Here is a 55,174-nt window from a genome sequence, read left to right on the forward strand (position 1 = left end):
TGGGCGCGTGGCCGGCGGTGTGGCTGGTCGCGGCCGGCCTGTTCGTCCGGCTGGCCTGCATGAGCATCGGCAACGCGCACTGGCTGTCCATCATCCAGGTGAAGGTGGGACCGGAGCTGCAGGGCCGGGTCCTGGCCGTCAACGTCATGCTGGCCACGGCCATGCAGCCGCTGGGCTTCCTGGCCGCCGACCCGCTGGCCGACTGGGCCGGGCGGTACGCCTCCGGCCCCGGTGGAGGGGCGGCGGCGGTGCTGCTGGCCAGTGGCGTCTTCCTGGTGGTGTGGGGCCTGCTCGGGCTGCGCCACCGCCCGCTGCACCACCTGGAGGACCTGGTGCCCGACGCCGCGCCGCCGTCCGAGGCCGAAGCCGACCTGGACGCGATCCAGGAGAAGGTGCTGAACGGATGAACCCCGTGACGACGACCGGCACGGCCGGTCCCGCGAAGAGGCCCCCGGCGGCCGGCTGCGGCAGCGGGCCGGCCCGCCTGGTGACGATGGACGACGTGGCCGGCGCCGCGGCCCGGATCGCGTCGTCCGTACGGCGCACGCCGCTGCTGCGCCTGCCCGGCGAACGGCTCTGGGTCAAACCCGAGAACCGGCAGCCCACCCGCTCCTTCAAGGTGCGGGGCGCGGTGAACGCCGTGGGACGGCTGGCCGGGCGGGGCGTCGGGCACGTCATCGCCCAGTCCTCCGGGAACCACGCCCAGGCCATCGCGTACGCCGCCGGCGAGCACGGCCTGCGGGCGACCGTGGTCCTGCCCGACACCGCGCCGGAGCTGAAGGTGGCGGCCGCCCGCAGGCTCGGCGCCGAGGTGGTGATCACGCCACCGGCCCTGCGCGAGGTCACCTGCCTGGCCCTGGCCGACCGGCTCGCGGCCTCGGTGGTCCGCTCCGACGACTTCGACGTCATCGCCGGGCACGGCAGCGCCGGAATCGAGATCACCCGGGACCTGCCCGGGGCCGGCGCGATCCTGGTACCGGTCTGCAACGGCGGCCTGCTGGCCGGGATCGCGGTCGCGGCCAAGGCCGCCGATCCGGCGATCAGGGTGATCGGCGTCGAGCCGGAACTGGCCGCCGACGGCACGGCCAGCTTCCGCTCCGGCCGGCGCACCGCGTGGCCGGTGCAGCAGACCTACCGCACCCGGGCCGACGGGCTGCGCGCCCCGGTCCTGGGCGCCCTGGCCTGGGAGCACATCCGCCGGTACGTGGACGACATGGTGACCGTGGGCGAGGACGCCATCGAGGCCGCCGCCGACCTGCTCCAGCGGGAGCTGGGGGAACGGGCCGAACCCAGCGGCGCGGTGACCACCGCGGCCTACCTCGCCCACCGGGACGCGCTGCCGTCCGGACCCGTGGTGGCCGTCCTGTCCGGTGGAAACGTCGGCGATCCCTGAGATGACCGCGGCCCGGCCTCGCGCGGGCCGGGAGGCGCCGGACCCGTCCTGCCGCCGGTGGGGACGGGTCCCCGGCCGTCCGGCCGGAAAGCCGCCGCGGCCCCGTGCGTCCCCGGGCGGAAGACCGCGCACGCCGTGCGACGGGCCGTGGCCGTACGACGCGGAGTTGACTTTTGGACAGGTAAGCCTAACCTAATCTCCGTGACCGAAGAGATCTCACTGCGTGGAGCCGGACTGCGTCTCAGCTACCACGGCACCACCGCCGTCGAGAACGGCCACATCACCTTGGCGCAGGGGCGCGTGACGGCCCTGGTCGGCCCGAACGGCAGCGGCAAGTCCACCTTGCTGCGCGCCCTGGCCAGGCTCCACAGGCCGGAGGCCGGCACGGTGACCCTGGCCGGCGGCGTGTCCGCCCTGGACATGCCGGCCCGTGACTTCGCCAGGCGGGTCACGCTGCTGGCCCAGAGCCGTCCCACGCCGTCCGGCGTGCGGGTCCGGGACGTCGTGGGGTACGGCAGGCACCCCTACCGGGGCCGGTGGCGGGCGGGCGACCCCGACGGGGAGGCCGCCGTCGCCAGGGCGATGGAGCTCACCGGCGTCGCGAAGATGGCCGACCGCCCGGCGGACGAGCTGTCCGGCGGCGAGCTGCAGCGCGTGTGGCTGGCCACCTGCCTGGCGCAGGACACCGGCGTCCTGCTCCTGGACGAGCCCACCACCTTCCTGGACCTCCGTTACCAGATCGAGCTGCTGGACCTGGTGCGTGATCTGGCCGACGACCACGGCGTGGCCGTCGGCGTCGTCCTGCACGACCTGAACCAGGCCGCCGAGCTGGCCGACCGCGTCGTCCTGCTGCACGGCGGCCGCGTCCGGGCCGACGGGCCGCCCGCCGAGGTCCTCACCGAGGAGCTGCTCACCGAGGTGTACGGCATCCGCATCGAGGTCACGCACGACCCGAGGACGGGGACGGTGACCACCCGGCCGGTCGGCCGGCACACCAGAAGCGTCCCCGCCACAACCTGACAGGAACACCATGAATCCCCTGCGCACCGCCCTCGTGGCCGTGGCCGCCGTCGCCGTGCTCGCCTCCTGCGGCACCACCGAGACCGCCGCCCCGGAGCCGGCCGCCTCCGGCGGCACGGCCTCCGCCTCCCCCGTCACCGTGACCGACAGCCGCGGCAAGCAGATCACCCTCGACCGCCCCGCCACCAAGGTGGTCGCCCTGGAGTGGGGCGAGGCCGAGATGGTGGTCGGCCTCGGCGTCATGCCGGTCGGCGTGGCCGACGCCAAGGGCTACGGCACCTGGGTGACCGCCGCCAAGCTGGACGCCTCGGTCAAGGACGTCGGCACCCGCCAGGAGCCGAGCGTCGACTCCATCGCCGCCCTCCAGCCCGACCTGGTCGTCATGGAGGCCGAGCGCGACTCCGCGCTGGTGCCGCAGCTGGAGAAGTTCGTCCCCGTCCTCGTCACCGAGGGCAGCGACGGGAGCGACAACCTGGGCCGGATGCGCAGCGACCTCAAGATGGTCGCCACCGCGCTGGGCAAGACCGCCGAGGCGGACAAGCTCCTGGCCGACCTGGACGCCACGCTGGCCGACGGCAAGGCCAAGCTGGAGGCGGCGGGCTTCGCCGGCAAGCCGTTCGCCATGGCCGACGGCTGGAAGGACGGCAGCAAGATCGCCATCCGCATGTTCGGCAAGGGCTCACTGGTCTCCGACGTCGCCACCGGGCTGGGGCTGACCAACGCCTGGACGGGCGAGGTGGACCCGATGTGGGGCCTGGGCAACACCGACGTCGAGGGCCTGACCGCGCTGAAGGACCCCGACACCCGCTTCTTCTACAACGCCTCCGACGGCGTCGACGTCTTCGCCGACGGGCTGGCCTCCAACGCCATCTGGAAGAAGCTGCCCTTCGTCGAGAAGAAGCAGGTCAGCAAGCTGCCCGACGGCATCTGGACCTTCGGCGGGCCGCTGTCGTGCAAGCAGTACGCCGAGGCGATCGTTAAGGCCTACACCGCTTGAGCACCCCGGTCCAGGCCCCACCGGCGCCCCCCGCCACGCCGCTGCGGCGGCTGGGCGGCGCCGGTGCGGTCCTCCTGACGCTGGCGGCGCTCGTCGCGGTCTCCGCGGTCCACGTGACGCAGGGCACCTCGTCGATCGGCGCGCTCGACCTGCTCCGGCTGCCGTTCGGCGAGGGCGACGGCGAGGCCGCCCGGATCCTGGTGGCCTCCCGGCTGCCCCGGCTGCTGGCCGGGATCGCCGTCGGCGTCGCCCTGGGCGTGGCGGGCGCGCTGCTGCAGGCCGTCTCCCGCAATCCCATGGCCTCGCCCGACACGCTGGCGGTCAGCGCCGGCGCCTACCTCGCGGTCGCCGGGGCGGCGGCCTTCGGCCTGACGCTGCCGCTCGCCCTGTCGGGCCTGCTCGCCCTGCTGGGCGGGCTGGCGGCGGCCGCCCTCGTGCTGGCCCTGGCCGCGGGCGGCCGGACCGGCACGACCCGGCTGATCCTGGCGGGCTCGGCGACCGCCCTGGCGCTCCACTCGCTCACCAACCTGCTGATGATCCTGTTCGAGGAGGAGACCACCGGGCTGTTCGCCTGGGGCAGCGGCTCGCTCGTGCAGAGCGACCTCCAGGCCGTCACGCAGATGGGCCCGCTGATCCTGCTGGCCGTGGCCGCCGCCGTGCTGGCCGGGCCGAAGCTCGACATCCTCGGCCTGGGCGACGACACCGCCACGGTGCTCGGCGTCAACGTCAGGCGGCTGCGCCTGGTGCTCACGCTCCTGGCCGTCGTGCTGGCCGCCGCCGCCGTGACCGTCGCGGGCCCCGTCGGCTTCGTGGGCCTGTGCGCGCCGGTGATCGTCAGGCTGCTCCCCGGCGTGCACCGCCACCGCACGACGCTGCCGCTGGCGGGCGTCGCCGGCGTGCTCATCGTCCTCGGCTCCGACATCGCGCTGCGCGCCGTCTTCGGCGGGCAGGCGGGCGTGGACGTGCCGCCCGGTGTGGTGACCACGCTGTTCGGCGCCGCCGTGATGGTGTGGCTGGCCCGCCGTTACCGGGACGCCGGGCCGACCCGGCAGCCGCCGATCGTGCGCGTCGCGGCCCGCTCGCGCGCCGCCTTCCTGACCGTGGTGGCGGCCGGCGCGGTCCTGCTCGCCGGCGCGGTCTTCCTGGGCATGCTCGGCGGCGACACCTGGGTCCTGGGCGGCGACCTGGCCAACTGGCTGAGCGGGCGGACCGGCCGCGGCCTCACCTACGTGCTCGACCAGCGCTATCCCCGGGTCCTCGCCGCGGTGCTCGCCGGCGCCGCGCTGGCCGCCGCGGGCACGGCCGTGCAGGCCGTGTGCCGCAACCCGCTGGCCGAGCCCGGCATGCTCGGCGTCACCGCCGGCGCGGGCGTGGGCGCGATCTCGCTGCTGGCCCTCGTGCCGCTCGCCGGGATCTGGCCGATGTCCGCGGCGGCCATGGCCGGGGCGCTGGCCGCCGCGGCCGCGGTGTACCTGCTGTCGTGGCGCGGCGGGCTGAGCTCCGACCGCCTGGTGCTGATCGGCGTCGGCGTGCAGGCGGCGTGCACCGCCGTCACCGTGATGATCATCGTCAAGGCCGACCCCTGGAACACCGCCATGGCGCTGACCTGGCTGTCCGGCTCCACCTACGGCCGCGTCCCCGTCCAGCTCATCCCGGTCGCGCTGGCCCTGCTCCTGGTGGTCCCGCTGATCGCCTGGCTCCGCCGCGACCTGGACCTGCTGGCCCTGGACGAGGACACCCCCCGCGTCCTCGGCGTCCCCCTGGAGCCGGTACGGCTGGCCGCCCTGGGCGGCTCGGTGCTGCTGACCGCCACCGCGGTCTCGGCCGTGGGCGTGGTCGGCTTCGTCGGCCTGATCGCCCCGCACGCCGCCCGCGCCCTGGTCGGCTCGGGCCACGCCCGCGTCCTCCCCGTGGCCGTGCTCCTCGGCGCCCTGCTGGTGAGCCTGGCCGACACGCTCGGGCGCACCGTCATCGCGCCGGCCCAGGTGCCCGCCGGGCTCGTCACCTCGCTGCTCGGCACGCCGTACTTCGTCTGGCTGCTGTGGCGCTCGCGGGCGCGGGCGGACGGCTGACCGGCACCGGGCGGGCCGTCTCCGGCCGGGTGGCGAGCGGGCACGCCCCGCTCGCCGACCTGCGCCGCCACCGGGTCGGTGAGGGAGTGCCGAAGGAGCACTTCGTGTTCTGCGGCTACCGGTGGGCGGGCGGCGCGAGGTGAAGGTCCGGGACCGCTCCGGTCCTCCGCGCGACGATCAAGGGATCTGGACGAGCAAACGACTGAAAGCGGTCTGATCCGCGCATTCCATCGAGTATCCATACGGGATCTCCTCCCGCCCTCCATGCACATGGCGAGGGAACGTCCTCATGTTGGAACTGTGGAAGAACCCACCGCGGAAGTTCACACCGGGGACGGCGCATAGCCCGTCCAGCTCCGACCAGGGCGGAACAATCACAGCCATGGTCTTCCTGCGGAGCCTTTTGCGGTTGATGTAGATGACCAGGCGCCGACCGGGATGGACGAGTTCCAACTCGCTCCGCGTGGTGTGCGAGGGCCGGAACCCGGCCTCACCCGCCAGAGCCACCAGGCTTTCTTCCAGATCATCCGCCCAGGCACCGGCTCCTGCACTCGGCCAGGGATCGGGGAGAAAACGAAATGAACCGGCGGGAGGGATCGACTCAGTCATGATCGAGACCCTACGGCGCATCTCCAAGCTGCGCCGGGAGATCTCGCCGGCTTCCAGGGATGGCTCCTGACGGCCCGTACGTGTGCACGGACGCACGTCCGTGCACACCAGGTGCCCCATCATGCGTTATCGCTCGCTGCCCCACCGAAAACGTACGCCCCGATCCTGATTCGCCGTCTACCAGAGGTCCGGCAGGAGGTGCGCCGCGGGATCGGCCCGTCTGGTGGTGGCCCACTCCAGGTCGAAGCAGGCGGGGTCGTAGTCAAGCGGCGCCCGTTCCACCGCCCAGTCGTGCTCCGGGTGGTCCGGGTCGGCGAGCGCTTCCAGGAACGCGTAGAAGCCGTAGATCCCACCGCGGTCCTCCGGCGGGCAGGCGCGGCGGCCGGCCAGGCAGCGCGGGTAGGCCACGCCTTTCTCGGCCGGGAGGACCTTCTCCACGGTGAGCCGGTACTCCCAGCCGTCACCGAAGTCGTAGTCGTAGGACAGGTCCGCGCCCGCTCTGCGCACGGCTCCGGCCAGGGTGACCGTGCCGGGCACCTGGATCCGCCGCCAGATCGGCGGCCTGCTCCCCTTCAGCTGGATCTTGAGCTGGTGGATCCGAGCGGCGCTCATCGCGGGTTCTCCTCCGGATGGTGGCTGGGGGCGGCCTGCGAAGCGAGAGCACCGATTGCCAGAAAGGGTAGAATAATAGGGTAGTAAAGGTAGAAAGGAACGGCATGAGCTTGAACATCAAGAACCCCGAGGCTGATCGCCTGGCGGCCGAAGTCAGCGCGCTCACCGGGGAGAGCAAGACCGCGGCGGTCATCTCCGCCCTCAGGGAGCGGCGCGAGCGCCTGCTCGCCCACCGCCAGGCGACCCAGGATGCCGCGATGGCCGACGACCTCCTCGCCCTCGCCGCGAAGATCCGCTCTCGGATCGGCCCGGCGGATCTGTCCACCGACTTCCTCTACGACCCGGAGACCGGGCTCCCCACATGATCATCGACACCAGCGCGATCGTCGCGATCCTGAACGGCGAGCCGGACGCCGCCGACTTCGCCCGGGCCATCCAGGACGCTCCGAAACGCCGAATGTCGGCTGCGACCTATGTGGAGTTGGCCGCCGTAGTGGAACGAACCCGCGATCCAGCCGCCTCCCGGCTCCTGGACGACTTCCTGGCCCGAATGCGGATCGAGATCCTGCCCGTCACATCGGAGCAGGCACAGATCGCCCGCCGCGCCTACTGGGACTACGGCAAAGGCAGCGGGCACAAGGCAGGGCTGAACTTCGGCGACTGCTTCTCCTACGCGCTGGCGCGGGACAGACACGAACCGCTGCTGTTCAAGGGCGACGACTTCACCCACACGGACGCGACCTCCGCGCTATGACGCCATCACGGCTCCCGCAGACGAGCGTGTGGCAGGCCGAACCGCTCCGGCGCTTCCGTGAAGACCGTGATGCGCCCCGGGTTGCCTGACCACCTCGACCCGGGCCATCTTGCCCAGTCTTACGGATCATCGGGCAGCACGGTCCATCTCCTCGGCCGCCTCGTGCGCCTGGGCGACCTCGGCCGCGATTCCCGGGTCGGCCAGGAGCCGGTCCAGGTGGTCATTGCCGCGGACGAAGGTCCGCGCCGGCTCGGCCATGACTCCTCCTCGATCAGCCCGTCCTGCGGGCGACTTCACGCATCGGTGTCCTTGGGATGCCGGGGCGAGGCATAGACGAGATGAACGGTCCGCCGGTGTTCGTCGACCAGGTAGCGCACGCGGCCGCCCGCGGTGACCTCGTACTCCCACTGCGGGCATTCACGACCGCCCAGCGTCCCGGAGGCGAGACGGCCGCGCAGCCGGTGCTGCCGGTCCGGGTCCTCCTCCGGCAGCGAGCGGGTGAGCTGCGCGGTCAGCGCGGGGTCGGCCAGGATACGGGCGGTTGCACGCCACTCGACGATGACCCGGTGCAGGGTGGCGTGGACGTCCAGGTCGACCGCGTCCCGCGTGGCGTCGACGAGTTCCTGGACGAACTCACGCCCCTCGTCCGCGGACAGGTGCCGCGCCCAGGGAAAGACCAGGGGCAGAGCGTGCAGGACGGCGCGCACGCCCTCATCACTGGCCAGTAGTGCGGCGATCATGCGAGCCGCCACGTCCGCCGTCTCCTCGCGCTGGCGGTCGTGGCGGGCCGTGGAGATGAACAGGTCCTCTCCGTCGCGGCGCTTTATGTGTACGCGGTGGAACCGGTCGATGGTCTCGGCGACCTGCCTGGAGTGCTTCGACAGGTCGGAGAACGAGACGATCGGCATGGTCATACCGCACCATATTTCGGAACACATTCCGAAGTAAAGAACGTCCGGCCAGGCTCTCGCACCAAGGTCGACGGCCTCACCGCGCAGGGAAGCACACCTCGCGTGGCACCCGAGGTCCCGCACCGCACCAGAGCGACTCACCCTCTGGGATGAGCAGATGCCCCTATAGGCGCCCCCCTTCATCGACGAGCCGCCCACACCCTGTGTCCACCGGATGAAGAATCGCACCCACCAGGCGGCAAACCGGACAGGGAAACGATCAAGGAAACGGCATCGCCGCAGGCCGTGAGGGGTAGGGCGGGCGGGACTCGAACCCGCGACCCAGGGATTATGAGTCCCCTGCTCTAACCGGCTGAGCTACCGCCCCTCGCGTCGCCGTACCGACGCATTCAATCAAACCGCCGCCCCGTTCGCACATCCGCCGGGAGAACCGGTCCAATATGTGACCTTCCCCCGCCAGGTCCCCCGTCCGGGCTCGCTAGGGTACGGTGAAGCCGCGTTGAGGAGTGTTGGAAAATGAAGGTTATTGAGGCTTTCCGCGAGTCGTTCGGCACCGAACCACACGGGGTGTGGCACGCTCCGGGCCGCGTCAACCTGATCGGTGAGCACACCGACTACAACGACGGGTTCGTGCTGCCGTTCGCCGTGCCGTGGGGGATCACCGCGGCGGTCTCGCCCCGCGAGGACGGCCTCGTCCGGCTCCGGTCGCTCCAGACGGACGGTCCGGCCTCGACCGTCGACGACCTGCACGCGGCCGAGGGCTGGACGCGGTACGCCGTCGGGGTGGTCTGGGCGCTGCGGGAGGCCGGACACCCGGTACGGGGCGCGGACATCGTGGTCGACGGGGACGTGCCGCGGGGCGCGGGGCTGTCGTCGAGCGCCGCGCTGGAGGTCGCGGTCGGCCTCGCGCTCGACGAGCTGTACGGCCTGCGCCTGCCCCGGATGGACCTCGCCCGTATCTGCCAGCGGGCGGAGAACGAGTTCGTCGGCATGCCCTGCGGGGTCATGGACCAGGCGGCCTCGGCGCTGGGCGAGGAGGGCAAGGCCCTCTTCCTGGACTGCCGGACGCTCGGCTCCCGGACCATCCCGTTCGACCTGGCCGCGCACGGCCTGCAGCTGCTGATCATCAACACCGGCGCCCACCACGAACTCGCCGACGGCCAGTACGCCCGGCGGCGGCAGGACTGCGAGAGCGCCGCGGCACGGCTGGGGGTGGCCGCGCTGCGCGACGTCACCGACCTGGCCGGTGCGCTGGCCCGGCTCTCCGGGGACGAGCGCAGGCGCGTGCAGCACGTGGTGACCGAGAACCACCGGGTCGAGGCGGTCGTCGGGCTGCTGCGCGCGGGGGCGGTCCGGGAGGTCGGGGCGCTGCTGAACGCCTCGCACCTGTCACTGCGCGACCAGTTCGAGGTCTCGTGCCCGGAGCTGGACGTGGCCGTGGAGGCCGCGATCCGGGGCGGGGCCCGGGGCGCGCGGATGACCGGCGGCGGGTTCGGCGGGTCGGCGATCGCGCTGGTCGCCGACGACCGGGTGGAGCCCGTCCGGGACGCGGTGCTCCTGGCCTACGCCGAGCGCGGCTGGGCCCCGCCGGAGGTCTACCCCGCGACCCCCGCCGCCGGGGCGCGTCGCCTGGCCTGATCCACCCCGAGGCCGCGGCCCGGCCCCGCCCGTCCCAGACGCACCGGCCCGCCCTGGGCGCACGGCGGCATGCGCCCGCCCCGCGGTCACGCCCCGGCGGCCGTCGTCCGGCGGAGGAGCGCCAGCGTACGGTCCAGTTCGTCCTGGAGCGTACGGCAGGCCAGCTCGGCGTCCCCCTGCTCGACGGCCCGGACCAGGGCGGCGTGGGTGTCGTCTCCGGGATTGCAGTCGCCGTCCCGGAGGCCGAGCAGGTCCACCAGATCGACGAGGCCCTGCCGGAGCGCGGGGACGAACTCCGCGAACAGGTCGGTGAGCACGGGGTTGTGCGCGGCGGCCACGACCGCGGCGTGCAGGGCGATGTCGGCGTCGACGAAGGCGGCGTCGCTCTCCGCCGCGGCGGTGCGCCTGCCGGCCAGCGCCCCGCGCAGGAGGGCGATGTCGGATTCCGTCCTCCGCTCGGCCGCGAGACGGGCGGCCTGCACCTCGATGAGCATGCGCACCTCGTAGACGTGGACGACGGCGGCACGGCGGAGCTTGGCGGGCCAGTCCTCCTCTGGCTCGGCGGCGACGACGAAGACCCCCGCCCCCTGCCGCGCCTGCACCAGTCCGGCCCCGGCGAGGGCGCGGACGGCCTCCCGCACGGTGGAGCGGCCGACACCGAGCGTTCTGGCCAGGGTGGTCTCCCCGGGCAGTCTGGTGCCGACCGGCCACTCCCCCGAGGTGATCTGATCGCGTAGGCGCTGGGTGGCCTGGTCGACCAGCGAACTGGGGCGGAGGGCGCCAAGTGACATCTTTACCTCTCAGGTTGTCTGAGGAGCTGAGCTGTGTTTAGCTTACCGGCATGTCGCTGCGCCGTCTCCTTCTCGGCTGCCGCGGCGGGGTCTGATCCGACCGGCACCCCGCCGCGGGTGCCCTGCCGCCGGTCGGCCTCTCCACGACCGAAGGACCACCGTGAAGAATCCACAGCGCCCCAGCGGCATGCCGTACCACAAGTACCTGCCCGCCCACGAGCGGGTCGAGGTCGCACTGACCGACCGCACCTGGCCCGCCCGCAGGATCGGGCAGGCCCCGCTCTGGGTCTCCGAGGACCTGCGCGACGGCAACCAGGCACTGGCCGAACCGATGGACACCCCCCGCAAGCGCCGCATGTTCGACCTGCTGACCGGGATGGGGTTCAAGGAGATCGTGGTCGGGTTCCCCGCGGCCAGCCGCACCGATTTCGACTTCGTCCGGCATCTGGCCGCCACCGGCGCCGTGCCCGAGGACGTGACGGTCTCGGTGCTCACCGCCGCCCGCGCGGACCTGATCGACCGCACCTTCGCCGCCGTCGACGGCCTGCCCCGGGCGCTCGTCCACCTCTACACCCCGACCGCCCCCGTCTGGCGCGAGGTGGTGCTCGGCCGCGGGCGCGCCGAGGTCCGCGCCATGATCAAGGAGGCCGCCACGCGCATGGCGCGGCTCGCGGACGAGGGCACCCGGTTCGAGTTCTCGCCGGAGGTGTTCAACTCGACCGAGCCGGACTTCGTGCTGGAGATCTGCAACGACCTCACCCGGCTGTGGGACGCCTCGCCCGACCGGCCGGTCGTCCACAACCTGCCCGCCACCGTGGAGATCGCCTCCCCGAACGTCTACGCCGACCAGATCGAGTACATGGACCGCCACCTGGAGCGGCGCGAGTCGGTCGTCCTGTCGGTCCACCCCCACAACGACCGCGGGACCGGAGTGGCCTGCGCCGAACTCGCCATGCTCGCGGGGGCGCAGCGGGTGGAGGGCTGCCTGTTCGGCAACGGTGAGCGCACCGGCAACGTCGACCTGGTGACCCTCGCGCTCAACCTGTACTCCCAGGGCGTGGACCCGATGCTCGACTTCTCCGACATCGACGGCATCCGCCGCACGGTGGAGGAATGCGTCCGGCTGCCGGTCCACCCCCGTCACCCCTACGGGGGCGAACTCGTCTACACCGCCTTCTCCGGCACCCACCAGGACGCCATCGGCAAGGGCCTGGCCCGCGCCGGCGAGCGCCCCCACTGGGACGTGCCGTACCTGCCGATCGACCCCTCCGACGTGGGCCGCGCCTACGAGGCGGTGATCCGGGTCAACAGCCAGTCGGGCAAGGGAGGCGTCTGCTACCTGCTCCGCGAGCACTACGGGGTGGACCTGCCGGAGGAACGGCGGACCGACTTCGCCCGCGTCGTCCAGGCCGCGGCCGACGAGAGCGGCCGGGAGCTCACACCGGAGGACCTGTGGAGCCTCTACGAGGCCACCTACCAGGCGTGACCGCCCCGGTCCGGTGCCCGGGGGCCCGCCCCCGGGCACCGGACCGGGGGCGAACGGAAACGATCACCTCGGGACCTCCGGGCTTCTAGAGTCGGGGCATGTCCTTCGAAACGGTGAACGTCGTCTACCGCAAGTACGACGGCAGCCTGCACTGGCACCATCCCGCCCTGTTCCTCGGGGAGGACGAGCACGGCCTGTGGACCGGCTGCGTCGCGGGCACCCTCGGCCGCAGGGGCTCCGAGCCCCCGGTCTCCTGGCCGCACCCCTTCGTCATCCTCTTCCCCCGCGACGCGTGGTGGACGGCCCTGTTCAACGCCGAGCCCAACAAGACCGAGATCTACTGCGACATCACCACCGTGCCGGAGTGGCGCGACGGCGAGGTCACCATGGTCGACCTGGACCTCGACGTGATCCGCATGCGCGACGGCCGGATCTTCCTCGACGACGAGGACGAGTTCGCCGAGCACCAGGTCCGCTACTCCTATCCCCCGGACGTCGTCGCGAGCGCCCGCGCCGCGGCCGGCCACCTGATGGAGGCCGTCACCTCCTTCACCGACCCCTTCGCCGCGCCGCCCCGCTGGCTCTCCCACGTCACCTGATCCTCGGCGGCCGGCCCGCGCCGCGCCACCCGCCGTAGGACCGGCGCCCGCGCCCCGGCCGTCCATCCGGACGCGCCCCGGCCGTGCGGCGACGGGCCGGGGCGCGGCCGTACGGCGGGCCGGGGCGCGACCCGGCCCCCACCCGGCTGTGGACCCGGCCCACGATTTGATCTCAAGCTTGGTTGAGGTTTTAGGGTCGAGCCATGAATCCAGGCGAGCCCCGCGGCTTTCGAGGACGTCTCCGCAGAGAGGGACCGGTCATGAGGGAACACGGCGCGATCCCGCGTCCAGGATCCGGTCCCGGGCTCGTCATCCCGGCGGCGGAGATCGGTGGTGTGCGATGAGCATGGAGATGACGGCGTGGAACGCCCTGTACCGGACGATGAACGCCCAGGACGACCGGCGGCCGTTCTCCAGGGCGGCGCTCCGGCGGATCGCGGCCTTCGCCCGGCCGCACCGCCGGCGGCTGGTGTGGTTCATGGTCCTCAGCCTGGTGACGGCCGTCCTGACCGTCGCCACCCCGGTGCTCGCCGGCCGCGCCGTCGACGCCATCGTCAGGGGCGCCCCGCTGGACGTCGTCGTCCGCCTGGCCGCGCTCATCGCCGCCATCGCGCTGGCGGAGGCCGGGCTCGGACTGGTGGCGCGCTGGCTGTCGGCGTCCATCGGCGAAGGGCTGATCCTCGACCTGCGCACCGCGGTCTTCGACCACGTGCAGCGCATGCCGATCGCCTTCTTCACCCGGACCCGGACCGGAGCGCTGGTCAGCCGGTTGAACAACGACGTCATCGGCGCGCAGCGGGCGTTCACCGACGTGCTGTCCAACGTGGTCGGCAATCTGGCGATGCTGACGCTCACCCTGGCCGTGATGGTGGAGATCTCCTGGCAGATCACCCTGCTCGCGCTGGTGCTGCTGCCGGTGTTCGTCCTGCCCGCCCGGCGGATGGGCACCCGGCTGGCGCGGCTCCGCCGCGAGGCGGCCGACCACAACGCGGCGATGGGCACCCAGATGACGGAGCGCTTCTCCGCGCCGGGCGCGATGCTCGTGAAGCTCTTCGGGCGCCCGGCGCGGGAGTCGGCGGAGTTCACGGCGCGTGCCCGGCGGGTGCGCGACATCGGAGTGCGCACCGCGATGGTGCAGTCGGCGTTCGTCACCGCGCTGACGCTGGTCTCCGCGCTGGCGCTGGCGGTCGTCTACGGGCTCGGCGGCTTCTACGCGCTGCGGGGGACGCTGGACCCGGGGGCCGTCGTCGCGCTCGCGCTGCTGCTCACCCGTCTCTACGCGCCGCTGACCTCCCTGGCCGGCGCGCGGGTGGAGGTGATGAGCGCCCTGGTGAGCTTCGAGCGGGTCTTCGAGGTGCTGGACCTGGAGCCCATGATCGCCGATCGGCCCGGCGCGCGGCGGGTGCCGGACGGGCCGGTCTCGGTGGAGTTCGACGGGGTGCGCTTCGGCTACCCGTCGGCGGAGAAGGTCTCGCTCGCCTCGCTGGAGGAGGTCGCCGCGCTGGACGCGCGCGGCGGCGCCGAGGTCCTGCACGACGTCTCCTTCCGCGTCGAGCCGGGACGGATGGTGGCGCTGGTGGGGTCGTCGGGGGCGGGCAAGTCGACGATCGCGCAGTTGCTGCCGCGCCTGTACGACGTCGACGCCGGCGCCGTACGGCTGGCGGGCGTGGACGTGCGGGACCTGTCGGCCGAGTCGATCCGCGAGACGGTCGGGATGGTGACGCAGGACGGGCATCTGTTCCACGAGTCGATCCGCGCCAACCTGCTGCTGGCCAGGCCCGAGGCGGCGGACGAGGAGCTGTGGGACGCCCTGCGCCGCGCCCGGCTCGACGGCCTCGTCGCCGCGTTGCCCGACGGCCTGGACACCGTGGTCGGCGAGCGCGGCTACCGGCTCTCCGGCGGGGAGCGGCAGCGGCTGACGATCGCCCGGCTGCTGCTGGCCAGGCCCCGGGTGGTGATCCTCGACGAGGCCACCGCTCACCTGGACTCCACCTCGGAGGCGGCGGTGCAGGAGGCGCTGGGTGAGGCGCTCGCCGGCCGGACCGCGGTGGTCATCGCGCACCGGCTCTCCACCGTCCGGGCCGCCGACCTGATCCTGGTGGTCGAGGAGGGGCGGATCGTGGAGCGCGGCACGCACACCGAGCTGCTGGCCGCCGGCGGCCGCTACGCGGAGCTGTACCGGACCCAGTTCGACCGGCCTGAGCAGCCCTCCGCCCTGGAGGCGGCCGCCCGCTGAACCGGCCGGGTGCCGCCGTGGTGCCGCAGCGGCACCCGGCACCACGGCGGCGTCACAGCGGCGGCGTCACAGCGGCGGGAAGCGCGGGGGGCGGCGCTCCAGGAAGCTGGCGACGCCCTCGGCGAAGTCCGGCCGGCCGAAGGACTCCACCATCAGGCGCCTGGCCTCGGTCTCCGCCGCCCCGAGCGTGGTGGTCCAGTCACCCCAGACCTGGCGCTTCATCACCGCCATGGAGGCCGGAGAGCTGTGCACGGCCAGCTCGCGGGCGTAGGCCAGGGTCTCCTCCATCAGGTCCTGCCGGGCCACCGAGCGGGCCGCCAGGCCCAGCGCGTACGCCTCCCGCCCGGTGAAGGTCCGTCCGGACAGCAGCAGGTCCATGGCCCTGGCCTGGCCGATCAGACGGGGCAGGACCCAGGACAGGCCGTACTCGGCGATCAGTCCCCGGCGGGCGAAGGCGGTGGTCCACTTGGCGTCCGCGGCGGTGAAGACCAGGTCGCAGACGAGGGCGTGGACCATGCCGAGCCCGGCGCAGGCGCCGTTGACGGCGGCGATGACCGGCTTGCCGAGGGTGGTGGGGAAGGTCGTGGGGCGCGGATCCGGCTCGCCGTCGTAGGAGCCGTCCTGGAGCGCGCCGAGCGTCCGGAAGTCCGCCCCGGCGCAGAAGCCCCGCCCGGCCCCGGTGACGACGATCACCCGGACCTCCGGGTTCTTCTCCCCCTCGGCGAGCAGATCGAAGTAGCGCCGCCCCATCTCGTCGGTCCAGGCGTTGAGCCGGTCCGGCCGGTTGAGGGTCAGCGTCAGCACGCCCTGGTCGATCGAGGACAGCACCGGTTCCTGCATTCCCACCCCTTCCTCCGAGCTACAGAACAACGTTCTACACCCTTTCCTCCTCCGGCAACACCCACCGCGGGCACCGTCCGGGAACGGCGACCGGCACGCCGTCCGGGAACGGCGGCCGGGGACGGCGACCGGGGACGGCGACCGGGGACGGCCGGGGACGGCCGCCCCGCCGCCCCCGGCGGTCACCAGCCCTGCGGCGCGGCGCGGCCGAGCCCCAGCTCCAGCGAGTCGGGGTGGTGGGCGAAAGCCGGCGAGAGCCGCACGTCGGTGTAGTAGCGGTGGAAGACCGGCGTGGCCGAACCCGAGATCGGCGGAACGATCCAGCTCCAGTCCGCCGGGCAGGTCCGCCCCGCCCGTTCCTCCCGCTCCAGGTGGATCAGGAAGCGCCGCGCCTCGGTGTGGTGGTCGGTCATGGTCACCCCCGCCTTCTCGAAGGAGTGCAGGACCGCGACGTTCAGCTCCACCAGGGCGTGGTCGCGCCAGAGCGAGCGGTCGTTGCCGACCTCCAGGCCCATCCGCCGGGCCACGACCGGCAGCAGGTCGTAGCGGTCCTCGTCCGCCAGGTTGCGCGCGCCGATCTCGGTGCCCATGTACCACCCGTTGAACGGCGCCGCCCGGTAGCAGACGCCGCCGATCTCCAGGCACATGTTCGAGATCGCCGGTACGGCGTGCCAGCGCAGCCCGAGCTCCTCGAACCAGGGGTGGACCGGGTGCGAGATCGGCACCTCCAGCACCGCGTCGCCGGGGAGCTCCGCCAGCAGCGGCGGCCCCGGATCCGCTGAGACCGCCAGGGGGAGCACGTCGAACGGCGTGCCCGGGCCACCCGGCCAGCCCAGCTTGCGGAGCATCGTGGTGAACCCCGCGTACCGGGGGTCGCCGACGACCGAGCCGTCGTCCATCTCGTATCCGGCGTACCGGATCAGCTGCTCGTTCCAGATCCTCGGCCCCGGCGCTCCCGGCCGGTCGGGGGCGAACACCGTGACGGTGGGACGGATCCGGCGCCCGGGCGCCGCGTCCCGCAGATGCTCCACGCACTCGGCCGCGACCTGCCGGGGATCGCGCACGTGCCTGCGGTCGCGCACCCGCAGCGAACGCCAGTAGAGCCGCCCGATGCACCGGCCGCTGTTGCGCCAGGCCGCCCTCGCCCCGAAGACCAGCTCACCGGGCGTGTGCGTGTAGGTCCCCGTCCTGCCGATCTCCGCCCGCACCTCGCGCAGGCGCGGCTCCACCGGTCCCGCCGCGGGGTTCTCCGCGTGGAACAACCTCAGATACTCCTCTGCCGCCGCCGTCACGTCGCCGTACGGCGCCACCGGCGCCGGCGCCTGCTCGTGGGGACCGCGGGCACCGTGAACCGGCTCCGGCGCACGCCGCCGGGACCTCCGCCAGGTCAGCACTGAACCAACCACCCATGCACAACTCACGGGCACGGCGGCCGTTCCGGGCGGCGCGGTACCCTGCGCGCAGTGTCCCTTCCCCACTGCGGTCACTGTGGTCCGCGGCAGCCGCGCTCCGCTCCGCCGGGTCCACGCCAGGAGGCGCGGGCACGGCGAGACCGGGTGCGGCGCTCATCATTTTCTGTGATTCACCAGCATTTGTCCCCCGAACGGGACAGGAACGTCGAAGGCCCCGGGAGCGATGCTCCCGGGGCCTTCCGGTGGCTCCCGCGATAGGACTCGAACCTATAACCTGCCGGTTAACAGCCGGCTGCTCTGCCGATTGAGCTACACGGGATCGTGCGTTGCGCCCCGTTGACCGGGGATTTCTCCCCGCTCCCTGCGGCGCATGAATAGATTAGCGCACTCTCGGAGTGCGTGTCGCATCGGCGGCTCGGGGTAGGTCCGAGAGGAATCGCGATCCGTGGGTAGGGTCCGGCTGAGCACGCCTGTGGAGGTGGAGATGTATCGGATGATGTTCTGCGCAGGACTGGCCGTGGGGTACGTCCTCGGCAGCCGGGCCGGCCGGGAGCGCTACGAGCAGATCAAGCGGATGGCCCAGCGGGTGACCGACAACCCGTCCGTGCAGGAGGCGGCCGGGCTGGTCGGCGCGCAGGTCTCCAAGGTGACCACCATGGCCAAGGACCAGGTGGCCAGCCGCCTGCCCCACTCCCGCGGGGAGGAGCAGGACGGCAGCGGGACCGGTTGGCCGGAGGAGGCGAAGACGACCACCGTCTCGCCCTCGCCGTACTGATCGACCGCCCGTAGCGGCACCGCACCGCCCGGCCCGGTCGGCCTGTCGCCCTGCCGGGCCGGCGGGCCGACCGGGCCGGCGGCCCGCGCTCCCGGCGGCTTCTCCGTGCGGCAGGCCCGGGCGGCGGCCTCAGATGCCGAAGCTCCGGCGCGCCCCCTCCAGCGCCTGCTCGGCCAGGGCCCGGAGGCCGGGGTCGTCCCCGTCGAGGCCCGCGTCGAAGCCGAGCTGCCAGACCACCTCGCCGTCCTCCGCGCGCCGGGCGACCAGTCTCACCCCTCCCCGCGCGTCCAGCGGCACGTACTGGCTGACCAGGATGGAGGAGATCACCCGCTCCCGCACCGCCTCCGGGATCCGCCCCGGCTCCGGCAGCGGCACCCGGTGCTCCTGCCCGTCCGTGGTGACGACCGTCAGCCCCTCCTCGTCCCACACGCCGCGGTCGACCCGGAACCACGGCAACCGCAGCCGCCCGAGGTAGAGCGCCCGGTCCGTGGCGATCACATGGCCGTCGGGCCCGTGGGCGTAGGTCAGGACCCGGTCCGGTGGCACGACCGCGGCGCGGACCTCGGCGGGCGTGCGGTTGAAGAGCCTCATGCCTCCACGCTATCCGCGTGCGGGACGGGGGCGGACCCCGCGTGGGCCGCCCGCCGCCCGCACGGCGGCGGCTCCCCGCCCCGCGCCACCCGCGTCCGGCCCGGCGGCAGGCCTCACGCCCCCGCGCCGTCCGCCAGCAGGTCGAGGGTGAGCGCGGCCGACCAGGAGAAGTCCCGTCCGCCGCGGCCGCTGCCGTCGAAGGGGTCGAAACACTCGCGGAAGCCGGACTGCCGGACCAGGCGGAGCGTCGCCGCGCCCAGCTGCCGGGCCAGCTCCACCCGGCCGTGCAGCACCGCCGCCTGCCGCAGCAACCAGTTGGTGTTCACCCACGACGGTCCCCGCCAGTAGCGGGAGCGGTCGAACTGGGGCGCCCGGATCTCGCAACTCGGCACCGGATATCCGGCCGCGCCCATGAACCGCGCCGACTCCAGCACGCTCACCAGCTCCGCCACCCGGTCACCGGGCAGCCGGGGGTCGAGCATCGGCCCGAAGCAGCCGATCGTGCAGACCGGGATCAGCCGTCCGCCGCGCAGGTCGCGGGCGTGGAACACACCGCCGGTCCACAGCCGCTCCAGCAGCGCCGCGCGGATCCGCTCGGCGGCCTCCAGGTGCGGCCCGGGATCGGCCCCGGCCACCGGAGCCAGCTCGGCGAGCGCCTCGCAGGAGGCCAGCCAGATCCCGTTGAACATCGGGTCCTCGACCGCGAACGGATGTTCCTGCCGCAGGTAGGCCGCCTCGTAGCCGGAGTCGCGGTAGCGCAGGGCCAGCCAGACGTAGCGGTCCTGGTGCCCGTCGGGATGCCGCTCGGGCATCTCCTCGCTCCGGTAGGCGTACCGGATCCCGGGCAGCGCCGCCAGCGGGTCGTCCCAGGCGGGGCTGTCGTCCATCCCCGACTCCCACGGGTGGACGATCGCGGCCAGCCCTCCTCCGCCCAGGTCCCTGGCTCCGGCCAGGTAGTCGTGCTGGGCCACCAGCATCGGGTAGAGCCGCCGCACCAGCGCGGCGGCCTCGTCCCGGTCCGCCGCGTGGCGCCACACCTGCCACAGGGCCAGGGCGTGCATCGGGGGCTGGGTCAGCCCCGAGGTCGGAACCCGCCTCGGGGCCGCCGGATGCTCCCCGGACCGCCAGACGGACGGGCCGGGGAAGTACGCCTCGGTGTGGGCCGGATGGAAGACGATGTGCGGCACCATCCCGGTGCTCCACTGCCCGGCCAGCAGGCTGAGCAGTTCCCCGCCCGCCTTGCGGGTGTCCCGGCGGGCCAGCCCGAGCGCGACGAAAGTGGAGTCCCAGCTCCACTGGTGCGGGTAGAGGCCGGGCGCGGGCACGGTGGCCGGGCCCGTCCGGTTGGCGTCGAGCACCGACCACGCCTCGCGCTCGAGTGCGGCATCGTCTATCGCCGCCCGCGCTTCCATCCGTCCAGTTTGCGCCCGTATCGATTACGAGAACAGGGCCTCACCCCAGAACGATCCCCGCCGCACGCCTCCGGGGCAGGCCCACACCCCCGAACCGACGTGCTGGATGTACCTGTTGAGCGCGTCCCGGGCCGCCAGCTGCCGCTGCAGGGGGATGAAACCGGTCTCCGGGTCGCGCTGGTAGGCGATGAAGAACAGGCCGGCGTCCAGCCGTCCCCGGCTGTCGTTGCCGTCGCTGTAGGAGTAGCCCCGGCGCAGGATCCTGCGCCCGTCGTTGGAGTCGGGGTGGGCCAGCCGGACGTGGGAGCGGGGCGGCAGGGCGTGGATCCGCACCGGGTCGAACTCCTCGTCACCGCCGTAGGGGGCGCCCTCCCGCTTGGTGCGGCCGATGGTGTCCTCCTGCTGCCTCAGCGGAGTCCGGTCCCACAGGTCGAGGTGCATGCGGATCCGCCGGGTGACCATGTAGGACCCGCCGTACATCCATTCGGGCCCCTCGTCGCCGACCCACACGTGCCTGGCCAGCTTGTCCCGGTCGTGGATGGCGATGTTGTTGGTGCCGTCCTTGAACCCCATCAGGTTGCGCGGGGTCTTCTCGCTCCGCGAGCTGGAGGCGGCCCTGCCGAAGCCCGACTGCGACCAGCGCAGCGTCGCCGTCCCCGCGGCCAGCCGCGTCAGGTTCCGTACGGCGTGCACCGTCACCTGGGGGTCGTCCGCGCACGCCTGCACGCAGATGTCGCCGCCGCTGCGCGCCGGGTCGAGCCGCTCCCCGGGGAAGGCCGGCAGCTCCTTGAGCGGGCCCGGCGCGCGCAGGTTCAGCCTGGTGAAGAAGGAGGGACCGAAGCCGACCGTCACCGTGAGCCGTGAGGCGTCCAGGTCCAGGGTCTCGCCGCTGTCGTCCGGCGGGGCCGTGGCCCTTCCCGTCGCGCCCCGGCCGACCTCCTGCGCCGCGGTCATCCGTACGGCGGCGGCCGTCCAGACCTTCAGCAGTGCCGCCACCCGCGCCGGAGAGGCGGTGGAGAGATCGAAGGCCGCGAACTGCAGCCGTTCCTGGACAGGGGTGGCGATCCCGGACTGGTGCGGACCGTAGAAGGGGATCAGCTCACCTGACGCGGCCGCCGCGGCAGGCTCCGGCGGCGCGAACCGCACCAGCCCGGCACCGGTCGCGGCGCCGGCGCCCACCGCCAGTCCCGCACCGGTCAGAAGCCTGCGACGGCTGAGGTCGGTCATATGCTCCTCCACTCCCTCTCGCGCTGCGAGAAGATCGGCTGCTCTGGATGGGAGATCAGCTTCCTGCACGCGACGGTGGAGGTCGCAGAGGCTCGGCGGGGGCGTTAACCGCGTCGGCGGGTTCCTTGACCAGTTCCTGGGACTCCTCCCCGCCCGCGACCGCCCCGCCCGCTCCGCGGCGGTCCGGCGGGCACGGCGAGGGCCCCGGAGCGGGTGCTCCGGGGCCCTGTCGCCCGTCTCCCCCGGCCCGGGGCGGCCGGTCCCGGCCGCGGCTCCCGGCCGGGCCGCCGCCCCGCTCCGGAGGGCCGTCCCCTCAGTCGAGGTAGTCCCGCAGGATCTGCGCCCGCGTCGGGTGGCGCAGCTTCGCGAGGGTCTTGGACTCGATCTGGCGGATGCGCTCGCGCGTCACGCCGAACTCCCGGCCGACCTCCTCCAGCGTCCGCGGATGGCCGTCGGCCAGGCCGAAGCGCAGCTGGATGATGCGCTGCTCGCGCTCCGAGAGCGTCGCCAGGATCTCCTCGAGCTGGTCCTGCAGCATGATGAAGGCCGCGGCCTCCATCGGCACCACCGCGTCGGCGTCCTCGATGAAGTCACCGAGGTCGGAGTCCTCCTCGCCGATCGGCGACTGCAGCGAGACCGGCTCCTGGGCGATGCGCTGGATCTCGATCACCCGGTCGATCGGGAGGTCCATCTCCAGCGCGATCTCCTCCGGCGCGGGCTCGCGGCCCAGGTCCTGGTGGAGCTGGCGCTGGACCCGGACCAGTTTGTTGATCGTCTCCACCATGTGCACCGGAATGCGAATGGTGCGCGCCTGGTCGGCGATCGCCCGGGTGATCGCCTGGCGAATCCACCAGGTGGCATATGTGGAGAACTTGTAGCCCTTGGTGTAGTCGAATTTCTCGACCGCCCGGATGAGACCGAGGTTGCCTTCCTGGATCAGATCCAGGAACAGCATTCCGCGCCCCACATAACGTTTGGCGATCGACACGACCAGCCGGAGATTGGCCTCGATCAGCCGCTGCTTGGCCCGCTGCCCCTCCCAGGCGAGCTCGCTCAGCTCGGGGAACGCCAACGGCGAGACCAGGCCGGCGAGCTTCTCCTCGGCGAACAGCCCCGCCTCGATGGACTTGGCGAGCTCCACCTCCTCCTCCGCCGTGAGCAGCGGCACGCGCCCGATCTCCCGCAGGTAGATCCGGACCAGGTCACTGGTCGGCGCCCGTCTCCCGGCGTCCTCCTCATCGGGTCTGGCGGTCTCCTCCTCTCCCTGCGGTTCGAGGACCTCCACTCCGTTCTCGGCGAGCATCCGGACGACGCGCTCGAGCGCGTCGGACGGCAGCTCGGATCTGTCGAGAGCCGCGGCCACGTCGTCGACCGTGACGCTCCCGCGCTCCCTCCCTTTCGCGACGAGGTCGGCCACCTGGTCTACCGAAGGCGGCCCGCTTGGCAGCACCGATGCACCCACGGGACACAGTCTGCTGTATTAGTCACCCGAAACGGCAGGCCTATTTTTGTCACCGGAGGTAAGGTCGCAATCATTATCGGATCGAGACCTAATTCAGGTTTGGCCGAATGCGGGTCAGGAAATCAAAACCGCTTGCGCGGTCATCCCCCGGAGGCCCGCTCCCGCAGCATCCGCCGCGCCTGCTCCAGCTCGTTCAGCTGCGCGAGGAGCCTGCGGTACTCCTCCACCCCGCCGGCCAGGTCGGTCCGCTCCAGCTCCGACTTGACCTGGTCGATCGCCCGGGAGACCGAGATCGTCTCCAGGGCGGTGAGCAGGTCGGAGGCGTATCTCTCCTCACTGGCGGGATCCGTCCGCAGCTCCTCCACCGCCAGCCGGGTGACCGTCCCGCGCAGGTCGTCGCCCGCCGCGGCGAGCAGGCGGTCCACCCACTCGCGCCCGCCGTGGCCTCCCGCCATCGTCCCCCCGGCGTCCATGACGAGCTTGTAGAGCGCCACGTGCTCGGGCGGCGTGAACGCCTCCGCGCCGAGCGCGTCGAACCGGGCGCCGAGCAGCGCCGGGCGCTGCACCGCCAGCTTCAGCACCTCGGCCTCGGTCCGCACGCCCGGGTCGGTCAGGTCGGCGACCCGCCGCGGCCCCTGCGGCCGCTGGGGCCCCTGGCCGCCGGGCCCGCCCTCCCGGCCGCGGCCCCGCCCGGCGCCCTGGGCCGCGGCCCCGGCGACCTCGGCGACCCGCTCCACCACGAACCGCTCGTCGTTGAAGCCGAGCCAGCGGTCCAGGTCCACCGCGTAGAGCCGGCGCAGCGCCCGGTCCCTGATCCCCGCCACGATCGGCGCGGCGGCGTCCAGCGCGGCCAGCCGCCCCTCGTTCGTGCTCACGTCGTAGCGGGAGATCGTGCTGCGGATCGCGAACGCGAACAGCGGCTGCCGGCTCGCGACCAGGTCGCGGACCGCCGCGTCGCCCCGCTGGACCCGCAGGTCGCACGGGTCCAGCCCGTCGGGCTGCACCGCGACGTAGGTCTGGGCGGAGAACTTCTGCTCGTCCGCGAAGGCCCGCAGCGCCGCCTTCTGCCCGGCCGAGTCGCCGTCGAAGGTGAACACCACCTCGCCCTGCGAGCCCGTGTGGTCCAGCAGCAGCCGGCGCAGCACCTTGATGTGCTCGGCGCCGAACGCGGTGCCGCAGGTGGCCACGGCCGTCGTCACCCCCGCCAGGTGGCAGGCCATGACGTCGGTGTAGCCCTCGACGACCACGGCCTGGGAGTGCTTGGCGATCTCCCGCTTGGCCAGGTCCACGCCGTACAGGACCTCGCTCTTGCGGTAGAGCGGGGTCTCCGGCGTGTTGAGGTATTTGGGGCCGTCCTCGGCCTCGTTGAGCTTGCGCGCGCCGAAGCCGATGACGTCGCCGGTGATGTCGCGGATCGGCCAGACCAGCCGTCCCCGGAAGCGGTCGATCGGACCCCGGCGGCCCTCCTTGGCCAGCCCGCCCTTGACCAGTTCCGCGGCGGTGAACCCGCGGGCCAGCAGGTGCCGGGTCAGCGCCTCCCATCCGGCGGGGGCGTAGCCCACCCCGAAGCGCTCGGCGTCGACCCGCTCGAACCCGCGCTCCGACAGGAAGCGCCGGCCCGGCGCGGCCTCCGGGTCGGACAGCTTCGCCGCGTAGAACTCCGCGGCGGCCCGGTGCGCCTCGACCAGCCTGCTCCGCTCACCCTGCTCCCGGCCGGGCACGTAGCCGCCCTGCTCGTAGCGGAGCTGGATGCCGGCCCGCTGCGCAAGCCGCTCCACGGCCTCGGCGAACGGCAGGTGCTCCATCCGCCGCACGAAGGTGATGACGTCACCGCCCTCCCCGCAGCCGAAGCAGTAGTAGTAGCCGCGGGCGGGGGTGACGTTGAAGGACGGGCTCTTCTCCTCGTGGAAGGGGCACAGCCCCTTCAGGTTGCCGCCGCCGGCGTTGCGGAGCTGGATGTGCTCCCCCACGACGTCGGCGATCGGTGAGCGCTCCCGCACGAGCGCGATGTCCTCGTCACTGATCCGGCCTGCCACGCCGTGAGTCTAAACCGGCCCTCCGACAGGTCCGGGTCGGACGCCGGGCCGGGACCGGCGGGGCCGGCCGCGGGGGGCGCCCCGTGGAGCGGCGGGGCGGAGGCACACCCCGGGCCGCGGCGGGGCCGGCCGGGGCAGGATCGCGGCAGGGCAGAGGTAAGGCGACTTTCCGGAACAGGTCGTCGCCGACCACAAGGTCCGTTACAAAGGTAACGGCCGATTCTGGATAACTTATGCGGGTGGACATCATGCGATCGGGGCATATAGCACGATTGGCCGCCGTGACCGGGGCCGTCCTCGCCGCGGGGGCGTGCGGCTCCCCGGCCGGGGTGGCCGGGGTCAGCACGGTGCCTCCGGCGGTCGCGGCCGAGGCGGCCCCGGCCCCGGACTCCGTGACCGCGACGATCCCCGCGCCGGAGCCCGGGGACGAGCCCGCCGCGACCCCGGCGGTGACGCCGCCCAAGGGGGACGAGCCGGTCCAGGTGCCTCCGCCGAAGGTCTCGGAGTTCACCTACACCTTCCCCGTGCAGGGGTGCGACACCTCCTACCAGAGCAAGCTGCTGGTGCTCCCCAAGACCACGATCTGGGCGGCCAAGGGCTGCTCGTTCGTCTCCCCGGTGGACGGCGTGGTCCACGAGGTGAACATCAAGAACCGCTGGAGGCCCTCCACCGACCGGGGGCAGGACCGCGAGGGCCGGTTCGTCACGGTCCTCGGGGACGACGGCGTGCTCTACCTCGGCGGCCACCTGGACGCGGTCGCCCCGGGGGTCGCGCCGGGCGTCCGGGTCAAGTCCGGGCAGGTGCTCGGCCAGGTCGGCAACTCGGGCAACGCCCGCGACACCGCGAGCAACCTCTACTTCGCCATCTCCTGGAAGACCGAGCCCTCCCTGTGGTGGGTACGGCGGGGCATGGTCGAGCCGTGGGACTACCTGGACGCCTGGCTGAAGGGCAACCGCACGCTGTCCCCCGCCGCCGAGACACGGGCCCTGATCGAGCGCGTCGGCGCCGCGCCGAAGTGCGCGATCCTGTGCGCGGCCAAGGCGACCCCCGATCCCAAGCCGACCCGGAGGGCGAAGAAGCCGGTCGAGGAGAGCAAGCCGGTCACCCCCTGACCCTGGCGCCCGCCGCGGACGCCCGCCGCGCCCGAGGCCGCCTCCCGTGGCAGCCCGGCGCCCGCGGGCGCGGCGGGCGGAGGCCCGGCGGGGGACCGGTGCCGGGTGACCGCCTCAGCGCCCGCTCAGGCGCCGGTGCCAGGTGACCGCCGAGGTGTCGGTCAGCGACGCGATCTGGTCGACGACCACGCGGAGCCGGCCGGCGTCGTCGGCGGCTCTGACGAACGAGGCGCGGAGCGCGGGCTCCAGGGAGTCCGGGGCGCCGTCCGCGATCAGGCGGGCCAGGTCGTGGATGAGCTCCCGCTGCCTGGCGCGGTTGGCGCTGTGGTCCTCGCGGGTGATCACGTAGTGGGCGGTGACGCCCTTGAGCACCGCGCACTCCAGCCGGATGTCCCGGGGGACGACCAGCTCCGCCCCGTAGCGTCCGGGCGCCGGGCCGTACGCCTCCCGGGTGGCGGCCTCGGCGGCCTTGCAGAGGCGGCCGATGAGCGCGCTGGTGAGGGCCTTGAGGGCGGCGAGGCCGGTGAGGGAGGCGTCGAGGTGGCGGGGCCACAGCGGCAGGGCGACCAGCCGCGCGAAGGCCTCCTCCAGCTCGGCGGGGTCGCTGTCGGGGGCGTACCACACCCGGGTGGTCGCGCACACGTCGCGGCGCTCGGCGGAGTCGCGCAGCGCCGCCAGGGTCACCTCCCCGGACTGCAGGGTGTCCTCCAGGTCGTGCACCGAGTAGGCGACGTCGTCGGCCCAGTCCATGATCTGCGCCTCGAAGCTCGCCCGGCCGTCGGGGGCGCCCCGGCGGATCCACTCGAAGACCGGCAGGTCGTCGTCGTAGGCGCCGTACGGCCGCCGCCCGTCGGCGGCGGGGGGCGGGGCGCCGTCGCGGGGCCAGGGGTACTTGCAGGCCGCGTCGAGGGAGGCGCGGGTGAGGTTCAGCCCGGCGCTGCGGCCGTCCTCGGTGAGGACCTTGGCCTCCAGCCGGGTGAGCAGGCGCAGGCTCTGCGCGTTGCCCTCGAACCCGCCGCAGGGGGCGGCGATCTCGTTGAGCGCGGTCTCGCCGTTGTGCCCGAAGGGCGGGTGGCCGAGGTCGTGGGCCAGGCAGGCGGTCTCCACGAGGTCGGGGTCGCGGCCGAGCGCCTCGCCCATCTCGCGGCCGATCTGCGCGCACTCCAGCGAGTGGGTCAGCCGGGTGCGGGGGATGTGCTGGCCGTGGCCGAGGGTCTCCCCCGGTCCGACGACCTGGGTCTTGGCGGCGAGCCGCCGCAGCCCGGCGCTGTGCAGCACCCGTGCCCGGTCCCGGGCGAACGGCCCTCTCTCGGGGTTGCCGGGGGGTTCCGGCACCCATCTGTCCTGGTCGTGCTGGTCGTAGTGCTGCATGAGTGCAGTGATTTTATCCGCGATAGGGCAGGCCCATGCCGAACCGTCGGTAAACACTCGCGGGACCGCGGGGGACCCGGCGGCGCCGGGCGCGTCCGCGGCCCGGGCCTCCCGGTGCGGGAGGCCCGGGCCGCGGCCGGTTCCCCGTGCGGGCGCGCGGGCCGCCGCCATGGTCGCGGTCACGGCCACGGTCGCGCCGATGGCCGACGGGCGGCGGGCGGCGGGCGGCGGAGGAGACCCGCCGGCCCGTCAGCGGGTGTCGGAGCCCCCGCCGGCCAGCGCCGCGCGGGCGGCCTCCAGCCGGGCGACCGGGACGCGGAACGGCGAGCAGGACACGTAGTCCAGGCCCACCTGGTGGCAGAAGTGGATCGAGTCGGGGTCGCCGCCGTGCTCACCGCAGATGCCGAGCTTGAGGCCGGGGCGCGTCCTGCGGCCCTCCTCGGCGGCGATCCGCACGAGGCGGCCGACGCCGTCGCGGTCCAGGGTCTCGAACGGGGAGACGCCGAAGACGCCCAGATCGAGGTAGCGGGAGAAGAACGCCGCCTCGACGTCGTCGCGGGAGAAGCCCCAGGTCATCTGGGTCAGGTCGTTGGTGCCGAAGGAGAAGAACTCGGCGGCCTCGGCGATCTGGCCGGCGGTCAGCGCCGCGCGCGGCACCTCGATCATCGTGCCGACCATCGCCTCGACGCCGGTCTCCTCCAGGATCCGCACGGCCTCCTCGCGGACGCACTCCAGTTCCTGGACGGCGCCGACGAGCGGGATCATGATCTCGGCCCGGGTGCCGGGCACCGCCTTGGCCGCCGCGGCGATGGCCCGGACCTGCATGGCGAACAGGCCGGGGATGACCAGGCCGAGCCGTACGCCGCGCAGGCCCAGCATCGGGTTCTGCTCGTGCAGGCGCTTGACCGCGGCCAGCAGCCGGCGGTCCTTGTCCCCGGCCCGGTCGCCGGCGAGGGCGACCTTGACCGAGAGCTCGGTGTAGTCGGGCAGGAACTCGTGGAGCGGCGGGTCGATCAGGCGGACGGTCACCGGCAGGCCGTCCATGGCCGTGAAGATCTCCGTGAAGTCCGCCCGCTGCAGCGGCTCCAGCGCGGCCAGCGCCCGCTCGCGCTCGGCGTCGTCCGCGGCCAGGACCAGGTCCTCGACCAGCTGCCTGCGGTCGCCGAGGAACATGTGCTCGGTACGGCACAGCCCGATGCCCTGCGCGCCGAACCGGCGGGCGCGGGCGGCGTCCTCGGCGTTGTCGGCGTTGGCCCGTACGGCCAGGCGGCGCGTGGCGTCGGCGTGGGTCATGATGCGGTCCACGGCCGCGACCAGCTCGTCGCCGCCGACGGGGGCGCCTTCGAAGTACTCCACGACCGGGGAGGCGACCACCGGCACCTCGCCGAGGAAGACCTCTCCGCTGGAGCCGTCGATGGAGATGACGTCGCCCTCGGAGACCACGACGCCGCCGGGGGCGGTGAAGCGGCGCTCCTTGGTGGAGACCTCCAGCTCCTCCGCGCCGCACACGCAGGTCTTGCCCATGCCGCGGGCGACCACGGCGGCGTGCGAGGTCTTGCCGCCGCGCGAGGTGAGGATGCCGCGCGCGGCGATCATGCCGGCGAGGTCGTCGGGGTTGGTCTCCCGGCGGACCAGGATGACGGCCTCGCCCTGCGCGGCGAGCTCGACGGCCCGCTCGGCGGAGAAGACGGCCCTGCCGACCGCCGCGCCCGGCGAGGCGTTCATGCCCTTGGCGATCTTCTTCTTCGCGGCCCCGCCGTCGAAGCGGGGGAACATCAGCTGGGCGAGCTGGTCGCCGGTGACGCGGGTGACCGCCTCGTCGAGGTCGATCAGCCCCTGGTCCACCAGCTGGACGGCGATGCGGAACGCGGCGGCCGCGGTGCGCTTGCCCACCCGGGTCTGGAGCATCCAGAGCTTGCCGCCCTCGATGGTGAACTCGATGTCGCACAGGTCGCGGTAGTGGTTCTCCAGCTTCTCCATGATCTGCAGGAGCTCGTCGTAGGAGCGCTTGTCGATGCGCTCCAGCTCCTGCAGGGGCATGGTGTTGCGGATGCCGGCCACCACGTCCTCCCCCTGCGCGTTCTGCAGGTAGTCGCCGTAGACGCCCTGCTGGCCGCTGCCGGGGTCGCGGGTGAAGGCCACGCCGGTGCCGGAGTCCATGCCGCAGTTGCCGAAGACCATCGTGCAGACGTTGACGGCGGTGCCCAGGTCGGCCGGGATGCGCTCCTGGCGGCGGTACAGGACGGCGCGCGGGGCGTTCCAGGACTCGAAGACGGCCGTGACGGCCATGAGCATCTGCCGGTGCGGGTCGGCGGGGAAGTCCGCGCCGGTCTGCTGGCGGACGATGCCCTTGTAGGTCTCGACGAGGCGCTGCAGGTCCTCGGTCTCCAGGTCGAGGTCGCTGCGGCCGTTCTTGAGCTCCTCCAGTGCCTCGTCGAACAGCTCGCCGTCGATGCCCTGCACGGTCTTGCCGAACATCTGGATGAGGCGGCGGTAGGAGTCCCAGGCGAAGCGCTCGTTCCCGCCGGCCTGCTTGGCCAGGCCGCGGACCGACTCGTCGTTGAGGCCGATGTTGAGGACGGTCTCCATCATGCCGGGCATGGAGAACTTGGCACCGGAGCGCACGCTGACCAGCAGGGGGTCGTCGGCCTGGCCCAGCCGGCGGCCCATCTTCTCCTCCAGCGCGGCCAGGTGCCGGGCGATCTCGTCCTCCAGGCCGTCGGGGAGCCTGCCGTCGGCCAGGAAACGGCGGCACGCCTCCGTGGTGATGGTGAAGCCGGGGGGAACGGGCAGACCGAGATTGGTCATCTCGGCCAGATTGGCCCCCTTACCGCCGAGCAGATCCTTCAGATCCTTGTTGCCCTCGGTGAAGTCGTAAACGTACTTGGGCACGGCTGCTCCTTCTACGGCTTCAAATGACGTGCGCTTCCGCCTTAGTCGGGACTCTACCGATGAAGAAGCGGATGAAACGCCACCCTTCCCCATGAAGGTTATTAATGCAGCTCAAAGCCCTCGTGCCGGTCTAATCCAATTAAAATCGGCGATATTTTCCACGTGATATCGGTCACCCCAAGAATTGGTATACACCAATTGGTGTAAACCAATTCCGGGTCGTTCACCGCCGTTCACCCGCGTTCACCGGACCCGGCCGGGCACCCGGGATCCGGCCTCCCGTACGGCGCCCGGCCCCGGACCGGCGCCTCAGGCGCCGAGGACCGCCCGCAGGAACGCCGCCTGCTCCATGGCGTGGGCGGACTCGCCGCCCTCGTGCCCGTTGAACGGGTACACCCTGATCTCCTTCGGCCCCGCGTAGTGGTTGTGGGCGGCGAAGACCGTCGAGGGCGGGGTGACGCCGTCGCGCAGGGCCACGGAGAACAGCGCCGGGATGGCGGCGCGGGCCGCGAAGTTGAGCCCGTCGAAGTACGACAGCGTCGTGAAGACCTCCTCCACCCGGTCCTTGAAGGCCCGGCAGTAGGCGGCCAGCTCGGCGTAGGGGTTCTCGTCGGTGATCTGCGCGGCGTGCCGGATGTGGCACATGAACGGCACGTTGATCAGCGCGCAGGACAGGTCCGGCACCAGCGCCGAGACCGCCAGGGCCATGCCGCCGCCCTGGCTCGTGCCCGCCACGGCGACCCGGCCGGCGTCCACCGCCGGGTGGGACCTGGCCGCCTCCACCGCCCGCACGGCGTCGGTGTAGAGCCGCCGGTAGTAGTAGTCGTCCGGGTCGTGGACGCCCTTGGTCATCACACCGGGCGTCTGGGGGCCGGTGCCCGGCTCCGGGTCGGCGGTGTCGCCCCGCCGCCAGCCCCCGGCGCCCTGGCCGCGCGAGTCCATCACGAACACCGCCCTGCCGAACGACGGCCACAGCAGCCAGTCGATCGGCAGGCCGCGCCCGCCGCCGTAGCCGACGTACTCCACCACGCACGGCACCGGCCCCCCGGCTCCGCGCGGCACCAGCAGCCACCCCTTGATCGGGTGCCCGCCGTACCCGGCGTAGGTCACGTCGTAGACGTCGGCGATCGCCAGGCCGCTCTCGTGCGGGGCGAACACCGCGCCGAGGTCGTGCTTGCGGGCCTCGGTGAGCGTACGGTCCCAGAACGCGTCGAAGCCGGCGGGCTCCGGCCGCTCGGGCAGATAGGCGCGCAACTGGTCCAGCGGCAGGTCGACGAACATCGTCAGCTCCTTGTCGGAACGGCGGGAGGGGGGCACGGCAGTGCCGACCAGGAGGATCCCGCCCGAACCGGACGAAGGTCAATCGGACCGGCAGGGCGCGGCGCTCCCCAGGCCATGAGCCGGGGCGGCGCGTCACGGCGCGGGCCCGCCCGCGGCGGCGGACGCCGTCCGTGAAGGGCCCGGTCCCCTCCTGCCGGAGGAAAAAGTACGGCTCCCGCCGCGCGGGCGGGAGCCGTACGCCGCACGGGGCGGATCAGTCGTTGAGGTGCCTGCGGAGGTAGGACTCGACCTGGTCGAGGGAGACGCGCTCCTGGGCCATCGAGTCGCGCTCGCGGATGGTCACCGCCTGGTCCTCCAGGGTGTCGAAGTCGACGGTGACGCAGAACGGCGTGCCGATCTCGTCCTGGCGGCGGTAGCGGCGGCCGATGGCGCCGGCGTCGTCGAACTCCACGTTCCAGCGCCGGCGCAGCTGGGCGGCCAGGTCCTTGGCCTTCGGCGACAGGTCGGCGTTGCGCGACAGCGGCAGCACCGCGACCTTGACCGGCGCGAGCCGGTGGTCGAGGCGCAGGACCGTGCGCTTCTCCATGACGCCCTTGGCGTTGGGCGCCTCGTCCTCGGTGTAGGCGTCGATGAGGAAGGTCAGCGTGGCGCGGTCGACACCGGCCGCGGGCTCGATGACGTAGGGCACGTAGCGCTCGCCCGTGTCCTGCTCGAAGAAGCTCAGGTCGGTGCCGGATGCCTTGCCGTGCGAGGACAGGTCGAAGTCCGTGCGGTTGGCGACGCCCTCCAGCTCGCCCCACTCGCTGCCGGTGAAGTTGAAGCGGTACTCGATGTCGACGGTGCGCTTGGAGTAGTGGGACAGCTTCTCCTGCGGGTGCTCGTAGAGCCGGAGGTTGTCCTTGTTGATGCCCAGGTCGACGTACCAGCGGAAGCGCTCGTCGATCCAGTACTGGTGCCACTCCTCGTCGCTGCCGGGCTTGACGAAGAACTCCATCTCCATCTGCTCGAACTCGCGGGTGCGGAAGATGAAGTTGCCCGGGGTGATCTCGTTCCGGAACGACTTGCCGATCTGGCCGATGCCGAACGGGATCTTCCGGCGCGCCGACTGCTGCACGTTGAGGTAGTTGATGAAGATGCCCTGCGCGGTCTCCGGCCGCAGGTAGGCCAGGCCGGACTCGTCCTCGACCGGGCCGAGGAAGGTCTTCAGCAGGCCGCTGAACTGCCGGGGCTCGGTGAAGGCGCCCTTGTTGCCGCAGTTGGGGCAGGTGATGTCGGACAGGCCCGCGGGCTGCCTGCCGTGCTTTTCGAGGAACGCCTCCTCGAGGTGGTCGGCGCGGAAGCGCTTGTGGCACGACTGGCACTCGGTCAGCGGGTCGGTGAAGGTGTCGACGTGGCCGCTGGCCCTCCACACCTCGGGGGCGAGGATGACGCACGAGTCGAGGCCGACGACGTCCTCGCGCCCCTGGACCATGTACGTCCACCACTGCCGCTTGACGTTGTTCTTCAGCTCGACGCCCAGCGGGCCGTAGTCCCACGACGCGCGCAGGCCTCCGTAGATCTCGCTGGAGGGGTAGACGAGCCCACGTCGCTTCGAGAGGCTGACGATGGTGTCCATGATGTCCGTACGGCGTGCCATCATTCTCCTAGCGAGGGAACTGCCGGGTTCACCCGGCAGGGGAATCGCTTCCCTGTTATGGTTCTTGCGTTTCAAACGGTCAGGGCCCGGCCGTCGCCCACCTCGCCTCGCGGGAGGCGAGAAGCCGCTTCCTCTCAGGGAGCGGAGGAGTCACAAGGGAGAATCTCCATCCGGCCTGAGGTCGGCGACGGATTCGTGGAGACAAGCTTAGAGGAGCCCGGACGGGTCGGGTGCCCGCATAACCCATCCCGCCCGTCTTGCCCTCTCTACATCTTCTTTACCCGATCAGACCCGTTCGACGTCCTCGAAGGCGCTCGGCTCGTTGAGCATCAGGGTCATCAGCGGATACATCGCCATCCGCGCCGCGCCGAGGGCCCGGCGGTAGAACCCCGCCCCCTCCCACTCGCTGACCAGCGCCCACAGCTCCGGCTCGTCCACCGACCGCGTCAGGCGGCCGCGCACGTAGCCCGGCTGCGCCGCCAGCGTGTCGATGATGTCGTGCGCCTGGGCCAGGAACTCCTCGGTCCGCGCCGACGGCACCGAGTAGCGGATGAGAGCGAGCATCCGCCCAGCATGCCAGAGGCCCGGCGCGGGTCCGCACGGGGACCCGCGCCGATGCCCGCGGATCCCCGTGCGGGGCGGGCGCCCTCACCGCCGGAGCAGGTCCCGCAGCGCGGCCACCGCCTCCGTCTCCGCCCGGTGGATCTCGGCGAGGCGCCCGCCCAGCTCCGCGAAGAGCGCCTCCTGGTCCTGGACCGGCGAGGCCCGGTCCACCGCGGCCCGCAGCTCCCGCAACTCCGCGGCTCCGGCCGGCGCGTCCGCCGCGTCCTGCGGCGCGCCGCCCGCCGTACCGCTCCCGTCCTCGGGGGCCGCGCCGCCCGCCGCGCTGTCCGTCGCGTCGCCGGCCGCGACGCCCTCCGCCAGGAGGGACTCGCGGATCTGCGCGGTGAGCGCGCGCATGCGGGCGAACTCCTGCACCTCCAGCGGGAGGGCCGCCTCGGCCAGCCCGTGCCAGAGGCCGTGGATGCGGCGGAACTCCCCGGCGAGGCCGGCGAGGGGGAGGTCCAGCAGCGCGCCGGCCTCCTCCAGCGCGTCGGCGAACAGGTCGCGGAGGTTGCCGCCGTCCATGCCGACCGGCTCCACCGCCTCCCACATCGACAGCAGCGCCCCCGCGAGCCCGCGCCCGTCGGCGAAGACCTTCGGCCAGCCCTTGGCGTTCCGCCGGTCCACCAGCATGCGCGACCACTTCCGCCAGGCCGGCAGCGAGAACGACTCCGAGGCCGCGCCCAGGTGCTCGGCGGCGTCGCGCAGCCCCTCCAGGGCGGCCGAGGCCAGCCGGTCCGCGCCGATCCCGGCGGGTTCCAGGACGTGCATGACGTTCCTGTAGGACGGCACGCGGGCCCGCGCGGCGTCCATGCGCGCCTGCGGCACCCTGATCGGCGCCGCTCCCCGGTCGTCGACGAGCACGTCCCCGCCGTCCCGCCGGTAGACGACCACCGGGTGCCCGCCGTGCCCGTCCAGGGTGGCCGGCAGACCCCAGTAGCCGACGCGGTAGCGGTCGGGCAGCACGATGCAGGGCCGCCCCGCGTCCAGCTCCCGCGCGAGCCGCGCGGCCGCGCCCTTGGCTCCCGAGGTCGTGTGCGCGGTGAAGCCGACGCCCAGCCGGTCGAGGGTCTTGGCCATCCAGCGGTCGTGGTACTGCCACTGGTTGCGGAAGCCGAGCACCAGGTGCCGGCTGTCGTCGTGCTTGAACTCCCACAGGATGTATCCGGCCCCGATGCCGCCCCCGGCGAGGAAGACCAGCGGCTCGCCGATCACGACGCCCCGGGCGGCGAGCACCGCGGCGATGGCCGCGCTGCCCGGGTGGCGTCCGCCGCGGAAGGTCCAGCCGCCGTCGGTGCGGGCCTCGGGCCGGTCGACGACGTGCCGGCGGGCGGCGGTGTAGCTCTCACCGGTCTTCGCCATGCGCGCCCGGATCCGGATCTTGAGCTGCTTCTTGCTGGTCATGGTGGCTCCGCTCGCGGCATCCGGCCGCCTGCGGCCCACGCCCGCCGGTCGGCCCGCCGCGACGTCGGTCGGTGCACGAGACCTGCGGACTCCCGAGGCGCGTACGTCCCCTTTGCCTCCGTGGAGCACGGGCGGCGTGGGCGCCCGGGAGGAGGTTCGGCGGGGGAGCCCGCCGCGGCCGAGTCTACGTACGGCGCGCTCCGGGCCACAAGGCCGTGCCGCACGACCCGCCGGGTCGCGGGGCGCGGCCCGCCCGGCCGCGGACGGCCGCGGACGGGCACAGACGGGCAGGGGCGGGCAGGGGCGGCGCGGGGCGCCGGGACGTGCCGCGCCGGAGGCCGCGGCGTTAGGCTCTGGCCGTGGCCGACAAGAGCAGTTCCGACCGTCCCGGCTCCGCGCGTCCCGCGCACCCCCTCGCCCGGCGCCCCGCACCCGGCCGCGGGCCGGGCCCGGGGCGGGCCGCCCCCCGCCGCCCGCTCCCGCCCGGCGAGCGGTTCTTCACCCCCGGCGCCACGGGGGTGCGGCAGAAGGTCGAGCGGCTCAGCGCCGCCCCCCTGGTGTTCCTGTTCCAGCTGCCGCGCTGGATCCTCCCGGTGCTCCTGGTGGTCCTCCTCCTGGCGGGCTTCGCGGTGCCGTCGTTCTGGGGCGGTCTGGCCGTGCTCCCGGTGGTGGCGTTCGTCGGCTGGCTGGCCTACATGTCGTGGCCGTCCCTGCGCGCCGGGGGCCGCATCCTCCGGGTCGCCCTGCTCACCTTCCTGCTCCTGCTGGTCGCCGACCGCTTCGGCGCCTTCTAGCGCCGCATCAGGCGAGGTCGACCCGTCACGGGGTGACGCGCTCCGCGGACCCCGTCCCGGCCGGCACGTGGCGTCACGCCGTACGGAGATCGGCGACGACGCGGAAGCGTTCCAGCACCACCGGGGTGGTGTCGTCCACGGTGAAGGCGGCGTCGCCCGGAGCCGAGCGCATCTCCCGGCCGTGCCAGAACTCCTCATGGGCCGCACGCCGCTGCGCGACCGTCGTGTGGCCTTCTCCCTCGTCCGCCACTTGGGCGATGTCCACCTCGCCCAGCGCCGCGACGCGCACGCTCGTCACCTCGATGACGGCCACCGGGCACCGGCAGCCGGCATACCCGACCCGGTTTTGACAACCGTTTTCATTTACACGCATACTGTCGGACATGATGTCCGACTCCTCCCAACGTATCCGCATGCGGGTGGCCGGCGTGCTCGCCGGGGTCACCGCCCTCGCCGCCGCCACCGCCGCCTGCGGCTCCGGAAGCGCCGACTCGGTCGGCGCGGCGGACGGCCGTACCGAGGTCACCGCCGCCCTGTACCCCCTGGAGTGGCTGGCCGAGCGGGTGGGCGGGTCCGACGTCACCGTCACCGCCCTGACGGAGCCCGGTGTCGAGCCGCACGACCTGGAGCTGACGCCCGCGCAGGTGGCCGGGCTGGAGCAGACCTCGCTGGTGGCCTACATCAAGGGCGTGCAGCCCGCCGTCGACGAGGCGGTCGAGCAGCACGCGGCGGACCGCGGCTTCGACGCGGCCACGGCGGTCGCGACCATCGCCGCGGAGGAGGCCCACGAGGGCGAGGAGCACGCCGGGGAGGGGCACGAGGACGAGGGGCACGAGGACGAGGGGCACGAGGAGGAGCACGCGCACGACGTCTCCTACGACCCGCACATCTGGCTCGACCCGAGCCGCTTCGCCGCCGTCGCGACCGCACTGGGCGAGCGGCTGGCCGCCGCCGACCCGGCCCGCGCCGCGGGTTACCGGGAGCGCGCCGCCAAGACCGCCGCCGACCTCACCGCCCTCGACGGCGAACTGGCCGAGGGCCTGGCGGGCTGCTCGGCCCGCTCCATCGTCACCAGCCACGAGGCCTTCGGCTACCTCGCCGACCGCTACAAGCTCACGCAGGTCGGCATCAGCGTCGATCCGGAGGCCGAGCCCTCCCCCGCGCGCCTGGCCGAGGTGGCCGAAGTCGCCAAACGGGAAAAAGTGACTACCATTTTCACGGAGACCCTTGTCAGCCCGAAGGTCGCCGAGGTCCTCGCCCAGGAGATCGGCGCCACGACGGCGGTCCTCGACCCGATCGAGAGCCGGCCCGAGCAGGGCGACTACCTCTCCGCCATGCGGCGCAACCTCACGACGCTCCAGGCGGCGCTCCGCTGCACGTAACCGCACCCCGTGAAGGCACCAGGTGACTGAGATGGAAGAGGCGTTCACCATGCGCGGTGGCCAGGTCAGCCTGGACCACCGCCCGGTGCTGCGCGGGATCGATCTGACCGTCCGCTCCGGCGAGGTGGTGGCCGTCCTCGGCGCCAACGGGTCGGGCAAGTCCACCCTCGTGCGCGCCCTGCTCGGCCTGGTCCCCCTCTCCGGGGGCTCCACCCTCCTGTACGGCACGCCACCGGCCCGCTTCCGCGACTGGTGGCGGATCGGCTACGTGCCCCAGCGGCTCTCGGTGGGCGGCGGCGTGCCGTCCACGATCCGCGAGGTCGTCGCCTCCGGCCGGATCGCCCGGCAGCGCCGGCTCCGGCCGACCAGCGCGGCCGACGCCGCCGCGACCGCCCGGGCGCTGGAGGCGGTGGGCCTGGCCGACCGGGCCGGCGATCCGGTGCAGGCGCTGTCGGGAGGGCAGCAGCAGCGGGTGCTGATCGCCCGCGCCCTGGCCGGCGAGCCCGACACCTTCGTCATGGACGAGCCCACGGCCGGAGTGGACGCGGCCAGCCAGCAGATGCTGGCCGACACCCTCGCCCGCCTCGTGGCGGAGGGCAGGACGGTCGTGCTGGTCGCGCACGAGCTGGGCCCGCTGGAGCCGCTGGTCACCCGGGCGGTGGTCATCCGCGACGGCTGCGTCTGCCACGACGGGCCGCCGCCGCACGCGGTCGGCACGCACGCGCTGCCCGGCCACGACCACGTGCACCCGCACGCCGCGGAAGAGCCCGCGAGCCCTCTGGAATGGAGACCCGCACCGTGACCGACCGTACGGCGGCCGACCACGCCGCGACCCGCCGCACGGCGGGCCGGCGCCCCGGCCCCGCCCGCCGGGAGGCGGAGCGGTGATCGAGCTCCTCCAGTTCGGCTTCATGCAGCGCGCCCTGATCGCGGCGCTGCTCATCGGCCTGACCGCCCCGGCCGTGGGCACCTTCATCGTGCAGCGCCGCCTGGCCCTGCTGGGCGACGGCATCGGGCACGTCGCGCTGACCGGCGTGGCGCTCGGCTTCCTCACCGGCACCGCCCCCGTGCTGACCGCGGTGCTGGTCGCGGTGCTCGGCGCCGTGGCCATCGAGCTGGTCCGCGCACGCGGCAGGACCAGCGGCGACGTGGCGCTGGCCCTGCTGTTCTACGGCGGCATCGCCGGCGGCGTGCTGCTCATCTCGCTGGCCCCCGGCGGCAGCAACGCCACCCTCACGTCCTACCTGTTCGGCTCGATCAGCACCGTCACGCTGCAGGACGTGTGGGTGATCGGCGGGCTCGCGGTGGCCGTGCTCGGCGTCCTGGCGGTCTTCGGCCGGGAGCTCTTCGTCCTCTGCCAGGACGAGGAGGTCGCCAGGGCCGCGGGCCTGCCGGTCCGGTTCCTCAGCCTGCTGATCGCCGTGGTCGCCGCGCTGACCGTGGTCATCGCCATGCGGGTGGTGGGGTTGCTGCTGGTGAGCGCCCTGATGGTGGTCCCGGTGGCGACCGGCCAGCAGCTCACCCGGGGGTTCCGCAGCACGATGCTGCTGGCCGTGCTCTTCGGCGTGGTCGCCACGGTGGGCGGGCTGACCACCTCCTTCTACGTCGAGGCGCCGCCGGGCGCCCTGATCGTGCTCGTCGCGCTGGGAGGGTTCGTCCTGGCCCTCGGGCTCGGTAGATTCGTACGCCGAAGCCGACCACAGGAGTCCCGCCCATGAGCAACAGACGCGATGCCGTCCACGAGATCCTCCGGCAGAGCGAGGGCTTCCGCAGCGCGCAGGACGTCTACGCCGAGATGCGCGCGGAAGGCGCCAAGATCGGGCTGACCACGGTCTACCGGGCGCTGCAGGCGCTCGCCGACAAGGGCCAGGTCGACGTCCTGCGCACCGACGACGGCGAGTCGGTCTACCGGGCGTGCGCCAGCGGCGACCACCACCACCACCTGGTCTGCCGCCGCTGCGGGCACACCGTCGAGGTGGCCGGCCCGGCGGTGGAGCGCTGGGCCGAGGCGGTCGGCGCCGAACACGGGTTCACCGACGTCACGCACACCGTCGAGGTCTTCGGCACCTGCTCGTCCTGCTCGTCCTCCGCGCCGGCCTGACCGGGCGGAGCGCTCAGGGGCGCCCCGCGGCGGGCCGGCGGACACGGCGACCGCTCTCCCGCCGGCGCTCCCCCGATCGAGGCGATACCGATACGGCGGAGCGCGGTGACGGACGGGTGCGGGAAGGCGCCGGGGGGATACGCTTCCGCAAACGGCGAGCCGCCGTACGCGCGACCACGCCGAACCGCACCCACAGGAGTCGACATGCCATTCGGACACGACATGGTGCACTCGCTCGCCACCGCCGTCGACCTGGTCAACACCTCACCCGCCACCGGGGGCGAGGACCGGCTGGACGACCTGGAGAAACTCGCGGAGTTCGTGGACCGCTGGCAGATCAGCGGCGTCCGCGGGCTCGGCGCCGCCGACCTGGCCCAGGTGCGCGCCCTCCGCGACGCCTTCCACAAGGTCTTCACCGCCCCCGACCAGGCCACCGCCGTCATCCGGCTCAACACGCTGCTGAGCGAGACCCGCATCACCCCGCGGCTGACCGAGCACGACGGCCACGCCCTGCACGTCCACTACTTCGCGCCGGGCGCCTCGCTGGGCGAGCACCTGGCGGCCGACCTCGGCGTGGCCCTGGCCCACCTGCTGGTCGAGGGCGAGTGGGAGCGCCTGCGCACCTGCTCGGCCCCCGACTGCGAGCGCGTCTTCGTCGACGAGTCCCGCAACCGCTCGCGGGTCTACTGCGACAGCCGCACCTGCGGCAACCGCATGCACGTGGCCGCCTACCGGGCCCGCCGCCGCGCCTGAGGCCGCACCGGGCGCGCGTGCGGCGGGCCTTCCCCGGCCTCCCGCCCGGCGACCACACGGCCCCGTCCCGCGGGGAGTGCGGCCCCGCCCGGAGCCGCGGACGCGTTAGGCGACCTCGTTGGGCACGGCCCCGCCGTACCGGCGGTCCCGCTTGGCGTAGATCTCGCACGCCTCCCACAGGTCGCGGCGGTCGAAGTCGGGCCAGAGCCGGTTGAGGAAGACCATCTCGGCGTAGGCCGACTGCCAGAGCAGGAAGTTGGAGGTGCGCTGCTCGCCGGAGGAGCGCACGAACAGGTCCACGTCCGGGATATCCGGCTCGTCCAGGTAGCGGGCGAAGGTCTCCTCCTTCACCCGGCCCGGCTTGACCCGTCCGGCGGCGATGTCCCCGGCCAGTTTGAGCGCGGCGTCCACGATCTCCGCGCGCCCGCCGTAGTTGACGCAGAACTGCAGGGTCAGCGTGGAGTTGTCGCGGGTCATCTCCTCGGCGTCCTGCAGCTCGGAGATCACGCTCTTCCACAGCCGCCCGGGGCGGCCGGCCCAGCGCACCCGCACGCCCATCGCGTGCAGCTCGTCGCGGCGGCGGCGGATGACGTCGCGGTTGAACCCCATCAGGAAGCGGACCTCGTCGGGTGAGCGCTTCCAGTTCTCGGTGGAGAAGGCGTAGGCCGACAGGTAGGGGATGCCCAGTTCGAGCGCGCCCTCGATCACGTCGAAGAGCGAGGCCTCGCCCGCCTTGTGCCCCTCGGTGCGCGGCAGGCCGCGCTGCTTGGCCCACCGGCCGTTGCCGTCCATCACGATCGCGACGTGCCGGGGCACCAGGTCGCGCGGGATCGGCGGGGGCACGGCGCCGGAGGGGTGGGGGGCTGGGGGACGGAGGTTCACGTTACGGGCTCCCTTTCTACGTGTCGCAGAGAGCGTATGCCGTGTTCCAGGTGCCACTGCAGATAAGCGGCGACCAGGCCGCTGCACTCGGCGCGGTGCCGGGGCTCGGAGGCGTCGGCCGCGGGCCAGTCGCCCCGCAGCAGGGCGCTCATCAGGGCCAGGGTCTCCCCCGCGGGCACGGCGGCGCCGGCCGGGCGGCAGTTGCCGCACACCGCGCCGCCCGCCACGATCGCGAAGGCCCGCACGGCGGCGCCCTCGCACCGGGCGCACGCGGTCAGCGCGGGCGCGTAGCCGGCCACGGCCAGCGAGCGCAGGAAGTAGGCGTCGAGCACCAGCCGGGCCTCGTGCTCGGCGGCCGACAGCGCCCTCAGCCCCCCGACGAGCAGCAGGAACTGCCGGAGCGCGGGCTCCTTCTCCCCCATGATCAGCCGGTCGGCCGTCTCGAGCATCGCGCTGCCCGCCGTGTAGCGCGGGTAGTCGGAGATGAGCGCCTCGCCGTACGGGCGGATGGTCTCCACCTGGGTGATCACGTCCAGCGAGCGGCCGGTGTGCAGCTGGAGGTCCACGTGGGTGAACGGCTCCAGCCGGGCGCCGAAGCGCGACGTGGTCCGCCGCACGCCCTTGGCCACGCCTCTGATCTTGCCGGTCCGCTTGGTGAGCACCGTGATGATCCGGTCGGCCTCCCCCAGCTTGTGGGTGCGTAGCACGACGCCCTCGTCACGGTACAGACTCACTTGTCCAGTCTAAGGGGACGGCCCGCCCGGCAAGCCTTCCGCAACGATCACTCGGCACGGATGGGTCACGAGTGCATGTTGTTCACTGGGAACTCACTAAACTTTGGCCCCTGGCGAACTTTCCCGCCATGTTCGACCCGGTTCCACCTCACCCCCGCACGAAAGGGTGCCATGCCCCGCGTGGTCCTGCTGGGCTCACCGCCCGGCCCCGATGCCGCCCCCGGCCAGTCGACGCCGCCCGCCGCGCTGACGCTGCCCGCGCTTCCCGGCTCCCCCACGGTGATCGGCAAGCTGCACGGCCAGCTCGCCTCGCTCGACCCCGCGCCGGTGACGATCGCCCGCGCCGGCGACGCCACGGCCTACCGGGGTCTCCCGGGCACGCTCGTCGAGACCTCCGACCTGGCCGGCGACCTGCGCGCCGTGGCCGAGGCGGCCGAGCAGGCCACGGAGAACCTGCTCATCCTCCCGGCCAACTCGCTGGTCCACGACGAGCTCCTCTACCAGATCACCAAGTCGAAGCGCGGCGCGCTCGCACTGATCACCAAGGAGCCCCGGGAGGAGGACGAGAACGGCGACGCCATCGTCCCGAACGTCCCGATCGAGGAGGCCGAGCCGGAGATCGGCGACCGGACGCTCGAGGGCCTCCCGGTCCGCGTGCGCGCCGCGAAGTCGCGCGTGATCTCCGTGGGCTCGGCCTACCACGCGGTGACCCGGCCCAACGCCGTCCTGCTCGGCCCGCTGCACGTGCACGTCAAGCACGCGCCGACGCTGGCCGAGGCGGCCCGCGAGCTGGCCGGCATGGCCCACCTGTTCGGCCCGGAGGACGACCTGGTCCAGCTGCTGGTGCTGGGCCTGGTACGGCGCGGCGTCTCGGTCGGCATCCGCGGCCGCCGCGACCTGTTCTACCGCCGGGTCGCCACGCCTGCCGAGGCGGAGCAGTTCCCGGCGGAAATGGCCGCCTTCAACGAGGACCGGGCCCGGCTGAACAACGCGGTCAAGGGCGCCGACGGCTTCTTCACCACGTTCTTCGTCAGCACCTACTCGCGCTTCATCGCCCGCTGGGCGGCCCGGCGCGGGCTCACGCCCAACCAGGTCACGCTGATCTCGATCGCCCTGGGCGTGGCGTCCGCGGCGTGCTTCGCCACCGGTGAGCGCCTCGGGATGGTGGCCGGCGGCATCCTGATCTACTTCGCGTTCGTGTTCGACTGCGTGGACGGCCAGCTCGCCCGGTACGCCCGCAAGTTCGGCGTGCTCGGCGCCTGGCTGGACGCCACCTTCGACCGGTTCAAGGAGTACGTGGTCTTCGCCGGGCTCGCGGTCGGCGCGGCCGTCTCCGGGATCGGCGACGTGTGGACGCTGGCGCTGGTCGCGCTCGCCCTGCAGTCCATCCGGCACCTGCTGGACTTCTCCTTCGGCGCGGCCAACCGGCGCAAGCCCCCGTCGCCGCTGCCGTCCATCCCGCTCTCGGTCGTCCCCGACACGCCGCTGCGCGCGGCGCTGGAGGAGCGCAAGGCCGCCCGCAAGAACGGGATCCGCAGCCTGCTGAAGATGTGGAGCAAGGCCGGCAAGTACCGGGCCGTGTACTGGGCCCGCAAGATGGTCGTGTTCCCGATCGGCGAGCGCTTCGCCGTCATCGCGATCACCGGCGCCCTCTTCGACGCCCGGGTCACCTTCCTCGCACTGATCATCTGGGGCTCCGTCGGGGCCGCCTACTCGCTCACCGGACGTCTGTTGAGGTCGCTCGCATGATCACCCAGCCGCAGGCCACCCCCGCTCCGGACCCCTACGAGGAGCGCCTGCGCGTCCAGACCGCGCGCCTGCTCGCCTACCGCGACGACGGCCCGCTCGTCACCGCGCTCCGCCGCGCCGTCGGCCCGGGCCTGCCCCCGGTGCCGGCCGCCCTGGTCGCGCTGCTGGCCGTCATCGCCCTGGGGGCCACCGGGCTGCCGTCCTCCGGTCCGTTCCTGCTCGTCCCGGCCCTCGTCATGGTCGTGCTGGTGCTGCCCACCGCGGCCCGCGACCACCTGGGCAAGTTCGACTGGATGGTGCCGCCGCTGATCCGGGGCACCGAGTTCCTGGTCGTCATCCTGGTCGGCCTGGCCGCGAACGCGCCCAAGTGGCTGCTGTTCGTGCTGCTGTACGTGGTCGGCTACCACACCTACGACACGGTCTACCGGACGCGCCAGGGCATCTGGCCGCCCGACTGGGTGTTCCGGGCGGGCCTGGGCTGGGAGATCCGGCTCCTGCTGATCGGGGCGGGCGCCGCGCTGGGCGCGCTGACCTGGGTGCTGGCCGCGCTCACCGTCTACCTGGGCGTGATGTTCGCCGTGGAGAGCGTGACGAGCTGGGTCCGGCTGGACAAGGCGTCGGCGGCGAAGGCCCAGGAGAGCGACGACCTGGAGACCTCCCCGGAGGAGGCCCTGGAGCAGGCGACCGGCGAGGCCGAGCCGACCTGATCCGGTCCCCTCTCCTCCGGTTCCTCCCCCGGTTCCCGCCGGCTCCCGCCGTGCGGGAGGACGTCCGCGAAGGGCCGCGGCACCGCGCCGCGGCCCTCCGCCGTCTCCGCGGCCCTCCGCCGTCTCCGCGGCCCTCCGCCGTGTCCGCGGGCCGGGGCGGCGGACGCGGGGCACCCGACCGGGAGAGCCCGCCGTACAGGCCGGCAGGCCCGCCGTACGGGCGGGGACGCCCCTGCGGCCGCGCGGGCCGGCCCCGCGCGGCGGCGCCGGGCCGCGGACGCGTCCGCCCCGGTGCTGTGTTACAAAGCAGCGTGGAGTTGGACCGGCTGGATCGCGACATCATCGGGGCGCTCGTCGAGGACGCCCGCGCCACCTACGCGGAGATCGGGCAGCGGGTGGGCCTGTCGGCCTCGGCGGTGAAACGGCGGGTGGACCGGCTGCGCGAGACCGGGGCGATCACGGGCTTCACCGCGCGGGTGGAGCCCGCGGCGCTCGGCTGGACCACCGAGGCGTACGTCGAGCTGTTCTGCGCGGGCAAGACCTCCCCGGCGGAGATCGGGGTGGCGGTGGCCCGGCATCCCGAGGTGGTCTCGGCGTGCACGATCACCGGTGAGGCCGACGCGCTGCTGCACATCCGGGCGACCGACGTGCGCCACGTGGAGCGGGTGATCGAGCGCATCGCCGCCGAGCCGTTCGTGGTGCGGACCAAGAGCTCCATCGTGCTCTCCCGGCTGGTCGACGCCCCCGCGGGGAGCACGCGCAACGGATCCCCCTTCCTGGCCTGAAGGACGCAAGAAAACCGCGCCGGTGCGCATGACAACCACCTTGGCCTGCGCGAACGCCGTTCCTAGTCTGTTGCCGTCCACGATCCGACGTCCTCCACAGGGGGTGCGCCATCACAGCGAGCAGCATGACCACCGGGATCCCGGGACGGGAGAGCCGCCCGTCCGCCGCCGTCCCGTCCACCGCCACCGCGCCGCGGCCGGCGGCGGACGGGCGGAGAACGACGAAGCACTTCCTCATGTGCCGGCCCGAGCACTTCACGGTCGAGTACGCGATCAACCCGTGGATGGATCCCGCGGCGGGGGCCGACCGCGAGAAGGCGATCCGGCAGTGGGAGGAGCTCAGGAGCGCCTACGAGGGCCTCGGTCACCGGGTCAGCCTGATCGAGCCGGTGGAGGGGCTGCCGGACATGGTCTTCGCCGCCAACGGCGCGCTGGTCGTGGAGGGCCGGGTGTACGGCGCGCGCTTCAAGCACGCCGAGCGGGCGGCCGAGGGCCCGGCCTACCTGGAGTGGTTCGTCCGCAACGGGTTCGACCGGGTGCACGAGCCGGCCTTCACCAACGAGGGCGAGGGCGACTTCCTCACCCTCGACCACGTCATCCTGGCCGGGACCGGCTTCCGCACCGATCTGGCCGCGCACTCGGAGGCGCAGGAGTTCCTCGGCCGCCCGGTCGTGACGCTGCGGCTGGTGGACCCCCGTTTCTACCACCTGGACACCGCACTCTTCCCGCTAAACGGACATAACGTTGCATACTTCCCAGGAGCCTTCTCTCCGGGGAGCCAGGAGGTACTGCGCCGCCTCTTCCCCCACGCCCTCATCGCAGACGAGGACGACGCGGTCGTACTGGGCCTCAACGCGGTCAGCGACGGCACCCACGTGGTGGTCAACGCCGAGGCGACCGGGCTGCGGCGCACGCTCGAACGTGAGGGCTTCGAGGTCGTCCCCGTCGACATGTCCGAGCTGCGCAAGGCCGGCGGCGGCCCGAAGTGCTGCACGCTGGAGATCCGGGGATGAACGCGGGACGGCAAGGTTGCGAACCACGGAAGACGGTGACACACGCATGACCAGCACGGCCGAGCTCATCGAGCTCAGCGAGCGCCGCAGCGCGCACAACTACCACCCGCTCCCCGTGGTGATCCGCGAGGCGCAGGGCGCCTGGGTCACCGACGTCGAGGGGCGGCGGTTCCTGGACTGCCTGTCCGGCTACTCGTCGCTGAACTTCGGCCACGGCAACCCGAAGATCATCGAGGCCGCCCGGGAGCAGCTCGGCAGGCTCACCCTGACCAGCCGCGCCTTCTTCCACGACCAGTTCGCCGCCTTCGTCTCCGGTCTGGGCGATCTCACCGGCAAGGAGATGGTCCTGCCGATGAACACCGGCGCCGAGGCCGTGGAGACCGCCATCAAGACGGCCCGCAAGTGGGGCTACGAGGTCAAGGGCGTCGCCCCCGGCCAGGCGAACATCATCGTCATGGAGGACAACTTCCACGGCCGCACCACGACGATCGTCAGCTTCTCCACCGACCCCGACGCCCACGAGGGCTACGGCCCCTACACGCCCGGCTTCAAGATCGTGAAGTACGGCTCGGTGGAGGCGATCCGCGAGGCCGTCGACGAGAACACCGTCGCGGTGCTGCTGGAGCCCATCCAGGGCGAGGCGGGCGTGCTCGTGCCGCCGGACGGCTACCTCACGCAGGTCCGCCAGCTGTGCACCGAGAACAACGTGCTGATGATCGCCGACGAGATCCAGTCCGGGCTCGGCCGCACCGGCGACACCTTCGCCTGCGACCACGAGGGCGTCGTCCCCGACATCTACGTGCTCGGCAAGGCCCTGGGCGGCGGCGTCGTCCCGGTCTCGGCCATCGCGGCCGACACCGACGTCCTCGGCGTGATCAGGCCGGGCCAGCACGGCTCGACCTTCGGCGGCAACCCGCTCGCCTGCGCGGTGGCCCGCGCGGTCATCGAGCTCCTGGGCACCGGGGAGTACCAGGCGCGGGCCAGGGAGCTGGGCGCCCTGCTGCACGGGCGGCTGACCGGCCTGGTCGGCCGCGGCGTGGTGGCCGTACGCGGGCGGGGCCTGTGGGCGGGCGTGGACATCGACCCGTCCCTCGGCACCGGCCGGGAGCTCTCCGAGGCGCTGATGCGCCGGGGTGTGCTCGCCAAGGACACCCACGGCTCCACCATCCGGCTCGCCCCGCCGATCGTCATCTCCGAAGAGGACCTGCTGTGGGCCGTCGACCAGCTGGCCGGCGCGCTGGAGGACCTCGCCCGCTGATCCCGTCTCCCGGCCCGGCCGCTGGCGCCCCTCCGGAGGGGCGCCGGCGGCCTCAGGCCGTGAGCCGCATCTCGGCCATCTCGGTGAGGCCGCCGGCCGCGGTGGCGGTGTCCCAGCGGGCCGAAGGCGTCTCGTCCAGGGTGAGCGTGGCGACGGCGTTGGAGAACCACGGCCCGTCGGTGATCCGCCACCGGATCGGGGGCCGGGGCACCCGCGCCAGCCGGGCGAGCCCGCCGCCGACCAGGGTCGCGACGCCGAACTGGGCGACGATGTTGGCCAGGCGGAGCGTGCGGCTGAGCGGGTTGCGGATCGGTGAGCAGACGAGCTGGTGGATCGGGTGCCGCCGGACCTTCGCCGCGTAGGAGTAGTGCACGTCGCCGGAGAGGATGATCACCGGCTTGCCCGTCGCGACCAGCAGCCGGGCCAGGTCCTCGAAGGAGCGCCGGAAGGCCGACCAGTGCTCCAGGTCGATGCCCTGGCGCAGCAGCTCGGACAGCCGGGCGACCCCCTTGCCCCACGCTCCCTGGGCCAGGACCTCGTTCCACGTCTGCACGTGGTGGATGCCCGCCGGGAGCAGGAACGGGACCGACGATCCGATCACGAAGCGCTCGGCGCCGCCCCGCTCCAGCTGCTCGGTGAGCCACTCCCACTCGACCGGGTCGATCATGCGCCGGTCGCCGGGAGTGAGCCGGCGGGCGCAGCGGGTGTCGAGCATGATCAGCCGGGTGGAGCCCAGGTCGCGGGCGTAGCTCCACCTGCTGTCGGAGGGGACGGCGTCGGCGTGCTCGGCGAACGCGTCGAGGATCTGCGCCCCGTCCCCCTCCGCGGCGCACAGCTTGGCGAGCAGGCCGTCGGCCTCGCGCTCGGCCGGCGACAGGTTGCCCAGGTGCTGGTAGACCCAGTAGGCGCCCAGCCCCGCGACCACCCGGCGCGGCCACCACTCCACCTCGGCCATCTTCGCCCGCCAGTCCGCCGAGGTGTTCCAGTCGTCGCGCAGGTCGTGGTCGTCGAAGATCATCGCACTGGGCACGGTGGAGAGCAGCCAGCGGATCTCCGGCTCGGTCCAGGCGACCCGGTACAGCTCGGCGTACTCCTCGAAGTCGGCGATCTCCTTCTTCGGCTCGCTGTCGCGGCGGGCGGCGATGAACTCCAGCATCTCCGCGGACGGCTCGTCGGCGTAGACCTGGTCTCCGAGGAGGAGCAGCAGGTCGGGCCAGTCCTCCTCGGCCGTCTCCTTCAGGCTCATGCCGTACGAGCGCAGCACGTCCACCCCGTGCGAGATCGTGTGCAGCGCGTCGTGCGGCACACTGGTCCGGCAGGAGCCGAACATCACCCGCCGGGGCCCGGCGGGCCCGAGCAGCCGGATGCGGCTGGGCGGCCAGCCCGGGATCGGCCAGACGCGCTCGCCGTCGAGGCGGACCTCGTAGGCGCCGCCGCCCGCCACGTCCACGAGGGCGTAGTGATGGCCGTGCACGGTGAACGTCCGCGCGCTCCCCCGCGCCGGTCCGGCCTCGACCGTCACCTCGCAGGGCTCGCTGGTCTCCACCCAGAGGGAGGCGCGGGTCTCGTCCACATAGCGCAGCAGCGGCCCGACCACAAGTTCCGGCACGTCCCGTCCCCCTCAGCCACTACACAATGGCGGATCTATGACAAGAAGCCTGCCATATCGGCGTGTTCCCCTCCCACTGCCCAAGCGGTTTGATCGGTAACAGCGGATCGGCGGACACGTGAGGGTCGTCACACGGACCGGCCACGAGAACGCAACACGGCCGTCCCCCGATGGTGACGCTCCGTGGTTACGCTGATCCCGACCAATCACACCGGGCGGAGCAACGGCGCTCCGTCCGCCGTATGGAGGACTCCCTTCATGTCGATCACGGTGCCGTCAACGACGCCGGCAACCACATCCCTGATCACCCCGGGCCGCCAGGCCCTCGACTCCGCGCTCTTCCAGCTCGACCAGGCGGCCGACCGGCTCGGCCTGGACGACGGTCTGCGCACCATGCTCGCCACGCCCCGCCGTTCGCTCACCGTGGCGGTGCCCGTGCGCCGCGAGGACGGCCGGATGGACGTCGTGCAGGGCTTCCGGGTCCAGCACAACATCACCCGCGGGCCCGCCAAGGGCGGCATCCGCTTCCACCCGTCGACCGACATCCACGAGGTCACCGCGCTGGCCATGTGGATGACCTGGAAGTGCGCGCTGGTCGGCATCCCGTACGGCGGCGCCAAGGGCGGCGTCGCCGTGGACCCGGCCTCGCTGACCACGCGCGAGCTGGAGCGGGTCACCCGCCGCTACGTCAACGAGATCCTGCCGATCATCGGCCCGGAGCGGGACATCCCCGCTCCCGACGTCGGCACCGACGAGCAGACCATGGCCTGGATCATGGACACCTACTCGGTGAACGCGGGCTACTCCGTGCCCGGCGTGGTGACCGGCAAGCCGATGACGCTCGGCGGCTCCCTGGGCCGGGCCGGCGCGACCTCGCGCGGCGTCCAGATCGCCGCGCTGAAGGCCATGGCCGGCTCGCCCGAGGGCCGCACCGTCGCGGTCCAGGGCTTCGGCAAGGTCGGCGCGCTGGCCGCCCGCTACCTGGCCGACGCGGGCTGCCGCGTGGTGGCGGTCTCCGACGTCACGGGCGCGGTGGTGGACGCCTCCGGACTCGACGTCGACGACCTGCGGGCCTGGGTGGCCGAGAGCGGCGGGGTGCGCGGCTACCGCCGCGCCGACACGCTGACCCACGCCGAGCTGCTGGAACTGGACGTCGACGTCCTCGTCCCCGCGGCGCTGGAGGGTGTGATCACCGAGGAGAACGCCTCCCGGATCCGGGCCCGGCTGATCGTGGAGGGCGCCAACGGCCCCACCACGCCCGAGGCCGACCGGATCCTGGCCGACGCCGGGATCACCGTGGTCCCGGACATCCTGGCCAACGCGGGCGGGGTGATCGTCTCCTACCTGGAGTGGGTGCAGAACCTGCAGGCCCATTCCTGGAGCGCGGCCGAGGTCGAGATGAAGCTGCGCGACCTCATGGAGCAGTCCTACGACGCCGTCGCGGAGACGGCCGCCGCGCAGGGCGTCACCCTGCGCCAGGCGGCCCACCTCATCGGCGTCGGCCGCGTCGCCGAGGCCCACCGCCTGCGGGGCCTGTACCCCTGACGGCCCGTCCTCCCGGCCCGCCGGGCGCCTTCCCGCGTCCCGGCGGGCCGGTCCGCGTCCCGCCTCCGGTCGCCGGGGTCCGGTGAGCCGCGGTTTCGCGCGGCGCGAGCCGGCGCGAGCCGACGCGGACCGCACGGCTCAGGCCGCGGCGGCCAGGCGCTCGCGCCACCAGGCGATCGTGGCGGTCAGCGCCTCGTCCAGCGGGGTCGGCGCCAGGCCGAAGACCTCCTGGGAGTCGGTGGAGTCGACCACGAACGGCCGGACGAACTGGTAGCGCAGCTCCTCCAGTTCGCCGATCATGGGCGAGAAGGCGCCCGCGGCGCGCAGCAGCCAGTGGGGCATGGTCTTGACCGCCGGGGCCGGCGCGCCCGCCAGCGCGCACAGCCGCTCGGCCACGGCGCGGTAGGTCGTCGCCGGGCCCGTGGGCACGTGCCATGCCCGCCCCCACGAGCGCTCGCCGGTCCCGGCGGCCACCAGGGCCCGGGCCACGTCCGGCACGTAGGTCCAGCTGTGCGGCTGGTCGGGGTCGCCGACGTGGCGGACGGGCTTGCCTGCCAGCAGCCGCGGGACGAACCTGTCGCCCAGGTGCGACTGGTCCCGGCAACCGGGGCCGAAGAAGTCGGAGCCGCGCACCTCGGTCACCCGGACCCGCCCCGCCTCGTGCGCGGCCAGCGCGTCCCGCCACACGCGGGCCCGGACGGCGCCCTTGGCGCTGGGCGGGGTCAGCGGGTCGCTCTCCTTCATGGGCCGGTCGGGGGCGGCGTAGACGTAGAGGTTGCCGAGGATGACGTAGCCCGCACCGGCGGCCTCCGCGGCGGCCAGCATCGACGCCGCCAGCGGGGGCCATGCCTCCGCCCAGCGGTGGTAGGGCGGGTTGACGCAGTTGTAGACCGTCTCGGCCCCGGCCGCCAGGCGGGCCAGCCGCTCCCGGTCGGCCGCGTCGGCGGCCTCCTTGCGGATCCCCGGCGCCTGCGGGCCGGAGCCGGACCGGCTGACCAGGACGACCTCGTGGCCCTGCCCGGCCAGCAGCCGGGCGACGTGGGAGCCGACCTGGCCCGCTCCGACGACGACGTGCTTCCCCATGTCGATCTCCCTCTCAGCGGTCCCGGACGAGCCGCGCGGCGGCACCGGGAACGGGAATGGATTGGCGTTCCGTTACGAGAGCAATGCTCTCTCCATGGAGCACGATTCGTCAAGAGCAGTGCTCTCACTTTTATCCGGTGCTCTGATACGGTCGTCGTATGAACGCAGGCCGTACAGCACGGGAACGGGTCCGGGCCGAGCTGACCCGCGAGATCACCGACATCGCCCGCAGGCAACTGGCCGTCGAGGGCGCGGCGGGACTGTCACTGCGCGCGGTGGCCAGGGAGATGGGCATGGTCTCCTCGGCGATCTACCGCTACTTCCCCTCACGGGACGACCTGCTCACCGCCTTGATCATCGACGGCTACAACGCGATCGGAGAGGCCGTGGAGGCGGCCGACGCGGCCTGCCCCCGAGAGGACCACACGGGCCGCTGGCTGGCGGTCTGCCGCGCCGTACGGGACTGGGCGCTGGCGCACCCGCACGAGTACGCCCTGCTGTACGGCTCGCCGGTGCCCGGCTACAAGGCGCCGGTGGACACCGTGGCCGCCGCGGTGCGCGACACCGTCGTCTACGGCCGGATCCTGTCCGACGCGCACCGCGCCGGGGCGCTGAACCCGCCGGACGTCTGCCCGCCGGTGCCCGCCCCGTTCGGCCGGGACGCGGCGCGGGTGCGCGAGATCATGCCCGGCGTCCCCGACGAGGTGGTCGCGCGCGCCCTGGTCGCCTGGACCGGCCTGTTCGGCTGGGTCGGCTTCGAGTTGTTCGGCCAGTTCAACGAGGTGATCCTCGACCCCGCCCCGGCCTTCGAGCACACCATGCGCTGCCACGCCGCCCTGCTGGGCCTGCCCGTCTGACCGGCCCGCCCCTCGGGGGCACGGTCGCCGCAGGACGCGGGTCCTGCGGACACGCCGGGGCGGCGGCGCCTGGCGGGTGCCCACCGGGCCGGACCCGGCAGGTCGTGCCGGGTCCGGGCGGGAGCCGTACGGGCGGCCGCCGTACGGAACCGGGAGGGAGGTCCGGGATCGTCAGCGGGCGGCGCGGTTGACCGCGGAGATGATCGCCTTCAGCGCGGCGGTGGTGGTGTTGCCGTCGATGCCGACGCCCCACAGCACCTCGTCGCCCACCTGGCACTCGACGTAGGAGGCGGCCTTGGCGTCGCTGCCGGCGCTCATCGCGTGCTCGGCGTAGTCCAGCACGCGCACCTGGACGCCGACCCCGGCCAGGGCGTCGCAGAAGGCGGAGATGGGGCCGTTGCCGACACCCGTGACCTCGCGGATCTCGCCCTCGACGCGCAGGTCGGCGCTGATGGCGTCCTCGCCGTCGCCGGTGGAGGAGTTGCGGTGCGCCAGCAGGCCCAGCCGGCCCCACGGGCTGGACGGGTTCGGCAGGTACTCGTCGGCGAAGACCTCCCACATCGCGGCCGGGGTGATCTCGCCGCCCTCGGCGTCGGTCCGGGCCTGGATGACGCGGGAGAACTCGATCTGCAGCCGGCGCGGCAGGTCCAGGTGGTGGTCGGCCTTCATGATGTAGGCGACGCCGCCCTTGCCGGACTGGCTGTTGACCCGGATCACGGCCTCGTAGGTGCGGCCGATGTCCTTGGGGTCGATCGGCAGGTACGGCACCTCCCAGGTGAACTCGTCCACCGGCACGCCCGCCGCGGCCGCGTCGCGCTCCAGGTGCTCGAAGCCCTTCTTGATGGCGTCCTGGTGGGAGCCGGAGAAGGCCGTGTAGACCAGCTCGCCGCCCCACGGGTGGCGCGGGTGGACCGGCAGCTGGTTGCAGTACTCGACGACCCGGCGGATCTCGTCGATGTCGGACAGGTCGATCTCCGGGTCGATCCCCTGGGAGAACAGGTTCATGCCCAGCGTCACCAGGCAGACGTTGCCGGTGCGCTCGCCGTTGCCGAACAGGCAGCCCTCGATGCGGTCGGCGCCGGCCATGTAGCCCAGCTCGGCGGCGGCCACGGCCGTGCCGCGGTCGTTGTGCGGGTGCAGGGACAGGATGATCGAGTCGCGGTGGGCCAGGTTGCGGTGCATCCACTCGATCTGGTCGGCGTAGACGTTCGGCGTGGCCATCTCGACCGTGGCGGGCAGGTTGATGATGACCTTGCGCTCCGGGGTCGGCTGCCACACCTCGTTGACCGCGTCGCAGACCTCCACGGCGTACTCCAACTCGGTCCCGGTGAAGGACTCCGGCGAGTACTGGAAGCGGACGTCCACGTCGGAGGCGTCGGCCAGCTTCTTGCAGAGCTTGGCGCCCTCGACGGCGATGGCGGTGATGCCCTCGCGGTCCTGGCCGAAGACGACGCGGCGCTGCAGCGTGGAGGTCGAGTTGTACAGGTGCACGATGGCGGACTTCGCGCCCTGGATCGCCTCGAAGGTCCGCTCGATCAGCTCGGGCCGGGCCTGGGTCAGGACCTGGATCACGACGTCGTCGGGGATCCGGCCCTCTTCGATGATCTGGCGGACGAAGTCGAAGTCGGTCTGCGAGGCGGCCGGGAAGCCGACCTCGATCTCCTTGAACCCCATCCGGACCAGCAGCTCGAACATCTTCAGCTTGCGGTGCGGGTCCATCGGGTCGATCAGCGCCTGGTTGCCGTCGCGCAGGTCCACCGCGCACCAGCGGGGCGCCTTCGTGATGACCTTGTCCGGCCACGTGCGGTCGGTCAGCCGGACCGGCTGATAAGGGCGGTAGCGCTGGAACGGCATGGGACTGGGCTGCTGCGGATGCATCTGCTCGTGCTCCTCGGCTCGAAGACTGTCGCGGCCGACACGCATGGCTCGCACCGCGACGAGGGAGCCGGCCTGTTACAGGCCCTCGTCGCGGCGGCTAAGGAGAAGCAGCCCGCGCAGCACGCATAGCACGTTATCAGACCGTTCTCGATGCCCGGGCGCCGGTCTCACATCCCGGGACGCCCGCTTCCCTCCGCGGACGGGCCCGGCGGGACGCGCGGCCGCCCGCTCGGTCCTCGCCCGCGCGCCCGCATACCGCCCCGGACAGCGCCTCCCGCCTGCGGCGGAGCCCGTCCCCCCGAGGGAGGCGGGACCGGCCGCCCGCCGGGTACGGGAGGCCGGTCGGATACAGTCCGAAAAGGGAGCGCCGACAGGGGGGACCCATGAAGGACTCTGACATCCTCGCCCACATCGACCGGCTCATCGCCGAGGAGCGGGATCTGCGCGCGTTGCTGGCGTCCGGCTCGATCTCCTCCCACGAGGAGAACCACCGGATCCGCTCGATCGAGGAGGCCCTCGACCAGGCGTGGGACCTGCTCAGGCAGCGCCGGGCCCACCGGGAGTTCGGGGAGGACCCCGACTCCGCCGAGCCGCGCCCGGTCGACGAGGTCGAGGAGTACCGCCAGTAGGCGGAGGTCACCCGCGGGCGGCCCGGGAGCCGTCCCGGTCGCCCCGCCCGGCCGGGCGGCCCGGGCAGCGCGGGTCGCTGGGCTTCTCCAGCGGGTCGGGCGCGAACCAGGCGAGCACGCTGTGCTCGACGTACCAGCGGTGCAGGGCCACGCGGCTGCGCGGGATCTGCCCGAGGTCCGGGCAGAGGAACTGGGAGACCACCGCCCCGTTGGGCACGAACCGCACGGTGCCGTCGCGGTCGA

Annotated in this window: 53 protein-coding genes and 2 tRNA genes (2 of these 55 only partly in view); 28 read left to right on the forward strand and 27 right to left on the reverse strand. The window is 73.0% G+C overall.

All coding sequences use genetic code 11. The features are described 5' to 3' along the window. The 6 genes from ABD823_RS11325 to ABD823_RS11350 form a co-directional block, all read left to right on the forward strand. On the forward strand, positions 1 to 407 hold the 3' end of the coding sequence (locus ABD823_RS11325; protein WP_344858576.1) for a non-ribosomal peptide synthetase/MFS transporter. 7,918 nt of this gene lie to the left of the window's left edge; only the last 407 of its 8,325 coding nucleotides appear in the window; its start codon lies beyond the left edge, outside the window; it ends in the stop codon at positions 405 to 407. Next, positions 404 to 1,393, forward strand: a complete 990-nt coding sequence (locus ABD823_RS11330; RefSeq protein ID WP_344858578.1) for a threonine ammonia-lyase — start codon at positions 404 to 406, stop codon at positions 1,391 to 1,393. Before ABD823_RS11325 ends, ABD823_RS11330 begins: the two co-directional genes overlap by 4 nt. Before the next feature lie 201 nt (positions 1,394 to 1,594). Then, positions 1,595 to 2,413, forward strand: coding sequence for an ABC transporter ATP-binding protein (locus ABD823_RS11335; protein WP_344858580.1), 819 nt, complete (start codon positions 1,595 to 1,597; stop codon positions 2,411 to 2,413). 10 nt (positions 2,414 to 2,423) lie between these two features. Then, entirely contained in the window at positions 2,424 to 3,410 is a 987-nt protein-coding gene (locus ABD823_RS11340) for an ABC transporter substrate-binding protein (protein WP_344858582.1), read from the forward strand. Next, a complete protein-coding gene (locus tag ABD823_RS11345) occupies positions 3,407 to 5,482 on the forward strand; it encodes an iron ABC transporter permease (protein ID WP_344858584.1) in 2,076 nt (691 codons plus the stop codon). The genes ABD823_RS11340 and ABD823_RS11345 overlap by 4 nt, the downstream gene beginning before the upstream one ends. Next, a complete protein-coding gene (locus ABD823_RS11350) occupies positions 5,452 to 5,625 on the forward strand; it encodes a hypothetical protein (RefSeq protein ID WP_344858585.1) in 174 nt (57 codons plus the stop codon). The genes ABD823_RS11345 and ABD823_RS11350 overlap by 31 nt, the downstream gene beginning before the upstream one ends. Positions 5,626 to 5,659: 34 nt before the next feature. Here ABD823_RS11350 and ABD823_RS11355 read toward each other — a convergent pair whose 3' ends face one another. Next, complete coding sequence (locus tag ABD823_RS11355) at positions 5,660 to 6,091, reverse strand: hypothetical protein (protein WP_344858587.1); 432 nt, start codon at positions 6,089 to 6,091, stop codon at positions 5,660 to 5,662. A gap of 177 nt (positions 6,092 to 6,268) precedes the next feature. Next, positions 6,269 to 6,703 (reverse strand): plasmid pRiA4b ORF-3 family protein, encoded by a 435-nt coding sequence (locus ABD823_RS11360; RefSeq protein WP_344858589.1) that lies wholly within the window; start codon positions 6,701 to 6,703, stop codon positions 6,269 to 6,271. Positions 6,704 to 6,807: 104 nt separating this feature from the next. On the opposite strand from ABD823_RS11360, the gene ABD823_RS11365 reads away from it, so the two are divergent. After that, a complete protein-coding gene (locus tag ABD823_RS11365) occupies positions 6,808 to 7,068 on the forward strand; it encodes a type II toxin-antitoxin system VapB family antitoxin (protein WP_344858591.1) in 261 nt (86 codons plus the stop codon). Then, positions 7,065 to 7,457, forward strand: a complete 393-nt coding sequence (locus ABD823_RS11370) for a type II toxin-antitoxin system VapC family toxin (RefSeq protein WP_344858593.1) — start codon at positions 7,065 to 7,067, stop codon at positions 7,455 to 7,457. The genes ABD823_RS11365 and ABD823_RS11370 overlap by 4 nt, the downstream gene beginning before the upstream one ends. Positions 7,458 to 7,583: 126 nt before the next feature. Here ABD823_RS11370 and ABD823_RS11375 read toward each other — a convergent pair whose 3' ends face one another. From ABD823_RS11375 to ABD823_RS11385, 3 genes are all read right to left on the reverse strand, one after another. Beyond that, positions 7,584 to 7,715, reverse strand: a complete 132-nt coding sequence (locus ABD823_RS11375) for a hypothetical protein (protein ID WP_344858594.1) — start codon at positions 7,713 to 7,715, stop codon at positions 7,584 to 7,586. Positions 7,716 to 7,750: 35 nt separating this feature from the next. Beyond that, positions 7,751 to 8,371: a hypothetical protein gene (locus tag ABD823_RS11380; RefSeq protein ID WP_344858596.1), complete on the reverse strand. Its 621-nt coding sequence runs from the start codon at positions 8,369 to 8,371 to the stop codon at positions 7,751 to 7,753. A gap of 290 nt (positions 8,372 to 8,661) precedes the next feature. Continuing rightward, a tRNA-Ile gene (locus tag ABD823_RS11385) sits at positions 8,662 to 8,735 on the reverse strand. A gap of 149 nt (positions 8,736 to 8,884) precedes the next feature. Between ABD823_RS11385 and galK the strand changes: the two genes are divergently transcribed. Further along, positions 8,885 to 10,006: a galactokinase gene (gene galK, locus ABD823_RS11390; protein ID WP_344858598.1), complete on the forward strand. Its 1,122-nt coding sequence runs from the start codon at positions 8,885 to 8,887 to the stop codon at positions 10,004 to 10,006. Positions 10,007 to 10,092: 86 nt separating this feature from the next. Here galK and ABD823_RS11395 read toward each other — a convergent pair whose 3' ends face one another. After that, a complete protein-coding gene (locus ABD823_RS11395) occupies positions 10,093 to 10,797 on the reverse strand; it encodes a FadR/GntR family transcriptional regulator (protein WP_344858600.1) in 705 nt (234 codons plus the stop codon). Positions 10,798 to 10,957: 160 nt separating this feature from the next. Between ABD823_RS11395 and ABD823_RS11400 the strand changes: the two genes are divergently transcribed. From ABD823_RS11400 to ABD823_RS11410, 3 genes are all read left to right on the forward strand, one after another. Next, entirely contained in the window at positions 10,958 to 12,283 is a 1,326-nt protein-coding gene (locus tag ABD823_RS11400; protein ID WP_425566594.1) for a 2-isopropylmalate synthase, read from the forward strand. 98 nt (positions 12,284 to 12,381) lie between these two features. After that, the gene (locus ABD823_RS11405; RefSeq protein ID WP_344858602.1) at positions 12,382 to 12,882 is read left to right on the forward strand and encodes a DUF402 domain-containing protein; all 501 of its coding nucleotides are present in this window, start codon (positions 12,382 to 12,384) and stop codon (positions 12,880 to 12,882) included. Positions 12,883 to 13,222: 340 nt separating this feature from the next. Further along, entirely contained in the window at positions 13,223 to 15,118 is a 1,896-nt protein-coding gene (locus ABD823_RS11410) for an ABC transporter ATP-binding protein (RefSeq protein ID WP_344858604.1), read from the forward strand. Positions 15,119 to 15,184: 66 nt separating this feature from the next. On the opposite strand, the gene ABD823_RS11415 is transcribed toward ABD823_RS11410, so the two are convergent. The 3 genes from ABD823_RS11415 to ABD823_RS11425 form a co-directional block, all read right to left on the reverse strand. Further along, positions 15,185 to 15,958, reverse strand: a complete 774-nt coding sequence (locus ABD823_RS11415) for an enoyl-CoA hydratase-related protein (protein ID WP_344858606.1) — start codon at positions 15,956 to 15,958, stop codon at positions 15,185 to 15,187. 182 nt (positions 15,959 to 16,140) lie between these two features. Next, a complete protein-coding gene (locus tag ABD823_RS11420) occupies positions 16,141 to 17,268 on the reverse strand; it encodes a nitric oxide synthase oxygenase (protein ID WP_344858608.1) in 1,128 nt (375 codons plus the stop codon). Between the two features lie 345 nt (positions 17,269 to 17,613). Then, a tRNA-Asn gene (locus ABD823_RS11425) sits at positions 17,614 to 17,689 on the reverse strand. 165 nt (positions 17,690 to 17,854) lie between these two features. Between ABD823_RS11425 and ABD823_RS11430 the strand changes: the two genes are divergently transcribed. Next, entirely contained in the window at positions 17,855 to 18,145 is a 291-nt protein-coding gene (locus ABD823_RS11430) for a YtxH domain-containing protein (RefSeq protein ID WP_344858610.1), read from the forward strand. A 129-nt stretch (positions 18,146 to 18,274) separates the two neighbouring features. Here ABD823_RS11430 and ABD823_RS11435 read toward each other — a convergent pair whose 3' ends face one another. The 5 genes from ABD823_RS11435 to dnaG all read right to left on the reverse strand — a co-directional run bounded on the left by ABD823_RS11435 (position 18,275) and on the right by dnaG (position 24,873). After that, on the reverse strand, positions 18,275 to 18,736 hold the full coding sequence (locus ABD823_RS11435) for a hypothetical protein (RefSeq protein ID WP_344858612.1): 462 nt from the start codon (positions 18,734 to 18,736) through the stop codon (positions 18,275 to 18,277). Between the two features lie 113 nt (positions 18,737 to 18,849). After that, positions 18,850 to 20,148: an MGH1-like glycoside hydrolase domain-containing protein gene (locus ABD823_RS11440; protein ID WP_344858614.1), complete on the reverse strand. Its 1,299-nt coding sequence runs from the start codon at positions 20,146 to 20,148 to the stop codon at positions 18,850 to 18,852. A 24-nt stretch (positions 20,149 to 20,172) separates the two neighbouring features. After that, entirely contained in the window at positions 20,173 to 21,375 is a 1,203-nt protein-coding gene (gene efeB, locus ABD823_RS11445) for an iron uptake transporter deferrochelatase/peroxidase subunit (RefSeq protein ID WP_344858616.1), read from the reverse strand. A 313-nt stretch (positions 21,376 to 21,688) separates the two neighbouring features. Then, the gene (rpoD, locus tag ABD823_RS11450; protein WP_344858618.1) at positions 21,689 to 22,792 is read right to left on the reverse strand and encodes an RNA polymerase sigma factor RpoD; all 1,104 of its coding nucleotides are present in this window, start codon (positions 22,790 to 22,792) and stop codon (positions 21,689 to 21,691) included. A gap of 185 nt (positions 22,793 to 22,977) precedes the next feature. Further along, the gene (gene dnaG, locus ABD823_RS11455) at positions 22,978 to 24,873 is read right to left on the reverse strand and encodes a DNA primase (protein ID WP_344858620.1); all 1,896 of its coding nucleotides are present in this window, start codon (positions 24,871 to 24,873) and stop codon (positions 22,978 to 22,980) included. A 281-nt stretch (positions 24,874 to 25,154) separates the two neighbouring features. Between dnaG and ABD823_RS11460 the strand changes: the two genes are divergently transcribed. Then, positions 25,155 to 25,985: a M23 family metallopeptidase gene (locus ABD823_RS11460; RefSeq protein WP_344858622.1), complete on the forward strand. Its 831-nt coding sequence runs from the start codon at positions 25,155 to 25,157 to the stop codon at positions 25,983 to 25,985. A 114-nt stretch (positions 25,986 to 26,099) separates the two neighbouring features. On the opposite strand, the gene ABD823_RS11465 is transcribed toward ABD823_RS11460, so the two are convergent. From ABD823_RS11465 to ABD823_RS11490, 6 genes are all read right to left on the reverse strand, one after another. Beyond that, on the reverse strand, positions 26,100 to 27,356 hold the full coding sequence (locus tag ABD823_RS11465) for a deoxyguanosinetriphosphate triphosphohydrolase (RefSeq protein ID WP_344858624.1): 1,257 nt from the start codon (positions 27,354 to 27,356) through the stop codon (positions 26,100 to 26,102). 249 nt (positions 27,357 to 27,605) lie between these two features. Next, the gene (gene ppdK, locus ABD823_RS11470) at positions 27,606 to 30,248 is read right to left on the reverse strand and encodes a pyruvate, phosphate dikinase (RefSeq protein ID WP_344858626.1); all 2,643 of its coding nucleotides are present in this window, start codon (positions 30,246 to 30,248) and stop codon (positions 27,606 to 27,608) included. A 309-nt stretch (positions 30,249 to 30,557) separates the two neighbouring features. Beyond that, the gene (locus ABD823_RS11475; protein ID WP_344858628.1) at positions 30,558 to 31,529 is read right to left on the reverse strand and encodes an acetylxylan esterase; all 972 of its coding nucleotides are present in this window, start codon (positions 31,527 to 31,529) and stop codon (positions 30,558 to 30,560) included. A 253-nt stretch (positions 31,530 to 31,782) separates the two neighbouring features. Next, positions 31,783 to 33,165, reverse strand: coding sequence for a glycine--tRNA ligase (locus ABD823_RS11480; protein WP_344858630.1), 1,383 nt, complete (start codon positions 33,163 to 33,165; stop codon positions 31,783 to 31,785). Between the two features lie 285 nt (positions 33,166 to 33,450). Further along, positions 33,451 to 33,729 carry an antibiotic biosynthesis monooxygenase family protein gene (locus ABD823_RS11485; RefSeq protein WP_344858632.1) on the reverse strand — a complete coding sequence of 93 codons (279 nt, stop codon included), beginning with the start codon at positions 33,727 to 33,729 and terminating at the stop codon, positions 33,451 to 33,453. An 84-nt stretch (positions 33,730 to 33,813) separates the two neighbouring features. Beyond that, on the reverse strand, positions 33,814 to 35,172 hold the full coding sequence (locus ABD823_RS11490) for a BtrH N-terminal domain-containing protein (protein ID WP_344858634.1): 1,359 nt from the start codon (positions 35,170 to 35,172) through the stop codon (positions 33,814 to 33,816). A gap of 359 nt (positions 35,173 to 35,531) precedes the next feature. Between ABD823_RS11490 and ABD823_RS11495 the strand changes: the two genes are divergently transcribed. After that, on the forward strand, positions 35,532 to 35,966 hold the full coding sequence (locus tag ABD823_RS11495; protein WP_344858636.1) for a DUF6703 family protein: 435 nt from the start codon (positions 35,532 to 35,534) through the stop codon (positions 35,964 to 35,966). A 73-nt stretch (positions 35,967 to 36,039) separates the two neighbouring features. Here ABD823_RS11495 and ABD823_RS11500 read toward each other — a convergent pair whose 3' ends face one another. Then, positions 36,040 to 36,381, reverse strand: coding sequence for an ASCH domain-containing protein (locus ABD823_RS11500; RefSeq protein WP_344858638.1), 342 nt, complete (start codon positions 36,379 to 36,381; stop codon positions 36,040 to 36,042). Here ABD823_RS11500 and ABD823_RS11505 point away from each other — a divergent pair. The 5 genes from ABD823_RS11505 (at position 36,350) to ABD823_RS11525 (ending at position 40,202) form a co-directional block, all read left to right on the forward strand. Further along, complete coding sequence (locus ABD823_RS11505) at positions 36,350 to 37,348, forward strand: metal ABC transporter substrate-binding protein (RefSeq protein WP_344858640.1); 999 nt, start codon at positions 36,350 to 36,352, stop codon at positions 37,346 to 37,348. The genes ABD823_RS11500 and ABD823_RS11505 overlap by 32 nt on opposite strands. Positions 37,349 to 37,379: 31 nt before the next feature. Continuing rightward, on the forward strand, positions 37,380 to 38,150 hold the full coding sequence (locus ABD823_RS11510) for a metal ABC transporter ATP-binding protein (protein ID WP_344858709.1): 771 nt from the start codon (positions 37,380 to 37,382) through the stop codon (positions 38,148 to 38,150). Positions 38,151 to 38,232: 82 nt separating this feature from the next. Next, positions 38,233 to 39,066, forward strand: coding sequence for a metal ABC transporter permease (locus ABD823_RS11515; protein ID WP_344858642.1), 834 nt, complete (start codon positions 38,233 to 38,235; stop codon positions 39,064 to 39,066). Next, positions 39,063 to 39,449, forward strand: a complete 387-nt coding sequence (locus ABD823_RS11520) for a Fur family transcriptional regulator (RefSeq protein WP_344858643.1) — start codon at positions 39,063 to 39,065, stop codon at positions 39,447 to 39,449. The genes ABD823_RS11515 and ABD823_RS11520 overlap by 4 nt, the downstream gene beginning before the upstream one ends. Positions 39,450 to 39,653: 204 nt before the next feature. Beyond that, positions 39,654 to 40,202 (forward strand): CGNR zinc finger domain-containing protein, encoded by a 549-nt coding sequence (locus ABD823_RS11525; RefSeq protein ID WP_344858645.1) that lies wholly within the window; start codon positions 39,654 to 39,656, stop codon positions 40,200 to 40,202. 105 nt (positions 40,203 to 40,307) lie between these two features. Here ABD823_RS11525 and ABD823_RS11530 read toward each other — a convergent pair whose 3' ends face one another. Both ABD823_RS11530 and recO read right to left on the reverse strand, forming a co-directional pair. Further along, complete coding sequence (locus tag ABD823_RS11530) at positions 40,308 to 41,084, reverse strand: isoprenyl transferase (RefSeq protein ID WP_344858647.1); 777 nt, start codon at positions 41,082 to 41,084, stop codon at positions 40,308 to 40,310. Continuing rightward, the gene (gene recO, locus ABD823_RS11535) at positions 41,081 to 41,818 is read right to left on the reverse strand and encodes a DNA repair protein RecO (RefSeq protein ID WP_344858649.1); all 738 of its coding nucleotides are present in this window, start codon (positions 41,816 to 41,818) and stop codon (positions 41,081 to 41,083) included. Before recO ends, ABD823_RS11530 begins: the two co-directional genes overlap by 4 nt. A 171-nt stretch (positions 41,819 to 41,989) precedes the next feature. Here recO and ABD823_RS11540 point away from each other — a divergent pair, with 171 nt between their 5' ends. The 5 genes from ABD823_RS11540 to rocD all read left to right on the forward strand — a co-directional run bounded on the left by ABD823_RS11540 (position 41,990) and on the right by rocD (position 47,330). Next, the gene (locus tag ABD823_RS11540) at positions 41,990 to 43,567 is read left to right on the forward strand and encodes a CDP-alcohol phosphatidyltransferase family protein (RefSeq protein WP_344858651.1); all 1,578 of its coding nucleotides are present in this window, start codon (positions 41,990 to 41,992) and stop codon (positions 43,565 to 43,567) included. Beyond that, positions 43,564 to 44,274: a DUF5941 domain-containing protein gene (locus ABD823_RS11545; RefSeq protein WP_344858653.1), complete on the forward strand. Its 711-nt coding sequence runs from the start codon at positions 43,564 to 43,566 to the stop codon at positions 44,272 to 44,274. Before ABD823_RS11540 ends, ABD823_RS11545 begins: the two co-directional genes overlap by 4 nt. 311 nt (positions 44,275 to 44,585) lie before the next feature. After that, complete coding sequence (locus ABD823_RS11550; protein ID WP_344858654.1) at positions 44,586 to 45,059, forward strand: Lrp/AsnC family transcriptional regulator; 474 nt, start codon at positions 44,586 to 44,588, stop codon at positions 45,057 to 45,059. 236 nt (positions 45,060 to 45,295) lie between these two features. After that, a complete protein-coding gene (gene ddaH / locus ABD823_RS11555) occupies positions 45,296 to 46,072 on the forward strand; it encodes a dimethylargininase (RefSeq protein ID WP_425566596.1) in 777 nt (258 codons plus the stop codon). 46 nt (positions 46,073 to 46,118) lie between these two features. Further along, positions 46,119 to 47,330, forward strand: coding sequence for an ornithine--oxo-acid transaminase (gene rocD, locus ABD823_RS11560; protein WP_344858658.1), 1,212 nt, complete (start codon positions 46,119 to 46,121; stop codon positions 47,328 to 47,330). Between the two features lie 52 nt (positions 47,331 to 47,382). On the opposite strand, the gene ABD823_RS11565 is transcribed toward rocD, so the two are convergent. Next, positions 47,383 to 48,939 (reverse strand): alkaline phosphatase D family protein, encoded by a 1,557-nt coding sequence (locus ABD823_RS11565; RefSeq protein ID WP_344858660.1) that lies wholly within the window; start codon positions 48,937 to 48,939, stop codon positions 47,383 to 47,385. Between the two features lie 258 nt (positions 48,940 to 49,197). Between ABD823_RS11565 and ABD823_RS11570 the strand changes: the two genes are divergently transcribed. Further along, positions 49,198 to 50,484: a Glu/Leu/Phe/Val family dehydrogenase gene (locus ABD823_RS11570; protein ID WP_344858662.1), complete on the forward strand. Its 1,287-nt coding sequence runs from the start codon at positions 49,198 to 49,200 to the stop codon at positions 50,482 to 50,484. A gap of 138 nt (positions 50,485 to 50,622) precedes the next feature. On the opposite strand, the gene ABD823_RS11575 is transcribed toward ABD823_RS11570, so the two are convergent. After that, on the reverse strand, positions 50,623 to 51,567 hold the full coding sequence (locus tag ABD823_RS11575; protein WP_344858663.1) for an NAD-dependent epimerase/dehydratase family protein: 945 nt from the start codon (positions 51,565 to 51,567) through the stop codon (positions 50,623 to 50,625). Positions 51,568 to 51,725: 158 nt separating this feature from the next. Between ABD823_RS11575 and ABD823_RS11580 the strand changes: the two genes are divergently transcribed. Next, positions 51,726 to 52,424, forward strand: a complete 699-nt coding sequence (locus tag ABD823_RS11580) for a TetR/AcrR family transcriptional regulator (RefSeq protein WP_344858665.1) — start codon at positions 51,726 to 51,728, stop codon at positions 52,422 to 52,424. Positions 52,425 to 52,595: 171 nt separating this feature from the next. On the opposite strand, the gene leuA is transcribed toward ABD823_RS11580, so the two are convergent. Then, the gene (leuA, locus tag ABD823_RS11585; RefSeq protein WP_344858711.1) at positions 52,596 to 54,302 is read right to left on the reverse strand and encodes a 2-isopropylmalate synthase; all 1,707 of its coding nucleotides are present in this window, start codon (positions 54,300 to 54,302) and stop codon (positions 52,596 to 52,598) included. A gap of 383 nt (positions 54,303 to 54,685) precedes the next feature. Between leuA and ABD823_RS11590 the strand changes: the two genes are divergently transcribed. Then, positions 54,686 to 54,931: a DUF2630 family protein gene (locus ABD823_RS11590; RefSeq protein ID WP_344858667.1), complete on the forward strand. Its 246-nt coding sequence runs from the start codon at positions 54,686 to 54,688 to the stop codon at positions 54,929 to 54,931. 7 nt (positions 54,932 to 54,938) lie between these two features. Here ABD823_RS11590 and ABD823_RS11595 read toward each other — a convergent pair whose 3' ends face one another. Continuing rightward, positions 54,939 to 55,174, reverse strand: partial view of a hypothetical protein gene (locus ABD823_RS11595; protein WP_344858669.1) — the end only. Its footprint extends 976 nt past the window's final position; the window shows 236 of its 1,212 coding nt (coding positions 977-1,212); the start codon falls outside the window, past its right edge; the stop codon is at positions 54,939 to 54,941.

The sequence above is a fragment of the Planomonospora alba genome (assembly GCF_039534085.1).
Classification (GTDB): domain Bacteria; phylum Actinomycetota; class Actinomycetes; order Streptosporangiales; family Streptosporangiaceae; genus Planomonospora_B; species Planomonospora_B alba.

What these genes read in the sequence shown, in the direction of transcription:
- ABD823_RS11330 (WP_344858578.1), top strand. Translation starts at nt 404, where the DNA reads ATGAACCCCGTGACGACGACCGGCACGGCCGGTCCCGCGAAGAGGCCC.
- ABD823_RS11340 (WP_344858582.1), top strand. Translation starts at nt 2,424, where the DNA reads ATGAATCCCCTGCGCACCGCCCTCGTGGCCGTGGCCGCCGTCGCCGTG.
- ABD823_RS11355 (WP_344858587.1), bottom strand. Translation starts at nt 6,091, where the DNA reads ATGACTGAGTCGATCCCTCCCGCCGGTTCATTTCGTTTTCTCCCCGAT.
- ABD823_RS11360 (WP_344858589.1), bottom strand. Translation starts at nt 6,703, where the DNA reads ATGAGCGCCGCTCGGATCCACCAGCTCAAGATCCAGCTGAAGGGGAGC.
- ABD823_RS11365 (WP_344858591.1), top strand. Translation starts at nt 6,808, where the DNA reads ATGAGCTTGAACATCAAGAACCCCGAGGCTGATCGCCTGGCGGCCGAA.
- ABD823_RS11370 (WP_344858593.1), top strand. Translation starts at nt 7,065, where the DNA reads ATGATCATCGACACCAGCGCGATCGTCGCGATCCTGAACGGCGAGCCG.
- ABD823_RS11375 (WP_344858594.1), bottom strand. Translation starts at nt 7,715, where the DNA reads ATGGCCGAGCCGGCGCGGACCTTCGTCCGCGGCAATGACCACCTGGAC.
- ABD823_RS11380 (WP_344858596.1), bottom strand. Translation starts at nt 8,371, where the DNA reads ATGACCATGCCGATCGTCTCGTTCTCCGACCTGTCGAAGCACTCCAGG.
- galK (WP_344858598.1), top strand. Translation starts at nt 8,885, where the DNA reads ATGAAGGTTATTGAGGCTTTCCGCGAGTCGTTCGGCACCGAACCACAC.
- ABD823_RS11395 (WP_344858600.1), bottom strand. Translation starts at nt 10,797, where the DNA reads ATGTCACTTGGCGCCCTCCGCCCCAGTTCGCTGGTCGACCAGGCCACC.
- ABD823_RS11405 (WP_344858602.1), top strand. Translation starts at nt 12,382, where the DNA reads ATGTCCTTCGAAACGGTGAACGTCGTCTACCGCAAGTACGACGGCAGC.
- ABD823_RS11410 (WP_344858604.1), top strand. Translation starts at nt 13,223, where the DNA reads ATGAGCATGGAGATGACGGCGTGGAACGCCCTGTACCGGACGATGAAC.
- ABD823_RS11415 (WP_344858606.1), bottom strand. Translation starts at nt 15,958, where the DNA reads ATGCAGGAACCGGTGCTGTCCTCGATCGACCAGGGCGTGCTGACGCTG.
- ABD823_RS11430 (WP_344858610.1), top strand. Translation starts at nt 17,855, where the DNA reads ATGTATCGGATGATGTTCTGCGCAGGACTGGCCGTGGGGTACGTCCTC.
- ABD823_RS11435 (WP_344858612.1), bottom strand. Translation starts at nt 18,736, where the DNA reads ATGAGGCTCTTCAACCGCACGCCCGCCGAGGTCCGCGCCGCGGTCGTG.
- ABD823_RS11440 (WP_344858614.1), bottom strand. Translation starts at nt 20,148, where the DNA reads ATGGAAGCGCGGGCGGCGATAGACGATGCCGCACTCGAGCGCGAGGCG.
- efeB (WP_344858616.1), bottom strand. Translation starts at nt 21,375, where the DNA reads ATGACCGACCTCAGCCGTCGCAGGCTTCTGACCGGTGCGGGACTGGCG.
- ABD823_RS11465 (WP_344858624.1), bottom strand. Translation starts at nt 27,356, where the DNA reads ATGCAGCACTACGACCAGCACGACCAGGACAGATGGGTGCCGGAACCC.
- ABD823_RS11475 (WP_344858628.1), bottom strand. Translation starts at nt 31,529, where the DNA reads ATGTTCGTCGACCTGCCGCTGGACCAGTTGCGCGCCTATCTGCCCGAG.
- ABD823_RS11480 (WP_344858630.1), bottom strand. Translation starts at nt 33,165, where the DNA reads ATGGCACGCCGTACGGACATCATGGACACCATCGTCAGCCTCTCGAAG.
- ABD823_RS11485 (WP_344858632.1), bottom strand. Translation starts at nt 33,729, where the DNA reads ATGCTCGCTCTCATCCGCTACTCGGTGCCGTCGGCGCGGACCGAGGAG.
- ABD823_RS11490 (WP_344858634.1), bottom strand. Translation starts at nt 35,172, where the DNA reads ATGACCAGCAAGAAGCAGCTCAAGATCCGGATCCGGGCGCGCATGGCG.
- ABD823_RS11505 (WP_344858640.1), top strand. Translation starts at nt 36,350, where the DNA reads ATGATGTCCGACTCCTCCCAACGTATCCGCATGCGGGTGGCCGGCGTG.
- ABD823_RS11500 (WP_344858638.1), bottom strand. Translation starts at nt 36,381, where the DNA reads ATGCGGATACGTTGGGAGGAGTCGGACATCATGTCCGACAGTATGCGT.
- ABD823_RS11510 (WP_344858709.1), top strand. Translation starts at nt 37,380, where the DNA reads ATGGAAGAGGCGTTCACCATGCGCGGTGGCCAGGTCAGCCTGGACCAC.
- ABD823_RS11520 (WP_344858643.1), top strand. Translation starts at nt 39,063, where the DNA reads ATGAGCAACAGACGCGATGCCGTCCACGAGATCCTCCGGCAGAGCGAG.
- ABD823_RS11525 (WP_344858645.1), top strand. Translation starts at nt 39,654, where the DNA reads ATGCCATTCGGACACGACATGGTGCACTCGCTCGCCACCGCCGTCGAC.
- ABD823_RS11540 (WP_344858651.1), top strand. Translation starts at nt 41,990, where the DNA reads ATGCCCCGCGTGGTCCTGCTGGGCTCACCGCCCGGCCCCGATGCCGCC.
- ABD823_RS11545 (WP_344858653.1), top strand. Translation starts at nt 43,564, where the DNA reads ATGATCACCCAGCCGCAGGCCACCCCCGCTCCGGACCCCTACGAGGAG.
- ddaH (WP_425566596.1), top strand. Translation starts at nt 45,296, where the DNA reads ATGTGCCGGCCCGAGCACTTCACGGTCGAGTACGCGATCAACCCGTGG.
- rocD (WP_344858658.1), top strand. Translation starts at nt 46,119, where the DNA reads ATGACCAGCACGGCCGAGCTCATCGAGCTCAGCGAGCGCCGCAGCGCG.
- ABD823_RS11570 (WP_344858662.1), top strand. Translation starts at nt 49,198, where the DNA reads ATGTCGATCACGGTGCCGTCAACGACGCCGGCAACCACATCCCTGATC.
- ABD823_RS11575 (WP_344858663.1), bottom strand. Translation starts at nt 51,567, where the DNA reads ATGGGGAAGCACGTCGTCGTCGGAGCGGGCCAGGTCGGCTCCCACGTC.
- ABD823_RS11580 (WP_344858665.1), top strand. Translation starts at nt 51,726, where the DNA reads ATGAACGCAGGCCGTACAGCACGGGAACGGGTCCGGGCCGAGCTGACC.
- leuA (WP_344858711.1), bottom strand. Translation starts at nt 54,302, where the DNA reads ATGCATCCGCAGCAGCCCAGTCCCATGCCGTTCCAGCGCTACCGCCCT.
- ABD823_RS11590 (WP_344858667.1), top strand. Translation starts at nt 54,686, where the DNA reads ATGAAGGACTCTGACATCCTCGCCCACATCGACCGGCTCATCGCCGAG.